Annotated in this window: 38 protein-coding genes, 4 tRNA genes and 1 riboswitch (2 of these 43 cut by a window edge); of the genes, 24 read left to right on the forward strand and 18 right to left on the reverse strand. The window is 61.2% G+C overall.

Features of this window, described 5'->3' with window-relative positions; genetic code table 11:
• The 17 genes from CLU92_RS21535 to CLU92_RS21615 all read left to right on the forward strand — a co-directional run.
• Nucleotides 1-828: the 3' portion of a DUF3369 domain-containing protein gene (locus CLU92_RS21535; RefSeq protein WP_101483551.1), read on the forward strand. Its footprint begins 768 nt before the window's first position; only the last 828 of its 1,596 coding nucleotides appear in the window; its start codon lies beyond the left edge, outside the window; the stop codon is at nucleotides 826-828.
• Between the two features lie 145 nt (nucleotides 829-973).
• Nucleotides 974-2,620 carry a tetratricopeptide repeat-containing response regulator gene (locus CLU92_RS21540; protein ID WP_101483552.1) on the forward strand — a complete coding sequence of 549 codons (1,647 nt, stop codon included), beginning with the start codon at nucleotides 974-976 and terminating at the stop codon, nucleotides 2,618-2,620.
• A 233-nt stretch (nucleotides 2,621-2,853) separates the two neighbouring features.
• A tRNA-Tyr gene (locus tag CLU92_RS21545) sits at nucleotides 2,854-2,938 on the forward strand.
• A 59-nt stretch (nucleotides 2,939-2,997) separates the two neighbouring features.
• A tRNA-Gly gene (locus CLU92_RS21550) sits at nucleotides 2,998-3,071 on the forward strand.
• Nucleotides 3,072-3,114: 43 nt separating this feature from the next.
• Nucleotides 3,115-3,189 (forward strand) — tRNA-Thr (locus tag CLU92_RS21555).
• Between the two features lie 88 nt (nucleotides 3,190-3,277).
• On the forward strand, nucleotides 3,278-4,468 hold the full coding sequence (tuf, locus tag CLU92_RS21560; RefSeq protein ID WP_101483553.1) for an elongation factor Tu: 1,191 nt from the start codon (nucleotides 3,278-3,280) through the stop codon (nucleotides 4,466-4,468).
• 66 nt (nucleotides 4,469-4,534) lie between these two features.
• A tRNA-Trp gene (locus tag CLU92_RS21565) sits at nucleotides 4,535-4,610 on the forward strand.
• Between the two features lie 32 nt (nucleotides 4,611-4,642).
• The gene (secE, locus tag CLU92_RS21570; RefSeq protein ID WP_035823944.1) at nucleotides 4,643-5,026 is read left to right on the forward strand and encodes a preprotein translocase subunit SecE; all 384 of its coding nucleotides are present in this window, start codon (nucleotides 4,643-4,645) and stop codon (nucleotides 5,024-5,026) included.
• Nucleotides 5,026-5,652, forward strand: a complete 627-nt coding sequence (nusG, locus tag CLU92_RS21575; RefSeq protein ID WP_034753130.1) for a transcription termination/antitermination protein NusG — start codon at nucleotides 5,026-5,028, stop codon at nucleotides 5,650-5,652. The genes secE and nusG overlap by 1 nt, the downstream gene beginning before the upstream one ends.
• A gap of 114 nt (nucleotides 5,653-5,766) precedes the next feature.
• The gene (gene rplK, locus CLU92_RS21580) at nucleotides 5,767-6,201 is read left to right on the forward strand and encodes a 50S ribosomal protein L11 (RefSeq protein WP_034753131.1); all 435 of its coding nucleotides are present in this window, start codon (nucleotides 5,767-5,769) and stop codon (nucleotides 6,199-6,201) included.
• Entirely contained in the window at nucleotides 6,201-6,896 is a 696-nt protein-coding gene (gene rplA, locus CLU92_RS21585) for a 50S ribosomal protein L1 (protein WP_100875274.1), read from the forward strand. Before rplK ends, rplA begins: the two co-directional genes overlap by 1 nt.
• Nucleotides 6,897-7,215: 319 nt before the next feature.
• Nucleotides 7,216-7,755, forward strand: a complete 540-nt coding sequence (rplJ, locus tag CLU92_RS21590) for a 50S ribosomal protein L10 (protein ID WP_034753621.1) — start codon at nucleotides 7,216-7,218, stop codon at nucleotides 7,753-7,755.
• 67 nt (nucleotides 7,756-7,822) lie between these two features.
• Entirely contained in the window at nucleotides 7,823-8,194 is a 372-nt protein-coding gene (rplL, locus tag CLU92_RS21595) for a 50S ribosomal protein L7/L12 (protein WP_010394320.1), read from the forward strand.
• Nucleotides 8,195-8,438: 244 nt separating this feature from the next.
• The gene (gene rpoB, locus CLU92_RS21600; protein ID WP_101483554.1) at nucleotides 8,439-12,545 is read left to right on the forward strand and encodes a DNA-directed RNA polymerase subunit beta; all 4,107 of its coding nucleotides are present in this window, start codon (nucleotides 8,439-8,441) and stop codon (nucleotides 12,543-12,545) included.
• A 109-nt stretch (nucleotides 12,546-12,654) separates the two neighbouring features.
• Nucleotides 12,655-16,896, forward strand: a complete 4,242-nt coding sequence (gene rpoC / locus CLU92_RS21605; RefSeq protein ID WP_101483555.1) for a DNA-directed RNA polymerase subunit beta' — start codon at nucleotides 12,655-12,657, stop codon at nucleotides 16,894-16,896.
• Nucleotides 16,897-18,028: 1,132 nt separating this feature from the next.
• Nucleotides 18,029-18,739 (forward strand): ArsR family transcriptional regulator, encoded by a 711-nt coding sequence (locus tag CLU92_RS21610; RefSeq protein WP_257561200.1) that lies wholly within the window; start codon nucleotides 18,029-18,031, stop codon nucleotides 18,737-18,739.
• A 76-nt stretch (nucleotides 18,740-18,815) separates the two neighbouring features.
• On the forward strand, nucleotides 18,816-19,655 hold the full coding sequence (locus tag CLU92_RS21615; protein WP_101484817.1) for an HDOD domain-containing protein: 840 nt from the start codon (nucleotides 18,816-18,818) through the stop codon (nucleotides 19,653-19,655).
• Nucleotides 19,656-19,729: 74 nt separating this feature from the next.
• Here CLU92_RS21615 and CLU92_RS21620 read toward each other — a convergent pair whose 3' ends face one another.
• From CLU92_RS21620 to CLU92_RS21635, 4 genes are all read right to left on the reverse strand, one after another.
• Nucleotides 19,730-21,541 (reverse strand): DUF885 family protein, encoded by a 1,812-nt coding sequence (locus tag CLU92_RS21620; protein ID WP_101483557.1) that lies wholly within the window; start codon nucleotides 21,539-21,541, stop codon nucleotides 19,730-19,732.
• Nucleotides 21,542-21,677: 136 nt separating this feature from the next.
• On the reverse strand, nucleotides 21,678-22,775 hold the full coding sequence (locus tag CLU92_RS21625; RefSeq protein ID WP_101483558.1) for a M48 family metallopeptidase: 1,098 nt from the start codon (nucleotides 22,773-22,775) through the stop codon (nucleotides 21,678-21,680).
• Entirely contained in the window at nucleotides 22,772-23,938 is a 1,167-nt protein-coding gene (locus CLU92_RS21630; RefSeq protein WP_101483559.1) for an HPP family protein, read from the reverse strand. Before CLU92_RS21630 ends, CLU92_RS21625 begins: the two co-directional genes overlap by 4 nt.
• 80 nt (nucleotides 23,939-24,018) lie before the next feature.
• Nucleotides 24,019-24,309: a DUF3349 domain-containing protein gene (locus CLU92_RS21635; RefSeq protein ID WP_101483560.1), complete on the reverse strand. Its 291-nt coding sequence runs from the start codon at nucleotides 24,307-24,309 to the stop codon at nucleotides 24,019-24,021.
• Between the two features lie 165 nt (nucleotides 24,310-24,474).
• Here CLU92_RS21635 and CLU92_RS21640 point away from each other — a divergent pair, with 165 nt between their 5' ends.
• Nucleotides 24,475-24,975 (forward strand): co-chaperone YbbN, encoded by a 501-nt coding sequence (locus tag CLU92_RS21640; RefSeq protein WP_101483561.1) that lies wholly within the window; start codon nucleotides 24,475-24,477, stop codon nucleotides 24,973-24,975.
• A gap of 6 nt (nucleotides 24,976-24,981) precedes the next feature.
• Here CLU92_RS21640 and CLU92_RS21645 read toward each other — a convergent pair whose 3' ends face one another.
• Together CLU92_RS21645 and CLU92_RS21650 are read right to left on the reverse strand one after the other, a co-directional pair.
• Entirely contained in the window at nucleotides 24,982-26,988 is a 2,007-nt protein-coding gene (locus tag CLU92_RS21645; RefSeq protein ID WP_243857878.1) for a methyl-accepting chemotaxis protein, read from the reverse strand.
• A 197-nt stretch (nucleotides 26,989-27,185) separates the two neighbouring features.
• A complete protein-coding gene (locus CLU92_RS21650) occupies nucleotides 27,186-27,683 on the reverse strand; it encodes an Lrp/AsnC family transcriptional regulator (RefSeq protein WP_101483563.1) in 498 nt (165 codons plus the stop codon).
• A 168-nt stretch (nucleotides 27,684-27,851) separates the two neighbouring features.
• Between CLU92_RS21650 and CLU92_RS21655 the strand changes: the two genes are divergently transcribed.
• Together CLU92_RS21655 and CLU92_RS21660 are read left to right on the forward strand one after the other, a co-directional pair.
• On the forward strand, nucleotides 27,852-29,879 hold the full coding sequence (locus CLU92_RS21655) for an aminotransferase class V-fold PLP-dependent enzyme (RefSeq protein ID WP_101483564.1): 2,028 nt from the start codon (nucleotides 27,852-27,854) through the stop codon (nucleotides 29,877-29,879).
• A 300-nt stretch (nucleotides 29,880-30,179) separates the two neighbouring features.
• Nucleotides 30,180-38,912: a GH36-type glycosyl hydrolase domain-containing protein gene (locus CLU92_RS21660; protein WP_373918515.1), complete on the forward strand. Its 8,733-nt coding sequence runs from the start codon at nucleotides 30,180-30,182 to the stop codon at nucleotides 38,910-38,912.
• On the opposite strand, the gene CLU92_RS21665 is transcribed toward CLU92_RS21660, so the two are convergent.
• Together CLU92_RS21665 and CLU92_RS21670 are read right to left on the reverse strand one after the other, a co-directional pair.
• Nucleotides 38,909-39,124, reverse strand: a complete 216-nt coding sequence (locus CLU92_RS21665) for a hypothetical protein (protein WP_101483565.1) — start codon at nucleotides 39,122-39,124, stop codon at nucleotides 38,909-38,911. The two genes, CLU92_RS21660 and CLU92_RS21665, sit on opposite strands and share 4 nt — an antisense overlap.
• 126 nt (nucleotides 39,125-39,250) lie before the next feature.
• Nucleotides 39,251-39,826, reverse strand: a complete 576-nt coding sequence (locus CLU92_RS21670; RefSeq protein ID WP_101483566.1) for a TMEM165/GDT1 family protein — start codon at nucleotides 39,824-39,826, stop codon at nucleotides 39,251-39,253.
• Between the two features lie 9 nt (nucleotides 39,827-39,835).
• Nucleotides 39,836-40,016, reverse strand: a riboswitch (yybP-ykoY riboswitch).
• A gap of 145 nt (nucleotides 40,017-40,161) precedes the next feature.
• On the opposite strand from CLU92_RS21670, the gene CLU92_RS21675 reads away from it, so the two are divergent.
• From CLU92_RS21675 to CLU92_RS21685, 3 genes are all read left to right on the forward strand, one after another.
• On the forward strand, nucleotides 40,162-42,543 hold the full coding sequence (locus tag CLU92_RS21675; RefSeq protein WP_101483567.1) for a M1 family aminopeptidase: 2,382 nt from the start codon (nucleotides 40,162-40,164) through the stop codon (nucleotides 42,541-42,543).
• A gap of 119 nt (nucleotides 42,544-42,662) precedes the next feature.
• Entirely contained in the window at nucleotides 42,663-44,522 is a 1,860-nt protein-coding gene (locus CLU92_RS21680; RefSeq protein ID WP_101483568.1) for a M1 family metallopeptidase, read from the forward strand.
• A gap of 22 nt (nucleotides 44,523-44,544) precedes the next feature.
• Nucleotides 44,545-46,185, forward strand: coding sequence for a serine hydrolase (locus CLU92_RS21685; protein ID WP_101484819.1), 1,641 nt, complete (start codon nucleotides 44,545-44,547; stop codon nucleotides 46,183-46,185).
• Nucleotides 46,186-46,283: 98 nt separating this feature from the next.
• Here the strand turns inward: CLU92_RS21685 and CLU92_RS21690 are convergent, their stop codons facing one another.
• Both CLU92_RS21690 and CLU92_RS21695 read right to left on the reverse strand, forming a co-directional pair.
• On the reverse strand, nucleotides 46,284-47,108 hold the full coding sequence (locus CLU92_RS21690; protein ID WP_208327758.1) for a class I SAM-dependent methyltransferase: 825 nt from the start codon (nucleotides 47,106-47,108) through the stop codon (nucleotides 46,284-46,286).
• Nucleotides 47,109-47,196: 88 nt separating this feature from the next.
• On the reverse strand, nucleotides 47,197-47,856 hold the full coding sequence (locus CLU92_RS21695; protein WP_180338559.1) for a pyridoxamine 5'-phosphate oxidase family protein: 660 nt from the start codon (nucleotides 47,854-47,856) through the stop codon (nucleotides 47,197-47,199).
• A gap of 104 nt (nucleotides 47,857-47,960) precedes the next feature.
• On the opposite strand from CLU92_RS21695, the gene CLU92_RS21700 reads away from it, so the two are divergent.
• On the forward strand, nucleotides 47,961-49,445 hold the full coding sequence (locus CLU92_RS21700) for a PLP-dependent aminotransferase family protein (RefSeq protein WP_101483569.1): 1,485 nt from the start codon (nucleotides 47,961-47,963) through the stop codon (nucleotides 49,443-49,445).
• A 15-nt stretch (nucleotides 49,446-49,460) separates the two neighbouring features.
• On the opposite strand, the gene CLU92_RS21705 is transcribed toward CLU92_RS21700, so the two are convergent.
• From CLU92_RS21705 to CLU92_RS21740, 8 genes are all read right to left on the reverse strand, one after another.
• The gene (locus tag CLU92_RS21705) at nucleotides 49,461-50,240 is read right to left on the reverse strand and encodes a spermidine synthase (protein WP_101483570.1); all 780 of its coding nucleotides are present in this window, start codon (nucleotides 50,238-50,240) and stop codon (nucleotides 49,461-49,463) included.
• A 58-nt stretch (nucleotides 50,241-50,298) separates the two neighbouring features.
• Nucleotides 50,299-50,820 carry an FxDxF family PEP-CTERM protein gene (locus CLU92_RS21710; RefSeq protein WP_101483571.1) on the reverse strand — a complete coding sequence of 174 codons (522 nt, stop codon included), beginning with the start codon at nucleotides 50,818-50,820 and terminating at the stop codon, nucleotides 50,299-50,301.
• 238 nt (nucleotides 50,821-51,058) lie between these two features.
• On the reverse strand, nucleotides 51,059-52,390 hold the full coding sequence (locus tag CLU92_RS21715) for a PAS domain-containing sensor histidine kinase (protein WP_101483572.1): 1,332 nt from the start codon (nucleotides 52,388-52,390) through the stop codon (nucleotides 51,059-51,061).
• Nucleotides 52,390-53,742 carry a sigma-54 dependent transcriptional regulator gene (locus tag CLU92_RS21720; protein ID WP_101483573.1) on the reverse strand — a complete coding sequence of 451 codons (1,353 nt, stop codon included), beginning with the start codon at nucleotides 53,740-53,742 and terminating at the stop codon, nucleotides 52,390-52,392. The genes CLU92_RS21715 and CLU92_RS21720 overlap by 1 nt, the downstream gene beginning before the upstream one ends.
• Nucleotides 53,743-53,786: 44 nt before the next feature.
• Nucleotides 53,787-55,022, reverse strand: a complete 1,236-nt coding sequence (locus tag CLU92_RS21725) for an ABC transporter permease (RefSeq protein ID WP_101483574.1) — start codon at nucleotides 55,020-55,022, stop codon at nucleotides 53,787-53,789.
• Nucleotides 55,023-55,051: 29 nt separating this feature from the next.
• Nucleotides 55,052-56,362 (reverse strand): ABC transporter permease, encoded by a 1,311-nt coding sequence (locus CLU92_RS21730; protein WP_101483575.1) that lies wholly within the window; start codon nucleotides 56,360-56,362, stop codon nucleotides 55,052-55,054.
• A gap of 9 nt (nucleotides 56,363-56,371) precedes the next feature.
• Nucleotides 56,372-57,100: an ABC transporter ATP-binding protein gene (locus tag CLU92_RS21735; RefSeq protein WP_101483576.1), complete on the reverse strand. Its 729-nt coding sequence runs from the start codon at nucleotides 57,098-57,100 to the stop codon at nucleotides 56,372-56,374.
• 30 nt (nucleotides 57,101-57,130) lie between these two features.
• A protein-coding gene (locus CLU92_RS21740) for an efflux RND transporter periplasmic adaptor subunit (RefSeq protein ID WP_101484822.1) crosses the window boundary here: on the reverse strand, nucleotides 57,131-57,671 show its end. It continues 728 nt past the right edge of the window; only the last 541 of its 1,269 coding nucleotides appear in the window; its start codon lies off the right edge, out of view; the stop codon is at nucleotides 57,131-57,133.

The following is a 57,671-nucleotide window of genomic DNA, read 5'->3' on the forward strand; positions in this document are numbered from 1 at the left end:
TTTGCGGAAAAGCGCAGCCAGTTCGAGCATCCGGCCAATGTGCTGTTTATCCACACGGAAGGCAACCGCGAGCTGGCCATCTCCGTCACGCCGCCCTGGCCGCTGGCGCAGATCCAGCGCGACCTGCTGGAAGTATTTTGCCAGCGCATCGCCGCCGCCTTCGACAACCTGTATATGTTTGGCCAGCTGCGCAAGGCGCAGGAAGCAACTGTGGTGGCGCTGGCCGACCTGGCCGAGTTCCGCGACAGCGACACGGGCGGCCATGTGCGGCGGGTACAGCAATTGTCTGATGCCATCGCCCGGCGCATGCAGCAGCGCGGCGTATATGCCGACGAGTTGACGCCGCAGCTGCTCGACATGATCGGCCTGGCCAGCATCTTGCACGACGTGGGCAAGGTGGCCACGCCGGACGCCGTGCTGCTGAAACCAGGCAAGCATACGGATGAGGAGCGGGCGCAGATGCAGCTGCATGCCAGCGTCGGGCGCACCATCCTCGAGCGGGCCGCCAATATGGTCGACGGCGTCAGCTACCTCACGTATGGCGCGCAGATCGCCGGCGGCCACCACGAGCATTTCGATGGCGCCGGCTATCCGGACGGCCTGAAGGGGCGCACTATTCCCATAGCCGCGCGCATCGTTGCCGTGGTCGACGTCTTCGATGCCCTGTTGCACGAGCGGCCCTACAAGGAGCCATGGCCGTATCCGCAGGTGCGCGAATACATCGAACAGCGCAGCGGCAGCCAGTTCGATCCGGAAGTGGTGACGGCACTGCTGGACCTGATCGACCATGAGCCGGAACTGTGGCATCCGGAGAGCGCCGCCGCTTGAGTTGCAGCTTCCTGCCCAGCTTCGTTGGCGTTTTTCGGCGCCACACCATTCCCTTGCGCGCGGCGCCGTCATATACTCGGCTGCCTCATGCTGGCCGGCGCCACGCACCAGTGTGGCGCGCCGCGGAGTTTTCGGACATTACGACATGAAAGAACTCAAGGGTCTCAGCGCACTGATCATCGAGCCGCATCCGGGCATGCGTGCCAGCCTGCACAATATGCTCAATCTGTGTGGCTTGGCAAAGATCGATGACGCGGCCAGTTCGGGCCAGGCGATCCGCATGCTGGGCAGCAAATCGTATGATTTGATCCTGTGCGAATATGATCTCGACGGAGGACAGGATGGCCAGCAGATGCTGGAAGACTTGCGCCACCACAAATTGATGCACGCGTCCACCATGTTTTTCATGGTCACGGGCGAGGGCAGCTTCGCCAAGGTGGTCAGCGCCGTCGAGCTGTTGCCCACCGATTACATTCTCAAGCCATTCACCGCTGACAACATGCTCGAGCGCATCGGCCGCGCGCTGGACAAGCGCAACGCCTTCGTGCCCGTCTATGAACTGATCGACGTGGGCAATGAGCGTGCGGCGATTGCCGCCTGCGCCGAGGGCGCCAGCCTGTATCCCCGTTACGCTACCGATTTCCTGCGCCTGCGCGCGGAACTGCATTTGTTGCTGGGCGAAGCGGCCGACGCGGAACCGATCTACGCAGCCCTGTACGGCGCCAAGGCTATCGGCTGGGCGCGCCTGGGACAGGCGAAGACGCAATTCCTGCTGGGCGAGTACGAAGCGGCGCAGGGCACGCTGGAAGGATTGCTGGAAAATAACAAGCGCTTTCTCGATGCGTATGACTGGCTGGCGCGCACGCACTTGGCGCAAGGCAAGCCGGAACTGGCGCAGGCGGCCCTGAGCGAAGCGGTGGCCCTGTCGCCGCATGCCGTGCGCCGCTTGCGCCGGCTGGGCGAGGCGGCCCTCGCGGCCGACGATATAGAGATGGCGGAAAAAGCCCTGAAGCTGGTGGTCAGCAAGGCCAAGTATTCGGAGTTCCGCGACCCGGAAGACCATGTGCGCCTGGTGCAGACCCTGGTGCGCAAGGGCGACCCCTTGCAGGTGGGCGCCGTGATCCGCGACCTCGACAAGTCGATGGGCGGACAAAAGAATGCGCAATTGTGCAGCGCCCTGTGCAGCGCCATGCTGCATGCGCATACGGGCAACGAGGAGCGCCTGCAGCAATCGCTCGACGCCGCCCTGGCCGCCAACCGCCATAGCGTGGGCAGCTCGAATACGCTGAAAACGGAACTGGCGCGCCACTGCCTGGCGCACGGGCGCGAAGACGGCGCGGCCGAGGTGATGCGTGAAGTCATGCGCAATGCGCCCGACAGCGCGGCCATGACGCGCGCCATGGCCGTGTTCGAACAGGCGGGGCGCGAAGAGTTGGCCAAGGCACTGGCGCGGCAAAGCCGCCAGGAAGTGGCCGATATGGTGGCGGCGGGCGCCGCCAAGGCGGGAGAAGGCGATTTCCGTGGTGCCGTCGAACTGATGGGCGAAGCCGTCACGCGCCTGCCCGACAATCCGCAAGTGGTGTTCAATGCGGCCGTGGCGGTACTGAAATGCCTGGAGCACGAAGGTTGGGATGAGCGCATGGGGCAGCAGGCGCTGACTTTTATTGCCGGTGTGCGCCGCCTGGACCCGCGCAACCCCAAATTACCGGTGCTGTCGGGCCTGCATCAGCAGTTGTTGCGTAAATATAAGCCCCTTGGCAACTCCTGGATGCATCCGCCTGACGCCCGGTAAACAGGAAAAATGCGGGGTGAGTGACGGAAAAATGCGGCTTGCAGCCAGGGGGGATAAAAAAATGCGAAAAAAAGTCGACTTTTTCGCGCCAACCCTTGCACATTCTCAAATCGGGAGCTTATAATCACGCCCCGAAGCAGCCAACTTCTTCTTTATACGCAAATGCAGCAGTCAGGCATCAGTAAATAAGGTTGACAGTTGTGAGTAGATGCTTCATACTCTGCGGTTCCCGCGGAGGGGTGGCCGAGTGGTTAAAGGCGACAGACTGTAAATCTGTTCTCTATGAGTACGCTGGTTCGAATCCAGCCCCCTCCACCAAGTTTTTGCAAGGAAAACTGGGTAGTAGCAAGTAAGTGAAGATAAGTGAACGATACCTCGCGGGTGTAGCTCAATGGTAGAGCAGAAGCCTTCCAAGCTTACGACGAGGGTTCGATTCCCTTCACCCGCTCCAGTTTCCGTTCAGATGCTTGATGCATCGCATGCAACAAATTACAGCCCTTGTAGCTCAGTGGTAGAGCACTCCCTTGGTAAGGGAGAGGCCACGTGTTCGATCCACGTCAAGGGCACCAGAATTCGCAGCAGGCAGCACAGAAGCAATTCAAACCAGACCGTCGGGCGTGTGCCTGAGCAATCTAATCAAATCATTAGGAGTTCAAAATGGCAAAAGGTAAATTCGAACGGACCAAGCCGCACGTCAACGTCGGCACCATCGGCCACGTCGACCACGGTAAAACCACGCTGACCGCTGCAATCGCAACGGTTCTGTCGAAGAAATTCGGCGGCGAAGCTAAAGCATACGACCAGATCGATGCGGCTCCAGAAGAAAAAGCGCGCGGTATCACGATTAACACCGCCCACGTTGAGTACGAAACGGCGACGCGTCACTACGCGCACGTTGACTGCCCAGGCCACGCCGATTACATCAAAAACATGATTACCGGTGCTGCGCAGATGGACGGCGCGATCCTGGTATGCTCGGCAGCTGACGGCCCAATGCCACAGACCCGCGAGCACATCCTGCTGGCCCGCCAAGTTGGCGTTCCATACATCATCGTGTTCCTGAACAAGTGCGACCTGGTCGACGACGCAGAGCTGCTGGAACTGGTTGAAATGGAAGTGCGCGAGCTGTTGTCGAAGTACGAATTCCCAGGCGACGACCTGCCTATCATCAAAGGTTCGGCACGTATGGCGCTGGAAGGCAAAGAAGGCGAAATGGGCGTTGACGCAGTATTGCGTCTGGCCGATGCGCTGGATGCTTACATCCCAACGCCAGAGCGCGCTGTTGATGGTGCATTCCTGATGCCAGTGGAAGACGTGTTCTCGATCTCGGGTCGCGGTACCGTTGTGACCGGTCGTATCGAGCGCGGCATTGTTAAAGTCGGCGAAGAGATCGAAATCGTTGGTATCACCGATACCGTCAAAACGACTTGCACCGGCGTGGAAATGTTCCGCAAGCTGCTGGACCAAGGTCAAGCAGGCGACAACGTTGGTCTGCTGCTGCGCGGCACCAAGCGTGAAGACGTGCAACGTGGTCAAGTTCTGGCAAAGCCAGGCTCGATCAAGCCGCATGCTCACTTCACCGGCGAGATCTATGTTCTGTCGAAAGACGAAGGCGGCCGTCATACGCCATTCTTCAACAACTACCGTCCACAGTTCTACTTCCGCACGACGGACGTGACTGGTTCGATCGAGTTGCCAGCAGACAAAGAAATGGTTATGCCAGGCGATAACGTGTCGATCACCGTCAAGCTGATCAACCCGATCGCGATGGAAGAAGGTCTGCGCTTCGCTATCCGTGAAGGCGGTCGTACCGTCGGCGCCGGCGTGGTTGCAAAAATCCTCGCATAAGGAAATGTTATGCTTCCACCCGGGGCGTCCTGGGTGGTAGAATAGCACTCCTCGAAAGTTTTACGTAGGGACGTAGCTCAATTGGCAGAGCGTCGGTCTCCAAAACCGAAGGTTGGGGGTTCGATGCCCTCCGTCCCTGCCACCGTCAAGGTGCAGGGCACCGAAAGTAGAAAAATGTCAAATCAATCCGTGCAAACCGTTAGCACGTCGAGTGACAAGATAAAAGTCGCGCTGGCAATAGTGGCTGCGATTGCAGGAGTAGTCGGGTTTTATTACCTGGCAGGCCAACCAGCTCTGGTGCGTGCAAGCGCGCTTGTGGCTGGTTTGGTTATTGCTGTTGCACTCTTGTATATCTCGACGACCGGCCGTGAATTTCTCAATTTCGCCAAAGAAGCTGTGCGCGAAACCAAGAAAGTCGTTTGGCCTACCCGCAAAGAAGCCACGCAGATTACTGCGATCGTGTTTGCCTTTGTGCTGGTCATGGCGATTTTCCTGTGGGGCACGGATAAATTGCTCGAGTTTTTGTTGTATGACGTAATTCTGGGTTGGAAAAAATAATGAGCGAAAATGTGCATGATGAAGCGGCGGACGAGTCCGTTCCGGGCGACGCTCCGGTAGCGGATACTGGTGCAGCGCTGAGCGTGCCAGTGAGCAGCAAGCGCTGGTATGTCGTGCATGCTTATTCCGGCATGGAAAAAAGCGTCATGCGCGCACTGACCGAGCGCATCGAGCGCGCGGGCATGCAAGACCAGTTCGGCCAGATCCTGGTGCCGATCGAAGAAGTAGTCGAAGTCAAGAATGGTGTGAAGTCCGTCACCGAACGTCGTTTCTATCCTGGCTATGTGCTGGTTGAAATGGAAATGACGGACGAGAGTTGGCACTTGGTCAAGAACACCAGCAAGGTTACCGGCTTTATCGGTGGCAAGTCGAACAAGCCGACGCCGATCTCCGCGCGCGAAATCGACGGCATCATGAAGCAGATGCAAGAAGGTGTTGAAAAGCCCCGTCCAAAAACCTTGTACGAGGTGGGCGAGCAGGTACGCATCAAGGATGGTCCGTTCACCGATTTCAACGGCAATGTCGAAGAAGTCAATTACGAGAAATCCAAAGTGCGCGTCTCGGTCACCATCTTCGGCCGCGCTACTCCGGTGGAGCTCGAATTCGGCCAGGTCGAAAAAGTTTAAGTTGTATCAGCGCCACCAGGAGCGTCGCGGCAGTCTCAGCGAAATCCGGTCAGAGGAGCCCCGCCAGGGTAGGATCGGCGGGGCGCTACTACTCAATCCAAGATAGGAGCCATCATGGCAAAGAAAATCATTGGTTTTATCAAGCTGCAAGTGCCAGCTGGTAAAGCAAACCCATCCCCACCAATCGGTCCAGCTCTGGGTCAACGTGGTCTGAACATCATGGAATTCTGCAAGGCCTTCAATGCACAGACCCAAGGTCTGGAGCCAGGCATGCCGATTCCAGTCGTGATCACCGCGTTTGCGGACAAGTCCTTCACGTTCGTGATGAAGACGCCTCCAGCAACCTACCTGATCAAAAAAGCTGCTGCGATCACCAAAGGTTCGCCGAAGCCACATACCGACAAAGTCGGTACGCTGACCCGCGCACAAGCTGAAGAAATCGCTAAATTGAAAACCCCTGATCTGACCGCTGCCGACATGGATGCTGCTGTACGCACCATCGCTGGTTCCGCTCGTTCGATTGGTATCACGGTGGAAGGTGTTGTATAATGGCTAAGTTATCCAAACGTATCAAGGCTTTGAAAGCCAAAGTCGACCGTACCAAAGTGTACGCTTTCGACAACGCTGTCGCTCTGATCAAAGAGTGCGCAACGGCCAAGTTCAATGAATCGATCGACGTATCGGTACAACTGGGTGTTGATCCTAAGAAATCCGACCAAGTGGTGCGCGGCTCCGTCGTGCTGCCAGCTGGTACCGGCAAAACCGTACGCGTTGCAGTATTCGCGTCGGGCGAAAAAGCAGAAGCTGCTAAAGCAGCTGGCGCCGACATCGTTGGTATGGAAGACCTGGCTGAGCGTATCAAAGCCGGCGACATGCCTTTCGATATCGTTATCGCTTCGCCAGATACCATGCGTATCGTTGGTACCCTGGGTCAGATCCTGGGCCCACGCGGCATGATGCCTAACCCGAAAGTTGGCACTGTTACTCCTGACGTCGCTACCGCCGTGAAAAACGCGAAAGCCGGTCAAGTTCAGTACCGTACCGACAAATCCGGTATCATCCACGCTACCATCGGCCGTAAATCGTTCGCTGACGCAGATCTGAAATCGAATCTGGTCGCACTGATCGACGCACTGAACAAAGCCAAGCCAGCATCGAGCAAAGGCGTGTACCTGCGCAAAGTTTCGCTGTCGTCGACCATGGGCGCTGGCGTCCGTGTTGACCAGGCTAGCCTGGCAGCTTAAGTAAAGAATCAAGTCCTGTGGCGCCTCCGGGCGCTGCGGGCGCATCTTTGGGCTGTCTGCCCGGTGTTCGCACCAGGCAGGCAGACAATCAAAGACCGTTGGGCCGACTGCGATCGCACATGCAGAAGGTTAATAGGCTTGCCGGCAACGGCAAGTGCCCAACGCAGATGGTGTACCCGAACAAGTTTTGTAGTCCTCATGCTGCGTGAATCCATCCGCTCAGTTTAGTACTTCTTGACTTCGGACGCCGTGTTCGAACCGATGCAAGGCGCTCAACCACTCGGTTGTGATTGCCGAACATCATTTAAGGAGGTTGACCGTGAGTCTCAATCTGAATGACAAAAAGGCCGTCGTCGCCGAAGTTTCCGCACAAGTAGCAAATGCGCAAACGATCGTCGTGGCCGAATATCGTGGCATCCAGGTTGGTCACTTGACGCAACTGCGTGCTAAAGCGCGTGCCCAAGGCGTGTACCTGCGTGTGTTGAAAAACACTCTGGCTCGTCGCTCCGTTGAAGGTACCGCATTCGCCAGCCTGGCAGATGCCATGACCGGCCCGTTGATCTACTCGATCTCGGCCGATGCCGTTGCAGCAGCTAAAGTCATCGCTGACTTCGCTAAAACCAACGACAAACTGGTCATCAAAGCAGGTAACTACGCAGGCAAGCCGCTGGATACAGCTGCTGTCACCGCGTTGGCGAGCATTCCTAGCCGTGAAGTCCTCATTTCGCAGTTGTTGGGCGTTATGCTGGCTCCGGTTTCGGGCTTTGCACGTGGTCTGGCTGCCCTGGCAGCGAAAAAAGGCGAAGGCGCCGAAGCTCCTGCAGAAGCAGCAGCAGAAGAAGCCCCAGCAGCCGCTTAATTGCGCGCGCTTTTTTCTCTCAGTACCAATCTGATGTAACTAACGTAATAAATTTAGGAGTTTCAAAATGGCAATTAGCAAAGACGATATCCTGGAAGCAGTTAGCGCCATGTCCGTAATGGACCTGAACGACCTGGTTAAAGCATTCGAAGAAAAATTCGGCGTGTCCGCAGCAGCTATGGCTTCGGCCGGTCCTGCAGCAGGCCCAGCAGCAGCTGCTGAAGAGCAAACCGAATTCAACGTCATCCTGGACAGCTTCGGCGCAAACAAAGTTGGCGTCATTAAAGCAGTTCGCGAAATCACCGGTCTGGGCTTGAAAGAAGCTAAAGACCTGGTCGATGGCGCACCAAAAACTGTGAAAGAAGCAGTGTCGAAAGCTGACGCTGAAGCAGCACAGAAGAAACTGGTAGAAGCCGGCGCAACCGCTTCGATCAAGTAATATCTGTACCGGCGGCAGTTAGCGCCCGAGTCAAAGTCTGAGGTTTCCCCTCGCAAGGGGGGAAATCCGACTTTGGCTCCTTTGTCGTCTGCATCGTATTTGTCATGTAGTTGTAGCAGCAGTTTTTATTCGATTCAAGCCGGAAAGCAGAGCCTTGAGGTTTCGTCTGTGTCACACGCAGCGGTGCAAACGAACACTTGCAAAACCTGAATTTTCTATCCTTTCTGTCACTCACGGAGTGTCCATGCACTACTCATTTACTGAGAAGAAACGCATTCGCAAATCATTCGCGAAGCGCGCCAACGTTCACCACGTTCCGTTCCTGCTGGCGACCCAGCTCGAGTCTTATCATAGCTTCTTGCAAGAGGACATAGCACCGTCTGGCCGCAAGAATGATGGCCTGCAGTCGGCTTTCACTTCGATTTTCCCTATCGTTTCGCACAATGGTTTTGCGCGTCTCGAATTCTTGTCGTACGTTTTGGGCGATCCTGCCTTTGACGTCAAAGAATGTCAACAACGTGGCCTGACGTTCGCGTCGCCGCTGCGCGCGAAAGTGCGCCTGGTGATTCTGGACAAGGAATCGCCAACCAAGCCTGTCGTCAAGGAAATGAAAGAACAGGAAGTCTACATGGGCGAATTGCCGCTCATGACGACCACCGGTTCGTTCGTGATCAACGGCACGGAGCGGGTTATCGTTTCCCAGTTGCACCGTTCGCCTGGCGTGTTCTTCGAGCACGACCGCGGCAAGACTCACTCGTCCGGTAAACTGCTGTTCTCCGCGCGTATCATTCCTTACCGCGGTTCGTGGCTGGACTTCGAGTTCGACCCGAAAGACATCCTGTTCTTCCGCGTCGACCGCCGCCGCAAGATGCCAGTGACGATCCTGCTCAAAGCCATCGGCATGTCGCATGAGCAAATCCTGGCCAATTTCTTTGTCTTCGACAATTTCAACCTGCGCTCCGAAGGCGCGGAAATGGAATTCGTCGCCGAACGTCTGCGCGGCGAAGTGGCGCGCTTTGACATCGTCGACAAGTCGGGCAAGACCCTGGTGCTGAAAGACAAGCGTATCAACGCCAAGCACGTGCGTGATATCGAAGCTGCCGGCATCAAGCACATTTCCGTACCGGAAGACTACCTGCTGGGCCGCGTATTGGCGAAGAACATCGTCGATGGCGACACCGGCGAGGTCGTCGCCTCCGCGAACGATGAGCTGACCGAAGACCTGTTGGGCCGCTTGCGCGATGCCAACATCAGCGAAATCCAAACGTTGTACACCAACGACCTGGATCAAGGCGCCTATATCTCGCAAACCCTGCGTATCGACGACACCGCCGACCAGATGGCTGCGAAAGTGGCGATCTATCGCATGATGCGTCCAGGCGAACCGCCAACGGAAGACTCGGTTGAAGCGCTGTTCAATGGCCTGTTCTACAACTCGGACCGCTACGACCTGTCGGCCGTGGGCCGCATGAAGTTCAACCGCCGCATTGGCCGCGATGAACTGACCGGCGCCATGACCCTGTCGAACGAAGACGTGCTGGCCGTGATCAAGATCCTGGTGGAACTGCGCAATGGTCGCGGCGAAGTCGACGATATCGATCACCTGGGTAACCGTCGCGTACGTTGCGTAGGCGAACTGGCTGAGAATCAATTCCGCGCCGGCCTGGTGCGTGTTGAGCGCGCCGTCAAGGAACGCCTCGGCCAAGCCGAAGCGGACAACCTGATGCCGCACGACCTGATCAACTCGAAGCCGATTTCGGCTGCGATTCGCGAGTTCTTCGGTTCGTCCCAGCTGTCGCAGTTCATGGACCAAACCAATCCTCTGTCGGAAATTACCCACAAGCGCCGCGTATCGGCTCTGGGACCCGGCGGTCTGACACGCGAACGCGCTGGCTTTGAAGTGCGCGACGTGCATCCGACCCACTACGGCCGCGTCTGCCCGATCGAGACACCGGAAGGTCCGAACATTGGTCTGATCAACTCGCTGGCTCTGTATGCCCGCCTGAATGAATACGGCTTCCTGGAAACCCCGTACCGCAAGGTCGAAGGTTCCAAGATTACCGATCAGATCGACTACCTGTCCGCCATCGAAGAGGGTCGCTACATCATCGCTCAGGCGAATGCGACCATCAGCGATGAAGGTACGCTGTCCGATGAACTGGTCTCGGCCCGTGAAGCCGGCGAAACCATCCTGGTCTCCCCGGAGCGCATCCAGTACATGGACGTGGCGCCAGGCCAGATCGTTTCCGTCGCTGCCTCGCTGATTCCGTTCCTCGAACACGATGATGCAAACCGTGCATTGATGGGCGCCAACATGCAACGCCAGGCTGTGCCTTGCTTGCGTCCTGAAAAAGCGCTGGTCGGTACCGGTATCGAACGCACCGTTGCGGTCGACTCGGGCACCACCGTGCAAGCCTTGCGTGGCGGTATCGTCGATTACATCGATGCGGGCCGTGTCGTGATTCGCGTCAACGATGACGAAGCTACCGCTGGTGAAGTGGGCGTCGACATCTACAACCTGATCAAGTACACCCGTTCGAACCAGAACACCAACATCAACCAGCGTCCTATCGTGCAGGTGGGCGACCGTGTTGCCAAGCGCGACGTGATCGCCGACGGCGCATCGACCGACCTGGGTGAATTGGCGCTGGGCCAGAACATGACCGTGGCGTTCATGCCATGGAATGGTCTGAACTTCGAAGATTCGATCCTGATCTCGGAAAACGTCGTCAAGGACGACCGCTACACCTCGATTCACATCGAAGAGTTGTCGGTTGTTGCCCGTGACACGAAGCTGGGCGCGGAAGAAATTACGCGCGACATCTCGAACCTGGCTGAAAATCAGCTGGCACGTCTGGATGAGTCCGGTATCGTCTACATCGGCGCTGAAGTACAAGCCGGCGACACCCTAGTCGGTAAAGTGACGCCTAAAGGCGAAACCCAGCTGACCCCGGAAGAGAAGCTGCTGCGCGCGATTTTCGGCGAAAAAGCGTCGGACGTAAAAGATACTTCGCTGCGCGTGCCTTCGGGCATGATCGGTACCGTGATCGACGTCCAGGTCTTCACCCGTGAAGGCATCGTGCGCGACAAGCGTGCCCAGCAAATTATCGATGACGAACTGAAACGTTTCCGTCTGGATTTGAACGACCAGATGCGTATCGTTGAAGGCGATGCCTTCCAGCGTCTGGAAAAAATGCTGATCGGCAAAGTTGTCAACGGCGGTCCTAAAAAGCTGGCCAAAGGCGCCAAGATCACCAAGGAATACCTGGCCGATCTAGACAAATACCACTGGTTCGACATCCGCCCTGCGGACGACGATGCAGCGGTAGCGCTGGAAGCGATCAAGGAATCGATCAACGAGAAGCGTCACCAGTTCGATCTGGCCTTCGAAGAGAAGCGCAAGAAACTGACGCAAGGCGATGAGCTGCAACCAGGCGTGCAAAAAATGGTCAAGGTGTACCTGGCCGTGAAACGCCGCCTGCAGTCGGGCGACAAGATGGCCGGTCGCCACGGTAACAAGGGTGTGGTTTCCCGTATTGTTCCTGTGGAAGATATGCCATACATGGCCGACGGCACGCCAGCCGACGTTGTGCTGAACCCGCTGGGCGTTCCTTCGCGGATGAACGTTGGTCAGATTCTCGAGACTCACTTGGGCTGGGCTGCCAAGGGTCTGGGTATCCGCATCGGCGAAATGCTGAAGGCGCAAACCAAGGTCGAGCAAGTGCGCAAGTACCTGACGACGATCTACAACGAGAATGGCCGCGCGGAAGATCTGGACAAGTTTGATGATGAAGAGATCATGAAACTGGCCGAGAATCTGAAAAAAGGTGTGCCATTCGCCACGCCAGTGTTTGACGGCGCGAACGAAGAAGAGATCCGCCGCATGCTGGACCTGGCGTATCCGGACGACATCGCCAAGAACCTGGGCATGACCCCGTCGAAGAACCAGGTGACCATGTATGACGGTCGCACCGGTGAAGCATTCGAGCGCAAGGTCACTGTCGGCGTCATGCACATGCTGAAACTGCATCACTTGGTTGATGACAAGATGCATGCACGTTCGACCGGTCCTTACTCGCTGGTGACGCAACAGCCGCTGGGTGGTAAAGCCCAGTTCGGTGGTCAGCGTTTCGGTGAGATGGAAGTCTGGGCACTGGAAGCGTATGGCGCGTCGTATGTCTTGCAAGAGATGTTGACCGTCAAGTCCGATGACGTGAATGGCCGTACCAAAGTGTACGAGAACCTGGTCAAGGGCGATCACGTGATCGACGCCGGCATGCCGGAATCGTTCAACGTGCTGGTCAAGGAAATCCGTTCGCTGGGTATCGATATCGACCTCGAACGCAACTAAAAGACAGCCACCTGTCATTTGGTTTGGGAAACACAAAGCCCGGCTGGGAAACCACGCCGGGCAATGTAGTCTCAGGAATATAGAAATTTAATCACCTCTGGAGTGATACATGAAAGCACTGCTCGATCTATTCAAGCAAGTACAGACCAACGAGACCTTCGATGCAATCAAGATCGGTCTCGCTTCGCCTGAGAAAATCCGTTCGTGGTCCTACGGCGAAGTCAAGAAGCCGGAAACCATCAACTACCGTACCTTCAAGCCTGAGCGCGATGGCCTGTTCTGCGCCAAGATCTTTGGCCCGATCAAGGATTACGAATGCCTGTGCGGCAAGTACAAGCGCCTGAAACACCGCGGCGTGATCTGCGAAAAGTGCGGCGTCGAAGTCACGCTGGCCAAGGTGCGCCGCGAGCGCATGGGCCACATCGAACTGGCCTCGCCTACCGCGCACATCTGGTTCCTGAAGTCGCTGCCGTCGCGTCTGGGCATGGTCCTGGACATGACCCTGCGGGACATCGAACGCGTGCTGTACTTTGAAGCATACGTCGTGACCGATCCGGGCATGACCCCGCTGAAGAAGTGCCAGATCATGTCGGAAGACGACTACGCCGCCAAGTACGAAGAGTACGGCGACGACTTCACCGCCTTCATGGGCGCCGAAGGTATCCGTGAACTGCTGCGCTCGATCGACATCCACCGCGATGCCGAAACCCTGCGCGTGGAACTGAAGGAATCGAAATCCGAAGCCAAGATCAAGAAATACGCGAAGCGCCTGAAAGTGCTGGAAGCGTTCCAACGTTCGGGCATCAAGCCTGACTGGATGATCATGGAAGTGCTGCCAGTGCTGCCGCCGGAACTGCGTCCGCTGGTACCGCTGGATGGTGGCCGTTTCGCGACCTCGGATCTGAACGATCTGTATCGCCGCGTCATCAACCGTAACAACCGTCTGAAACGCCTGATGGAGCTGCGCGCTCCAGAGATCATCACGCGCAACGAAAAGCGCATGCTGCAAGAAGCAGTCGATTCGCTGCTGGACAACGGCCGTCGCGGCAAAGCGATGACCGGCGCCAACAAGCGTCCGCTGAAATCGCTGGCAGAGATGATCAAAGGCAAGGGCGGCCGTTTCCGTCAAAACTTGCTGGGCAAACGCGTCGATTACTCCGGTCGTTCGGTCATCGTCGTGGGCCCGCAATTGAAACTGCATCAGTGCGGCTTGCCGAAACTGATGGCGCTGGAACTGTTCAAGCCATTCATTTTCAATAAACTGGAACTGATGGGTCTGGCGACCACGATCAAGGCAGCGAAAAAGCTGGTCGAGATCCAGGAGCCGGTCGTGTGGGACATCCTGGAAGACGTGATTCGCGAACATCCGATCATGTTGAACCGCGCACCTACGCTGCACCGTCTGGGTATCCAGGCGTTCGAGCCAGTCCTGATTGAAGGCAAGGCCATCCAGTTGCACCCACTCGTCTGCGCGGCATTCAATGCCGACTTTGACGGTGACCAAATGGCGGTCCACGTTCCTCTGTCGATCGAAGCGCAGATGGAAGCACGCACCCTGATGCTGGCATCGAACAACATCCTGTTCCCATCGAACGGCGAACCGTCGATCGTGCCGTCGCAGGATATCGTGCTGGGTCTGTACTACGCGACCCGCGAAGCGATCAATGCGAAGAACGAAGGGATGATGTTCCCTGACGTTTCGGAAGTGATCCGCGCCTACGACAACAAGGAAGTCGAACTGACGACCCGCGTTACCGTGCGTATTACCGAATACCCGAAAAACGCCGAAACGGGCGAGTTCGAGAAAACGGTTACCCGCTACGAAACGACGATCGGCCGTGCGATCCTGTCGGAAATTCTGCCTAAAGGCTTGCCGTTCTCCGTCCTGAACCGCGCGCTGAAAAAGAAAGAAATTTCCAAGCTGATCAACACGTCGTTCCGCAAGTGCGGCCTGCGCGCCACGGTGGTGTTCGCAGACAAACTGATGCAATCGGGTTTCCGCCTGGCGACACGCGCCGGTATCTCGATCTGCGTCGACGACATGCTGGTACCGCCTCAAAAAGTTACCCTGATCGCGACGGCCGAATCGGAAGTCAAGCAGATCGAACAGCAATACGCCTCGGGTCTCGTGACCGCCGGCGAGCGTTACAACAAGGTAGTCGATATCTGGGGCAAAACCTCGGATGAAGTCGGCAAGGCCATGATGGACCAGCTCAAAGTCGAAGACGTGATCCGCCGCGACGGCACCAAGTCGACGCAAGAATCGTTCAACGCCATTTACATGATGGCCGACTCCGGCGCGCGCGGTTCCGCAGCCCAGATTCGCCAGTTGGCCGGTATGCGTGGTCTGATGGCCAAACCGGACGGCTCGATTATCGAAACTCCGATTACCGCGAACTTCCGCGAAGGTCTGAACGTTTTGCAGTACTTCATTTCGACCCACGGCGCTCGTAAAGGTCTGGCCGATACGGCGCTGAAAACGGCTAACTCCGGTTACCTGACGCGTCGTCTGGTTGACGTGACGCAAGATCTGGTGGTGATCGAGGACGATTGCGGCACCATGAACGGCGCCGTCATGAAGGCACTGGTCGAAGGTGGTGAAGTCATCGAACCGTTGCGTGACCGTATCCTCGGCCGCGTGGTGGTGCATGACGTCGTCAATCCTGAAACCCAGGAAACGCTGTACGAAGCCGGCACCCTGATGGACGAAGACATGGTCGAAGAGATCGAGCGTCTGTCCATCGATGAAGTCAAGGTCCGCACGCCACTGACTTGCGACACGCGCTTCGGCCTGTGCGCCAAGTGCTATGGCCGCGACCTGGGCCGCGGCATGCTGGTCAACGCCGGCGAAGCCGTCGGTGTGGTGGCAGCGCAGTCGATTGGTGAGCCGGGTACCCAGCTGACCATGCGTACGTTCCACATTGGTGGTGCGGCTTCGCGTGCAGCAGTGGCATCGTCGGTGGAAGCCAAGTCGAACGGTACCATCCGCTTCACGGCAACCATGCGTTACGTGACGAACGGCAAGGGCGCGCAAATCGTCATTTCCCGTTCCGGCGAAGTGCTGATCACCGACGACCATGGCCGTGAGCGTGAGCGTCATAAAGTACCGTACGGTGCGACCCTGATCGTCAAGGACGGCATGGTCATCAAGGCCGGTACGGCCCTGGCAACGTGGGATCCGCTGACCCGCCCGATCATTACCGAATACGCCGGTCAAGTGCGTTTCGAGAACGTCGAAGAAGGCGTCACCGTAGCCCGTCAGGTCGACGAAGTGACCGGTCTGTCCACCCTGGTGGCGATCGATGCGAAACGTCGCGGTTCGCTGACGAAAACGTTGCGTCCGCAAGTCAAGCTGATCAACGACGCGAACGAAGAAGTCAAGATCGCCGGCACCGAACACTCGGTGGCGATCGGCTTCCAGGTCGGCGCGCTGATCATGGTGAAAGACGGTCAACAGGTATCGGTTGGTGAAGTGCTGGCACGTATTCCTACCGAATCGCAAAAAACGCGCGATATTACCGGTGGTCTGCCACGCGTTGCGGAACTGTTCGAAGCGCGCTCGCCGAAAGATGCCGGTATGCTGGCGGAAGTCACGGGTACCGTTGCGTTCGGTAAAGAAACCAAGGGCAAGCAGCGTCTGGAAATCACGGACATGGACGGCAACAAGCATGAGTTCTTGATTACCAAGGACAAACAAGTGCTGGTGCATGACGGCCAAGTCGTGAACAAGGGCGAGATGATCGTGGACGGCCCTGCCGATCCGCAAGACATCCTGCGCCTGCTGGGTATCGAAGCACTGGCACGTTACATCGTTGACGAAGTGCAAGACGTGTACCGTCTGCAAGGCGTGAAGATCAATGACAAGCACATCGAAGTGATCGTGCGTCAGATGCTGCGCCGTGTTCAGATCGTCAATGCCGGCGACACCAACTACATCGTTGGCGAGCAGGTTGAGCGTTCGGAACTGCTGGACGAGAACGATCGCATGGCTGTTGAGAACAAGATTCCAGCGACCTACGAAAACGTCTTGTTGGGTATTACCAAGGCATCGCTGTCGACCGATTCGTTCATCTCGGCCGCATCGTTCCAGGAAACCACCCGCGTGCTGACCGAAGCGGCGATCATGGGCAAGCGCGATGGTCTGCGCGGCCTGAAAGAGAACGTCATCGTCGGCCGTCTGATTCCTGGCGGTACGGGCCTGGCCTTCCACCGCGCACGCAAAGAGAAAGAAGCGTGGGAAGTGGAAGAGCGTCAAGCCCTGCTGCTGGCCGAGAAAGCCTCGATGGCTGGCGAAGCTGCCGAAGCGCTGCAAGATATCGAAAGCCAGCAACACCACGGCGACGAAGCGTAATTTACGCTGTCAGCTGACAAGAACGGCACCTTCGGGTGCCGTTTTTTTATGCTTTACGGCGCCTTTCCACCGCACACGCAAGGAGAAGGCGGCGTGGGAAGTGGCGGAGTTTCCAGCCCCGCTGCTGGCCGATAAAGCCACCCTGGCCAGTGAAACCACCGAAGAGCTGCTAGCCATCGAAAGCCATCTACACCATGGCGACGAAGCGTAATTTACGCGGTCAGCTGACAAGAACGGCACCTTCGGGTGCCGTTTTTTTATGCCTTACGGCGCCTTTCCACCGCACACGCAAGGAGACGGCGGCGAGGGAAGTGGCGGAGTTTCAAGCCCCGCTGCTGGCCGATAAAGCCACCCTGGCCAGTGAAACCACCGAAGAGCTGCTAGCCATCGAAAGCCAGCAACACCACGGCGACGAAGCGTAATTTACGCGGTCAGCTGACAAGAACGGCACCTTCGGGTGCCGTTTTTTTATGCCTTACGGCGCCTTTCCACCGCACACGCAAGGAGAAGGCGGCGAGGGAAGTGGCGGAGTTTCAAGCCCCGCTGCTGACCGATAAAGCCACCCTGGCCAGTGAAACCACCGAAGAGCTGCTAGCCATCGAAAGCCAGCAACACCACGGCGACGAAGCGTAATTTACGCGGTCAGCTGACAAGAACGGCACCTTAGGGTGCCGTTTTTTTATGCCTGAACGATTAAGCAAGATATGTGCAGGAATAGCGTGGTACGCGAAAAATCATGGTGGCGCATTGATAGAGGGTAAAGCGTCATTTATATGCTGCATTAAAATATGGCTAGTATGGGTAAATGGAAAGTGCCTGATGCAATGAAAGTCATGTAGTTATTAGTGGCTGAGATTGTGAATAAAATTTATGTACCGGTATGCATGCTGTTTGGCTTCTGAATAAATATGGCCAAGTTACTATTGCATCTGGCATGCCTGAATTGATGGACTAAATTCGGTGATGCGGTTGGCGCCAGAATGGCGCAGGCACGGTTTGGTATATCGGCCCGCTGTGCCCGCGTATCTGAAGTGAGCGCTCACAAAGAGATGTGCTTGCTGACCTTGTCACCCATTGCTGTGCCATCCCCACGTTGCTGCGCATGGGCCCGCCCAATTGCTGGTGACGGCGCATGCCGCTTTGTTGTGGCGTCACGCCCTATTGCCCTCGTCGCGCCAGTTTTCAGTTCATTCATGCTAAGATTTGGCGCATGATTGCCCAAGCCCTGTTCACTCCCGCCCAGCAAAAATTGCTGGGCTTGCTCTTTGTTCGCGTGAATGAAGGTTTTCATTTGAACGAGATCATGCGTCTGACGGGCCTGGGCAGCGCGTCTGCGCAGCGTGAACTGCGGCGTCTGCATGAATCCGGCCTCATCACTTCGGAGCGGATCGGCAATGTGCGGCGTTTCTGGCCCAACAAGGAAAGCCTCGTGTATCCCGAGTTGAGCGGGCTGGTGCAGAAAACCTTCGGCATCGTTGGCGTGCTCAGCGGGACCCTGGAACCTTTGCGTGCCCAGTTGCACCTGGCATTCGTGTCGGGTGCCACAGCGAAGGGACAGGACATGCCCGGTAGCGCCATCGACTTGCTGCTGGTGGGCGAAGAAGCCAATTATGGCGACCTGTTGACGGGATTGGCCCCGGCCGAGCGAACCTTAAGGCGTAAAATCAATCCCAACTTATATACGCTGGCCGATTATCGCCGACGTCTGCGTGAAGGTCAGCCATTTCTGTTGCAGGTATTGCAGCAGCCGAAGTTATTTGTCATTGGCGATGAATCACTATTGCAGGAGCTGGCATTGCCGGACGCTTCCTTGCAAGCGAACGACATCCCATCTTTATTCTAAGGGCCGGGCCTGGCATTCAATTTCTGATGCATGAAATTGTTGGCTGGAAAAACATCTGAGGCGGATTAATCGTATGATGAATAAACTACAGGCTTTCGGTTTAATTGTTTCCCAGGCGGTGCGCGGAGAATTGACGTTTCCCACAAGTGTTAATTCCGCATTGCAATTGCAATTGGCCCTGGCTGAACCGGACTGCCATATCGACCATGCGATCAAGCTGGTATTGGGCGAGCCCTTGCTGGCCGCGCGCACGGTGGCGCTGGCCAACTCGGCCGTGTACAGCTGCGGCGATGCGGCGCCCGTGACCAGCGTGCGCGCCGCCGTCATGCGCATGGGTTACCGCAATCTGTATGCGCTGGTGGTGGCCATGGTGGTGCGCCAGTTCGGCAGCAAGATCATCGACCCCGTGCTGCGCCAGAAGGCGAACCAGTTGTGGGAGCACACGGCGCACGTGGCGGCGCTGGCGCATGTGCTTGCCCGCCGCGTGACGCACGTTGATGTCGACACGGCCCTGTTCGCCGGTATTGTGCATGAGGTGGGCGGTTTTTATCTGTTGTCGCGTGCCGATGAATTTCCCGGTCTGCTCGACGACGATGTGAATCACTGGATGGAGTCCGCCGAAGAAATCATTTCCCGCGAAGTCATGAAGAAGCTGCTGATCCCGCTGGCCGTGAGTGTCGCCATCGAAGGCTTGCGCGATGGCTTGCTGTCCATCCCGCCCGACTCCCTGCTCGACACCTTATTGTTGGCCAAGCAACTGTCGCCCGTGCCGTCGCCCTTGCAGGTGACCTACGTGGAAATGCTCACGCCTTCCGATTCCGTCATCGATTTCATTATCGATAACGAGACCCTGCAAAGCATCCTGGCCGAATCGGCCGAGGAAGTGCGCTCGATGAGTGCGGCGCTGCTGGTGTAGCTGAAAACGCCAGCAGCGAAAAAAAAACGGCAGCGCCATCGAGGTGCTGCCGTTTTGATTTCAGGCGCTGCGTTTTACTTCTGCTGCGCGATCCACCGGTCGACCTTGGCTTCCAGCAGCTTCAGGGGAAGGGTGCCGTCGCCGAGCACCACTTCATGGAACTTCGGCAGGCTGAACTTGTCGCCCAGCGCCTGTTGCGCGCGCTGGCGCAGTTCGACAATTTTCAGCGAGCCGATCTTGTAGCCCAGGGCCTGGCCTGGCCATGCCATGTAGCGTTCCGTTTCGCTTTTCGCTACGGCGTCATAGCCGAGGGTGTCGCGCATGTACTTGATCGTTTGCTCGCGCGTCCACCCCTTGGTGTGCAAGCCCGTGTCGACCACCAGGCGCACGGCGCGCAGCATCTCGTCGTTCAAGTGGCCGAAATACTGGGCCGGATCGTCGAACAGTCCCATTTCCTTGCCCAGGGTTTCCGCATACAGGGCCCAGCCTTCCGTGAAGGCATTGTTGCCGCCGAAACGGCGGAAGTTCGGCAAGTCCATCTCTTGCACCAGCGCCAGGTGGAAATGGTGGCCGGGCTTGCCTTCGTGCAGGAACAAGGTGGTCATGCCCGTGTCGCCATACAGTGTGGGATCCGTGACGACGGACCAGAATACGCCGGGGCGCGAGCCGTCGGCGGCGGGCGCCGTGTAGTGGTCGGCGGCCGTGTCGCGGCTCAGTTCAGGTTCCAGGCGCAAGTCCAGCGGCGCCTTCGGCACCAGGGTGAACAGGGCGGGCAATTTGCTGTCGAGCAGCACGTTCAGTTTGCGGTAGACGTCCAGCACTTCCTGTTCCGTCTTGAACGGGCGGTATTTCGCCTGTTCCGACACCCACACGGGCAAGCCGGCGGCCGGACCGTTGTAGCCCATCTTCGGGCCCACGATCGCATATTGTTCCTGGATGCGCGCCACTTCCTTCAAGCCGATGGCGTGGATCTGCTCCGGTTTCAAATCCGTGGTGGTGCTGCTGGCCACGCGCGCCTGGTACCAGGCAGCGCCATCGGGCAGGGCGCTCCAGCCGCTGCTCGTGCGGCCGGCAGGCAGGTAGTCGCGTTCCATGAAGGTGGACAGGCGCTGCAGCGCAGGCATCAGCTTGGCCTCGATGATGCTGGTGTAGCTTTGTGTCAGGCGCGCCTTGTCCGCATCGGAAAATCTGGCCGGCAAGTTCTTGATGGGCGTGTAATAAACGCTGTCCTGCGGCGTGGCGCTGACGAGTTTCTTGAATTGCGGCAAGGCCGATTCCGTCAGCGCCTTCGGCAGCACGATACCCTTTTGCATGCCGACTTTCATGTTGGCGATGGCCTGGTCTATCCAGCCCGGCAATTGGCCGATACGGCTCAGGTAAGCGTCATACTCCTTGACCGTGGTCAAAGGCTGCGATGCCTCGCCGCCCGCATAATTGGCCAGGGTGACGGGCATGCTGTCCATCTGGTTCAGTGGCAGCAGGTATTCGGGGAAGCGTTCGAAGCTCAGCGCCGTGGCCAGTTCATAGTCGAGGATATCGTAGTTGATCTGGTCCTGGCGCGACAGCTGTGCGCGGGCGATGGCGCGCAGGGTCTTCTGGTACTGGCGGTACAGGGCGAACTGTTTTGCGCGCGCGGTGGGCACGATGGCTGAACCGAGCTGGTCGTCAAAACGGTTGTCGCCGCTCTCGGTGGCATTGATCGGCTCGAAACGGGCCTGCGCATCGTAGTATTTGTCGGCCAGCACTTGCAGCTGATGCTTAGCTTGTGGCGCACTGACGGCCACGGTCTTGGTTGCGGGCTGGGCCGCTTGCGCCATGGGCGCGTGGGCGAGTAACAGGGAGATGGCCAGGGTGCCGAGGGTGCCGGCGGCAAAACGATGCTTCATGCGCGATGTCCTTTGTAAGGAGAGGAATGAACGGGGGCGTAGCGAGGTCGGGGTGGCCGCTCGCGAAGGAACAGCCGGGGCGTAAGCATACGCCATTGCCCAGTGCGTTTGGATAAATTGTAGTGAGGGAATGTTGCTATTTCGCCGTAGGCGGCAGGGCCGCTTTCATGGCCTGCCAGTGCTGGCTCGCCAATGGGACGCAGGCGGGGCAGGGCTTGCTGGCGATCAGGCTCTCGATCTGCTGGGCGCGCGCCGCCGTTTGCGGGTGCGAGGAAATCCAGCCCGGCGTCGCCCCCTTGTCCTTGTCATCAAGCTTCTGGAAAAAGCGCAGCATGCCATCGGGACGGATCTGCGCGCGCTGCAAGGCAAGCAAACCCAGCCGGTCCGCTTCCTCTTCCATGTCGCGGCTGAAATACAGGGTGCCGGCCTGGTGCGCCAGCATGGAGGCCACGGCGCTGATGTCGCCGATGGTCACGCCTACCAGTGCGCCCCAGCCCAGGCTGCTGATCATTTGCCGCAGCGAATGGCGCTGTTCCACATGCTGCACTTCATGCGCCAGCACGCCGGCCAGCTCGCCCGGGTCGCCCGCCTGGCGCAGCAAGCCCGTATGCACGACGATGATGCCGCCTGGCATGGCAAAGGCGTTCACGGTGTCGTCCTGCTTGATCAGCCAGCGGTATTGGTAGCGCGAACCGGCCGTCAGCGTGCGGCCGATGTCCTGCACCGTTTGCTGCGCCGCGCCGTGCTCGCTGATGCCGCCCTGCGCGCGCACGTGCGTCAGGGCCAGTTCGCCCAGCTGTTTTTCCACCGACAGGGGAATCAATCGCGCCAGTGCGCCAACGGCATGGCCGCCTTGCCACCACAGCAGGGCAGAGGCGATGACGGCTGTACCCGTCAAACCGGCCAGCCAGCCCGACACTTGCCGCCGGTTGCGCTGGCGCTCCCCCCACAGGCGCTGCAGTTGCGGCTGCAGCGCGGGCGGCGCTTCCTTCAGGACGATGGCGATGTCGCTCGCTGTCAACGGCTTGAGCGACGCCTGCCGGCCTTGTGCATCGAGCCAGTTCAGGAACAGTTCGGGCCCATCGATACCGCCCACGCTGACAAGCAGTTGCACCACATCGACGGTGGAGCCGGGTGCATCGATGGCCAGTTGCGCGCCGAAAAAATGCGCGTTGACAATCGCGCCGGTGGCGCCGCCATCGGGGCCGGTCAGCAGTGCCTGGAATGGCGTCATGCAGCCGCCTCGGCGAAGCGGCTTTCATATAAGGCCGCCATCAGGTCGGACTGGCTGATGATGCCAGCCAGGCGCTCTTCATCGTCAAGGATGGGAATATGGTGATAGCCGGCGTCTGCCATCAGGGGCACGAGATCCATGATGGGCGTGCCCCGGCGGGCCGTGTGTGGCGACGGCGTCATCAACTGGCCCACCACTTCAGGCTTGTCGCTGTGGGACAGGCCGCTGCGCTGCAGCAGGCTGCGCAGGCGCTGGCGCATGCCTTGATAATCGTCGAGTCCGCCATGGCGCAGAAAATCCGTCTGCGTGATGATGCCGATGACCCGGCGCGCCCGGTTGACGACGGGCAGGGCGCCCACGTCGTGTTCGCGCATGGTGCGCCAGGCAACATCGAGCGGCGTGCCGAATTCCACGCTGAGCACGTCCTTCGACATGATGTCGGCGCAGGTGACGACGCCGAAGCGGCGCTGGTAGGCACGCATTTCCGTTTGCAGGAAGATCGCCTGCAAATCGTCGCGGCTGATGTCGAGCACTTCGCTGTGCTGGCGCAAGACGGCATCGAGGTCATCCGGCGAAAATCCCAGGCGGGTGCTGGGGATGTCATCCTTCGTGGCGTGCGGATGCGGTGCGGCCAGTTGCTGGGTGTGCGGGTAGCGGCGTCCCGTCAGGTTGTTGTACAGCACGGCGCAGGCGACCAGCACGGCTGAGTTGAACAGCACGGTGATGAAGACGAATTCGAAGCCGGCCGCATGCACGCTGGCGCCGCCGACCACGGTGGTCAGGGCCACGGCGCCGCCCGGCGGATGCAAACAGCGCAGGGCAAACATGGCGCCGATGGCCAGGCAGGCCGCCAGCGCCGCCACGCCTACGCTGGGCCCCAGCCATTTGACGCAAGCCATGCCCACCAGACCGGAGACGACATTGCCGCCCACCACGGACCACGGTTGCGCCAGCGGGCTGGCTGGCAAGCAGAACAGCAGCACGGCCGAGGCGCCCATGGGTGCGATCAGGTAGACGCTGGCGCTATCGGGCGCCAGCAGGAAGTGGCAGATGAGTCCTGTCAGCAGCAAACCGCAGATGGCGCCCGCGCAGGCGCGCAATTGTTCGCGGCGACTGCCATTGTTCGGTTGCGGCAGCCAGCGTGCCAGAAAAGAAGTCGTCATGTGGGAGGGCGCGTTCGGGCCGCGTTGCTCAGTGTGAGCCCTGTATTATCCCATGCGTTCCATTTCGCTGCCGGCGGAGCCTAGTCCTCGGCGCAGACCGCTTGCAAGCCGTGCCGCTCCAGCAAGTGCCTGGTGGCCTCGATGGCGGAGGGCTCCGGTTTGCTGCTGACGCAGGCATAGATGTCATTGAGGATCGTCGCCGCATCCTTGCCCGTAACGGCTGCCATCAGCTCGACCAGGTTGCGGTCGGAAAAGTGTTCATACAGCAAGGCCAGCACGGCGAAATACGCCGTATCGGGCATGCCGCCGGGATAGGCGCTGCGCAGCATGTGCGCGGCGCCGGACAGCGTTGGGGGCAGGGTATCTGGCATGTGCAAGCGGCTTCTCCTTGGTGGCGCTTATACGTGCTTATACGTTTTCCGCATAAGCACAGTGCAATTAAATGGTGGATATTTCCCACAAGCAGGCATATTCTAGACAATCACGCCCGCTGGCAGCTGTCCAGCTGGCCCCACGATTTCTCCCAGGAGCCCTGTATGCGCTTTCCCCTTCTTCTTGCCAGCCTGCTGCTTGCCGGCACCGCTGTTGCCGCCGCCCCGACACCGGGCAACCCTGTCGCCACGCCGCATTTGCCGTATAACGCGGCGGCCGACGCCAAGGCCGACGTGGCCCGCGCGCTGGCCGAGGCCAAGGCGGCGCATGTGCCCGTACTGCTGATCTTTGGCGCCAACTGGTGCGAGGATTGCCGCGCGCTGGACAAGGCCTTGAAGGAGGGCAAGAACGCCGAGTTGATGCAACAGCAGTTCAAGGTCGTCAAGGTCGACGTGGGCAACTTTGACCATAACCTCGATGTGGCGCAAGCCTATGGCAATCCGCTCAAAAAAGGCATCCCGGCTGCCGTGCTGGTCTCGAGCGACAACAACCAGGTGCTGTACGCCACCAAGGGAGGCGAACTGGCGAATGCGCGCCGCATGAGCGAGAGCGGTATTTATGACTTCTTCAAGCAAGCGGCGAGCGTGAAAGCACCGGCGATTTAATCGCCTTTAAAACTCTTCCCACGCATCGCTGGCCGGCGCTTTCGGGCGCGCGGCGCGGATCGCTGCTTTGACCATCACCGGGCGGGACGGCTTGGCCAGCGTGGGCTTGCGGGCCGGTTGCTGCGGCGGCGCTGCATGCCCCGTTTCTTCCAGTTTGAAGACGCTGACCACCTGTGCCAGCTTGCCAGCCTGATCTTGCAAGGATTGGGCTGCCGCTGCTGCTTCTTCCACCAGGGCCGCGTTTTGCTGGGTCGCGTCATCCATTTGCGTGACGGTGGCATTGACTTGCGCGATGCCCTGGCTTTGCTCCTGGCTGGCTGAAGCGATCTCGCCCATCAGGTCGGCAACCCTCTGGACCGACACGACGATGTCCTGCATGGTGGCGCCGGCGGAGTCGACCAGTTTGCTACCCGCCTCCACCTTGCTGCCCGAGTCGATGATCAAGTCCTTGATTTCCTTGGCCGCCGCTGCCGAGCGTTGCGCCAGGTTGCGCACTTCTGTCGCCACCACGGCAAAGCCGCGGCCCTGTTCGCCCGCGCGCGCCGCCTCGACTGCAGCGTTCAGGGCAAGGATATTGGTTTGAAAGGCAATGCCGTCAATTACGCCGATAATGTCCGCGATCTTGCGCGAACTTTCCGTAATCGCGCCCATCGTCTGCACCACCTGGCCCACCACCTCGCCACCCTTGACAGCGTGGCTCGAGGCCGACACCACCAGCTGGTTCGCCTGGCGCGCATTATCCGCGTTCTGTTTCACGGTCGACGTCAGCTCTTCCATGGCCGCCGCCGTCTCTTCCAGGCTCGATGCCTGGGCTTCCGTACGGGCCGACAGGTCCAGGTTGCCCGAGGCGATCTGGCTCGATGCGCTGGCAATGGATCCGGTACTGTCGCGAACTTCGCGTATCGTCACGTTCAGCGATGCGACGAAACGGTTGAAGGCAGCGGCCAGCGCGCCGACCTCGTCTTCCGATTCGACGGGCATGCGGCGGCTCAGGTCGCCGTTTCCGCTGGCAATTTCGCTGAGCATGTCGGCCGCCCGTGCGACGGGGGCGGCGATGGCGCGGCTGATGACATAAATGATGCACAGGGCGATACCGCCACCCACCAGTCCGGCGATCAGGGCGGCGATCAGGGCTGACCGCGTGACATTGCCCAGCACTTCCGCTTCCGGCACTTCGGCCATTACATATAAATTCAACTCGGGCACGAAGGAGGCGGCGACGAACTGCTTGCCGGCCGGCGCCGAATAACTGGCATAGGTGTATTTGTGGCCGGTCAGCAGAGTCTTGCTCAATGCCTCATTAAAGCCGGGCAAGTTCTTCAACTGATGCTTACCGTCGGCCAGGGCAGGATCGCGGTGGATCAGCAGGCTGCCGTCGGCGCGTACCAGGTAGACATGGCCCGTCTGGCCGACCTTGTAGCTACGGATGGTTTCGGCCATGGTGTCGACGCTCAAGCCCATGCCTGCAATGACGGCCTTGCCACCGGCCGTCTGGCCCCGCGCATTCAGGAACAGCATGAAACTGCCCGAGGCCGGATCGCGATCCAGATTGATCGTGTGCTGTTTGTTTTCGTCGAGCATGCTGAAGAACCAGTGATCTGCTGGCAACTGCTTGTCCAGCGTGCGGATCAAGCCCGCATCGGTCATGTACCTGGACGCAGCCTGTGAGCTCCAGCTGACGACGGCCGCCTTGTTTTTTTCCTTGAGCATCTTGGCATAGCGCTGGAAAGTGGCCATGCCAATGTCGGCCAGCTCCGCGTCTTCCCAGTCCTGCAGGAAGACATCATTGGCCATCGTCTGCACCACCGACAGCGGCTGGCTGATCTGGCGCAGCACGTCGTTGCGGATCTCGCCTACCTGGGCCGGCAGTTCCTGGCCGACGACGCGCTCGCGCACATAATCGCTGCTCATGCGCACGCTGAGGAAAGAGGAAATGCCCATGAACAGCAACAGACATAAACCCATGCTGAACATCAATTTTTTCTGAATGGAGAGGTGGCGAAGCAGATGCATGGACGACCCTGGGAATGGGCCCGCGCGCCTGGCAGAGGTTGCCGGACATGCACAGGCACGTGCGCAGTATAGCGACGGATAGGGTGAAAATATGGGGAGAATATCGTATTTAATTGATGGTTGTTGCCACAAGGCAACGATTTCATGATGTTAACATGCGTGATTTTCATGCGCATCCGTACGGCGCGGAAAAACGTTCAGGCAGGTAAGCCGTGGGCGATCAATTCCAGTGGCAATTCCGTGCTGCACTTGATTTGCTCCATGGAAAAGGCGGACGACACGCCCGTCAGTTGCACGGCCTTGATGAGTTTTTTATAGAAGGTATCGTAGCCCTTGATGTCGGTGGTGACGACTTTCAGCAGGTAGTCGATGTCACCGCTCATGCGGTGGAATTCCTGTACCTCGGGCAGGACGATGACAGCGGCGGCGAAGCGGCGCAACCATTTTTCATCGTGCTGTCCCGTGCGCACGCTGACGAAAACCGTGACGGGCAAGCCCACTTTTTGCCGGTTGACGATGGCCACGCGGCTCTCGATATAGCCCTCTTCCTCCAGGCGCTTGACGCGCTTCCAGCAGGGCGTGCTGGACAGGCCGATCTTCTCGCTGAGGGCGGCGATCGACAGGGTGCCGTCCTGCTGCAGGGCGGCCAGGATGGCGCAGTCGAATTTGTCGAGCAGGGTATTTAGTGAATTCATTTTGTTTTTCAGGTTTTTATGGCATAAGCATGCTACATAGTACCGTGTTTGCAGTGTCTTTTGGCATATCTTCACGGGAGCATGCCGGTAGACTATTCATACGTTCCAGCCGCCTGCGCTGCGTCCTTTTTAGCTGCGCCCTTTTCATAGAATACTCAGACTGCCATCATGAAAGAAATCTACCTCGACAGCAATGCCACTACCTGCGTGCTGCCCGCCGCCGTTGCCGCCGCCCGGCAAGCGATGGAGCAGGGCTATGGCAATCCCAGCAGCACCCATGCCACGGGTTTGCAGGCCAAGGCCATGATGGATGGCGTACGCCAGCGCGCCAGCCGCTTGCTGGGCGTGGGTGACGGCCGCTTGATGTTTAATAGCGGCGCCACCGAAGGCATTCAGACGGCCGTGCTGTCGGCCCTGTGCGCGCTGCGCGAACGCCGCGATGCGGGCAAGCGCATCGGCAGTCTGCTGCTGTATGGCGCGACCGAGCACAAGGCCGTGCCGGAAAGCCTGGCGCACTGGAACCGTTTATTGGGCCTGAACCTGGAAGTGCGCAAGCTGCCTGTCGACGCGCAGGGACGCCACGATCTGCAGGCGCTCGATGCGCTGATCGGCGATACGGCCATGCTGTGCACGATGGCAGCCAACAATGAAACGGGCGTCATCAGCGATTTGTCCGCCATCGCCCAGCTGCTGCAGGACCGCGGTGCGGACGCCTACTGGATGGTCGATTGCGTACAGGCGCTGGGCAAGCTGAAATTGAACCTGGCCGCCACGCGCATCGACTACGCGCCGTTCTCTGGTCACAAGCTGTATGCGCCCAAGGGTATCGGCATGCTGTACGTGCGCGCCGGTGCGCCATTTACACCGTTGATGATGGGCGGCGGCCAGGAAGCTGGCCTGCGCTCGGGCACGGAGAACATGGCCGGCATCGCTGCCTTGGGCGCCGTGCTGGCCGCCCTGGAGGATAGCAAGACTTTCCGCAGCCACGCGGAACTGGCTACTTTTCGAGAGCAGCTGGTGGCCAGCCTGGAGCACGCATTTCCCGGCATCGTGTTCAATATGCCGTTTGACTTGGCGCTGCCGACGACGCTCAATTTTTCCGTGCCTGGCTTGTCCTCAAAAGAGCTGCTGGACCTGTTCGACGCGGCGCGCGTGCGCGTCAGCTCGGGCAGCGCCTGTTCCGCCGCCAAGGCCCTGCCCAGTTATGTACTGGAAGCGATGCATGTGCCGCAATGGCGTGCCAGCTCGGCCATCCGTTTGTCGTTCGGCCCCCTGATTGACGCGGCAACCGTCGCATCCGCCTGCGCGCGCATTGAACGCTGCGGCGAGGCGCTGCGCAGCAGCTGTCTGTTGCCGTCGGCCCTGGCGCCATCGCCGCAGGACGGGGTGATCCAGCTGAGCGTGGACGGCCAATGCACCTGGCTGCTCAGCGACGCCGCCAGCGCCAGTTGTGTCGTCATTGATCCCGCCGCCGAACTCGTGCCGCGCCTGGCCGCTTTTATCCGCTGCCAGCACCTGGCCTTGCGCGCAATCGTGCACACGGCGGCTCCAGCCGACCACGGCGTGGCGCGCCTGGCGCTGCTGCAGGAACTCGCCATTGAACAGGTGGGGCGTTTCGATATCGACGGTGGGCTGGCACTGGGCCAGCAGCGCCTGCGCCAGATCGAGTGCGGTGAGACGCATGTTTACTTGCTGGGGCAGCGCTTCGCCTTTATCGGCAATCTGGCGCCCGACGCGCTGACGCCCTTGCTGGAGGCGGCGCTGGTGACGCCAGACACCGTACTGTGCGGCTCACGCGACGACGGCGACATCTGCAGCACCGTACGCGCGGTGCGGGAAGGCATCGTGGCGGCTGCCGACCGGCAGCTCGATGCGGCCGCTTTGCCCGGCTTCCTGCGCCAGCATCCCGACGCCATCCTCGTCGACGTGCGCGAAGCATATGAACATGCGGCCTGCGCCGGCACGGTGTTCGAGGGCTGTGCCGTGCACAGCGTACCGCTGAGTCGCCTGGCAGGGCAGGTGGCCGCCTGGCTGCAGCAGCCACAGCGCCCCCTGATCTTTTTCTGCCGCAGCGGCAACCGCAGCGCGCGCGCAGCCGCCTGTCTGCGCCGTCTGGGCCATGCTGCGGCATGGCAACTCAACGGCGGCATGGCGATGGCGGAAGCGACACGTCTCCCGCTAGCCATCGCGGCCTGACGGGGCAGAAGTTCCTCCGTTGGAATGTTGCACCGTGCCATCATTGGCACGGTGTCTCAGTTTATTTTCTCGCCTTCCTTTCCTGCCGGCATTTTTCTCCCCTGCCATTGGCTGATTTCTTTGCCTGCACGTCCCCAATACCTCGGCTATGTACGCTAGCGCACGGTCTTGCGCGCTGGGCGGACCTACGATGAAGTTCAGAAAATCTCCCTATACCCTGAGATTCGTCGCAACGCTCCGGCGCTTCGCTTTCCGTCTTCGCCAGTGTCCGATCGTTTTCTTCCAGACTCGGCCGGCGTGATGGCGGCCGCTGATTGCCTGCGCGCACCTAGCGAGGCCAAGTTGAAAGAGTACACCGCAGTAGTCACGCAGCAAATCAAGGAACGGCTTTCCAAATTCAAGGAAAGCTTCCGCGACCATCCCCATGTACCGGACAGTTTCGACGCCGCGCGCGACGATGCCTTGCCCCTGCGTTCGGAGTTATTCAGTGCCATGCAGATGGCCGCCCACGGCAAGAACGTGGCCGCCGGCCACGCGGTGGGCAAGCACCATGGCCGCGACCGCCTACTGGCGCGTCTGGCTGACAATGCGGCCCTGATCACGGCCACCATCAATGAACTGACGGCCACCGTCAAGAGCGGGCGCCAGGTCACGCCCGCCTCGGAGTGGCTGCTGGACAATTTTTACCTGATCGAAGAGCAGATCCGCACCACGCGGCGCCACCTGCCGAAGAACTACAGCAAGGAGCTGCCGCGCCTGACGTCTGGCGTGGACGCGGGCTGCCCGCGCGTGTATAAAATTGCGCTGGAAATCATTTCGCATGGCGACGGCCGGGTCGACCTGGAAAACCTGTGCCATTTCATCGAGGCTTACCAGGATGTGGCAACGCTCACGCTGGGCGAATTGTGGGCCGTGCCCATCATGCTGCGCCTGGCCCTGATCGAAAACCTGCGCCGCGTCGCCGTGCGCGTGGCCGACGACCGCATGCAGCGCGACCTGGCCAATACCTGGGCCGACCAGATGACGGACATCGCCGAGCGCAATCCCAGCGGCTTGATACTGCTGGTGGCCGACATGGCCCGTTCGAATCCGCCGATGACCAGCGCCTTCGTGGCTGAATTGTCGCGCCGCCTGCAGGGACAAAGCTCGTCGCTGACCCTGGCCCTGTCGTGGCTGACGCACAAGCTGGCCGAATCGGGCCTCACCCTCGAGCAGCAGGTCCAGTCCGAGATCGGGCAGCAGGCGGCCGACCAGGTGTCGATCGCCAACAGCATCGGCAGCTTGCGTTTTCTGGGCACCATGGATTGGCAGGAATTCGTCGAGACCATGAGCGTGGTCGAGCAAACCCTGCGCCTGGATCCGGCAGGCACGTATGGCTTGATGGATTTCGCCACGCGCGACAGCTATCGCCACGCCATCGAGCGTATCGCCAGGCGCAGCGCGCGCAGCGAAGTGGAAGTGGCCGAGATGGTGGTGCAACTGGCACATACGCACGGCAACGGCAATGACGCACGCCGTGGCCACATTGGCTTTTACCTGGTCGGGCGCGGCGTGCTGGTGCTGGAAAAGCAGGCCGGCGCGAAGCTGCCGTTCATCGAGGCGCTGCAGCATACGGCGCGCGCCGCGCCGCTGGCCGTCTACCTGGGTGCCATCTCGTTCCTGACCCTGGCGACGAGCGCATTGCTGCTCGAACGCGCCGTGCGCCATGGCGTGCAGGGCTGGCCATTGGCGGCGCTAGGCGCGCTGGCGCTGCTGGGCAGCAGCCAGCTGGCCGTGGCCGTGGTGAACTGGCTGGCGACCCTGATGACGTCGCCGCATCCGCTGCCGCGCATGGATTACCAGGCCGGCATTCCGTCGGATGCGCGCGGCATCGTCGTGGTGCCGACCCTGATCTACAGCGAGGAAAACGTGGCCGCCCTGTGCGAGGCGCTGGAAGTGCGCTACCTGGCGAACCGCGATCCCAACCTGCGTTTCTGCCTGCTGACGGATTTTGTCGATGCATCCGCGCAAACGATGCCGGGCGACGAAGCCTTGCTGCGCCAGGCGCAGGAGACCATCCGTGGCTTGAACGATAAATACCGCGTGGAAGGCGCCGAGTTCAAGGGCAATGGCGAGCCGGCCGACCGCGACGAGCTGGGTCATGCAGGGCCATTTCTGCTGCTGCACCGTCCGCGCTTGTGGAATTCGCAGCAGAATGCGTGGATGGGGCAGGAGCGCAAGCGCGGAAAATTGTCCGACCTGCACGCCTTTCTGCGCGGCGGCGCGCGTGACAAATTCTCGCTGGTGGAAGGCGAATTGCGCGGCTTGCGCACCATCAGATACGTGATCACGCTCGACACCGATACGCAGCTGCCGCGCGACGCGGCACGCGAATTCATCGCCACCATGATGCACCCGTTGAACCGTCCCGTGCTGGACGCGGCGGGCACGCGCGTGGTGGCCGGCTACGGCATCCTGCAGCCGCGTGTGGCCGTGGCGCTGCCCAGCGCGAATGCGTCGCGCTACGAGCTGCTGTGCGGTGGCGAACCGGGCATCGATCCCTACACGCGCACCGTCTCCGACCTGTACCAGGATGTATTTTACGAAGGCTCCTTCATCGGCAAGGGCATCTATGACCTCGACATGTTCGAGCGGGTGCTGGGCCAGCGCCTGCCCGACAACAAAATCCTCAGCCACGATTTGCTCGAAGGCTGCTATCTGCGCGCCGGCCTGCTCAGCGACTCGCAACTGTATGAGGAGTATCCGGCCCGCTACGACGCCGATGTCAGCCGCCGCCAGCGCTGGATACGCGGCGATTGGCAGCTGATCGGCTGGCTGCTGGGCCGCGTGCCTGGCCGCGCCGGCAAGCGTGAACGCAATCCCCTGTCGATGCTGTCGCGCTGGAAGCTGTTCGACAATCTGCGCCGCAGCGTCGTGGCGCCGGCCACCACGCTGTCGCTGCTGCTGGTGTGGGGCTTCTTGCCCCATGTGGCCTTCTGGAGCGCGGCGGTGCTGGCCATTATCTTCCTGCCGCCCGTCTTCTCGGCCCTGTACGACCTGTTGCGCAAGCCGCGCGACACCCTGTGGCGCCAGCATCTGGCCGCGTTCGAGCGGCGCTGCGGCGTGCAGTTTTCGCATGCCATGCTGACCCTCGTCTTCCTGCCCTATGAGGCGTGGATCAGCCTGGACGCCATCGCGCGCACCCTGTGGCGCCTGGGCGTGTCGCATAAACATTTGCTTGACTGGCGCGCCTCGAATCTGCATACGGCTTCCGGCTCGCAGGGAGACAGTTGGCGCGCCATGTGGTGCTCGCCCGCGCTGGCGCTGGCCACCTTTGCTGCCTTGCTGCACTGGCGCGCGGAAGCGTTGCCGGCCGCCGCCGTGGTGCTGCTGCTATGGCTGGCCGCACCTGCCATCGCCTGGTGGATCAGCCGCCCCATCGAACGGGCCGTGGCGCGCCTGTCGGCCGAGCAGGGGCGCTTCCTGCATGGCGTGGCGCGCAAGACCTGGGCGTATTTCGATACTTTCGTCGGTCCCGATGATCACTGGCTGCCGCCCGATAACATGCAGGAGCATCCGAGCCTGGTGGTAGCGCACCGCACCTCGCCGACGAATATCGGCCTGGCGCTGCTGGCCAACCTGACGGCCTACGACTTCGGCTATGTCACCATGGGCCAGTTGATCGAGCGCAGTCGCGCCACCTTGCATAGCATGGGGGAACTGGAACGCTTTCAGGGGCATTTCTATAACTGGTACGACACGCAAACGCTCAAGGCGCTGCAGCCGATGTACATCTCGACGGTCGACAGCGGCAACCTGGCCGGCCATCTGCTGACCTTGCAGCCTGGTCTGGTGGAACTGTACGACGCCCCCATCATGGGGCCACAGATCGTCGATGGCATCCGCACGACGGCGCAGGTACTGCAGGAGTTCATTGCCGCCGAAGGCGAAGGCCAGGAGGTGCGCTCATCGCTGGCGCTGCTGCAAATGCCGGCCGCGCCAGCCAGCCTGGCCGAATGGCATGCCTACCTGAGTACCGCGAATGGCGCAGCCGACGCGCTGCTGTCGCTGACCCTGCAAAGCGAGGATGGCGAGCGGTCCATGTGGAGCGGTGCGCTGGCGCGCCAGTGCCGCGCGGCGCTGGCCGAATTGCTGCAACTGGCGCCGTGGGCGGCGCAGGCTGGCATTGATGCGGCGTGGCTGCGCGTGCCGACCCTGCGCGAACTGGCCAAACTGGACGTGGCGGAAGGTACGCCGCCCGAGCTGGCGGCATTGTTGGCGCAAGGCCGCGAGCAGGCGGGTCGCCACATGCGCGACATCGCCCACGCGGCGGGCCAGGCGCGCGACTTCGCGCAGATCGAATACGCTTTCCTGTACAACCCGTCGACAAAACTGCTGGCCATCGGCTACAACGTCAGCGAACGGCGGCTCGACCCCAGCTACTACGATTTGCTGGCCTCCGAAGTACGCCTGGCCAGCTTCATCGCCATCGCCCAGGGACAGCTGCCGCAGGAGCACTGGTTTGCCCTGGGCCGCCAGCTATGCATGGTGGCCGGCCAGCCCGTGCTGCTGTCATGGAGCGGCTCGATGTTCGAGTACCTGATGCCGCTGCTGGTGATGCCTAATTATCCGAATACCCTGCTCGACCAGACTTACCACTCCGTCATCGAGGCGCAGATCGACTATGGCCGCCAGCGCGACGTGCCGTGGGGGATTTCCGAATCCGGCTACAACACGGTCGACGCCAGCCTGAATTACCAGTATCGCGCCTTTGGCGTGCCGGGGCTGGGCCTGAAGCGGGGCCTGGGCGACGACCTGGTGGTGGCGCCGTACGCCAGCATGATGGGCCTGATGGTGCAGCCGGAAGCGTCGTGCCAGAACTTGCAGCGCATGCAGGCGGCCGGCTACATGGGCCGCTACGGGTTTTTTGAAGCCATCGATTTCACCACCGCGCGCCTGCCGCGCGGGCAGAGCAGCGCCGTCATCCGCTCCTTCATGGTGCATCATCAGGGCATGGGTTTCCTGGCCCTCAGCTACCTTTTGCACGACCGCCCCATGCAGCGCCGCTTTGAGTCCGATCCGCTGCTGCAATCGGCCTTGCTGGTGCTGCAGGAACGTACGCCGCAGGCAGGTGCGTTTTACTCGAACACGGCCGAACTGGCGGTGCTGCGCAGCGGCGCGTCCGAGCAGGCCATGCCGATGCGTATCCTCACGCAGGCCAACAGCGCCGTGCCTGAAACGCAGTTGCTGTCGAATGGCCGCTACCACGTCATGGTAAGCAATGCTGGCGGCAGCTATAGCCGTTGGAAAGACTTGTCCGTGACGCGCTGGCGCGAGGACAGCACGCGCGACAACTGGGGCAACTTCTGCTATTTGCGCGACCTCGACGACGGTGCCGTCTGGTCCACCATGTACCAGCCCACGTTGGCCGAGCCGAAGAATTACGAAGTGATTTTCTCCGAGGGACGCGCGGAATTTCGCCGTGCCGACCATGGTCTCGACTTGTACACGGAAATCGTCGTCTCGCCCGAGGACGACATCGAAATCCGGCGTACGCGCATCAGCAATAATTCGAACCGCCAGCGGCGCATCGAGATCACCAGCTTTGCCGAAGTGGTGATGGCGCCGGCGGCGGCCGATGCGGCCCACCCCGCGTTCAGCAAGTTGTTCGTGCAGACGGAAATCCTCGCGCATGAAAATGCGATTTTGTGCACGCGTCGGCCCCGCTCGAAGGACGAGCAGATGCCGTGGTTGCTGCATGTGATGACCGTGCACGATATCGAGCACTATGCCGTGTCGTTCGAGACGGACCGCGCGCGTTTCATCGGCCGCGGCAACACGGCGCAACTGCCGCAGGCACTGCAGGAGAGTGGCCCGCTGGCTGGCGGCCACGGCTCCGTGCTCGACCCCATCGTGGCCATCCGTTACGTCATCACGCTTGAACCCGACCAGGCAGTGACGGTCGACAGCGTGACCGGCATGGTGGAGCAGCGCGATGCGGCGTTGCACCTGATCGATAAATACCAGGATCGCCATCTGGCTGACCGCGTGTTCGAGCTGGCCTGGACGCACAGCCAGGTAGTGCTGCGCCAGTTGAATGCCAGCGAAGCCGATGCGCAGCTGTATGCGCGCCTTGCCAATGCCGTGATCTATGCGAATGCGGCCTTGCGTGCCGAGGCGGGCATCCTGATCAAGAACCAGCGCGGCCAGTCCGGCCTGTGGGCGTATGCCATCTCGGGTGACCTGCCCATCGTGCTGTTGCAGATACGCGACGTAGCCAATATCGAACTGGCGCGCCAGATGGTGCAGGCGCATGCCTACTGGCGCCTGAAAGGGCTGGTGGTGGACCTGGTGATCTGGTGTGAGGACCAGTCGGGCTACCGCCAGCTGCTGCACGACCAGATCATGGGCCTGATCGCCTCGGGCATCGATGCGCAGGCGATCGACCGCCCGGGCGGCATCTTCGTACGCCAGGCCGAGCAGATCGCCAATGAAGACCGCATCTTGCTGCAATCGGTGGCGCGCGCCATCATCAGCGACCTGCGCGGTACCCTGGCCGAGCAGGTCAAGCGCCCTCCCAGCCCCGTGCTGCGCATGCCGCCGCTGCTGCAGGATCCGGCCCGTGAACATGGCGGCGTGCCGTACCAGGCACCAAAGCGCGAGTTGATCCTGGAAAATGGCCTGGGCGGTTTCACGCCCGACGGGCGCGAATACGTGATTACCACTGGCGAAGGCAAACAGACGCCGGCGCCATGGTCGAACGTGCTGGCCAATGCGCAATTTGGCACGGTGGTGTCCGAAGGCGGCCAGGCGTATACATGGAGCGAGAATGCGCATGAATTCCGTTTGACACCATGGCAAAACGACCCCGTTTCCGACTTGTCCGGCGAAGCGTTTTACGTGCGCGACGAGCAGAGTGGCCAGTTCTGGTCGCCGTCGGCCCTGCCGGCGCGCGGCAGCGGCGACTACGTGACACGTCACGGCTTCGGCTACAGCATTTTCGAACACAGCGAGGGCGGCATCGCCACCGAACTGTGCACCTATGTGGCGCTGGACGCGGCGGTCAAATACTCCGTCATCAAGGTGCGCAACGACAGCGGCGTGCCGCGCCGGCTTTCCGTCACGGGCTATGTGGAATGGGTACTTGCCGATCTGCGCGCCAAGTCCGGCATGCATGTGGCCACCGAAGTCGACACCATCAGCGGCGCGCTGTTTGCGCGCAATAACTACAACACGGAGTTTTCCGGTCGTGTCGGCTTTTTCAATACTGACGCCAGCATCCGCTCCATCACTTGCGACCGCAATGAATTCATCGGCCGCAACGGCAGTCTGGCACAGCCGGCGGCGCTGCGGCGCGTGCGCCTGTCCGGCAAGGCGGGCACTGGGCTGGACCCGTGCGCGGCGATCCAGGTACCGTTTGAACTGCAGCCGGGGCAGGAGCGTGAAATTGTCTTCCTCCTTGGCGTGGGCGGTCGCCGCAATGCCGACGCCAGTACCATGGTGCAGCGCCATGCGGGCAAGGATGCGGCGCGCAATGCCCTCGACGCGGTGCGCGCGCACTGGGAGAGTACCCTGAGTGCCGTGCGCATCGAAACGCCCGATCCGTCGCTGGATGTGATCGCCAATGGCTGGCTGATGTACCAGACCATTGCCTGCCGTTTGTGGGCGCGCAGCGGCTATTACCAGTCGGGTGGCGCGTATGGTTTCCGCGACCAGCTGCAAGATGCGATGGCCATGATCCACACGGCGCCGCAATTGTTGCGCGGCCATTTGCTGCTGTGCGCGGCGCACCAGTTTGTCGAAGGCGACGTACAGCATTGGTGGCATCCGCCATCGGACCGGGGCGTACGCACGCACTGCTCCGACGATTACCTGTGGCTGCCGCTGGCTGCTTGCCGCTATGTGATCGCCACGGGCGACGTCAATGTGCTGTCCGAAGTGGCGCCCTTCATCGAGGGGCGCGCCCTCAAGCCTGACGAGGATTCGTATTACGACCTGCCCGTGCGTTCGGGCGAGTCGGCCGACCTGTACGAGCACTGCGTGCGCGCTATCCGCCATGGCCTGCGCCTGGGCGTGCACGGCTTGCCCCTGATGGGTTCGTGCGACTGGAATGACGGCATGGACAAGGTGGGTGAGCATGGCAAGGGCGAGAGCGTCTGGCTGGCCTTCTTCCTGTACGAAGTACTGCAGCGCTTCGCCGAGGTGGCCATGCTGCGCGGCGATGCGGCGTTTGCCCAGTTCTGCCGCGACGAAGCCGCCAAGCTGGCGGCCAATGTCGAGGAACACGCGTGGGATGGCGAGTGGTACCGACGTGCCTACTTCGACGACGGCACGCCATTGGGATCGCACACCAACGAGGAATGCCAGATCGATTCGATTTCGCAAAGCTGGGGCGTGCTGTCGGGCGCGGCCAACAAGGAGCGTGTCGCCGGCGCCATGCGCCAGGTCGATGCGCGCCTGGTTCGGCGTGACTCTGGAGTGATCCAGCTGCTCGATCCACCGTTCGACAAATCCAGCCTCAATCCCGGCTATATCCGTGGCTATGTGCCGGGCGTGCGCGAGAATGGTGGCCAGTACACGCATGCAGCTATCTGGACGGCAATGGCGTTTGCCCGCATGGGAGAGAGTGAGAAGGCGTGGGAACTGCTGCGCATGATCAATCCCGTGCGCCACGGTGTTGACGCGCAGGCTGTAGCGCGCTACAAGGTCGAACCGTACGTGGTGACGGCCGACGTGTATGCCGTGGCGCCGCACGTGGGACGGGGAGGCTGGAGCTGGTACACGGGATCGTCGGGTTGGCTGTACCGGCTGATCGTCGAATCCCTGCTCGGCTTGACGCGCGAAGCGAATGTGCTGCACCTGCGGCCGGCCATGCCGGGCGAGTGGGACAGCTTCAAGATGCAGTACCGATTCGGCGCCAGCAGCTATGCCATCACGGTGGAGCGTGCGCAGGGGCGGCCGGCGGGGCTGTCGCTCGATGGCGTCGCGCAGGGCGGCAACAGCATCGCGCTGCGCGACGAGGGCCGCGAGTATGCGGTGCTACTGCTGGTCTAGTCTTGCCACGTGTCGTGTTCCGGACGGCGCCGGCCAATCAGCAGGATCAGGCCGGCGCCCAGCAACAGCAGGTCGCGCGTGGAGACTTCGTTCGCGGTGGGGCGTGCGGCGTGCGTGGCAGCTGCCTGGCGTTGCGTATGGGGGGCTGCGGCGCCGGCCTGGCTTGCGTAGGCGGCCAGGCACAGCGCCGCCATCTTTCCATTCAAATGCATACATTCCTCAAGAAAGCGCGCTGACCAATCGGGACCAGCGCGCCGGTATTCAAGTCGCTGCCATTGTAATTATGAGCATGAATATTGTAAATGGGAAATTATATGAGGCTGCGTCAGTGTGATGCCTCAAAATCCCAAGGCCGCGCCCGCGCCCAGCAAGGTTGCCACGCCCAGTATGGCAAAGACCAGCGCCGCGATGCCATGCACCAGGCGCAACGGGACGCGGTTGGCGATTTTGTCGCCCAGGTACACGGCCGGTACGTTGGCCAGCATCATGCCGAAGGTGGTGCCTAGCACGACGGAAACAATGTCGTGGTAGCGCGCCGCCAGCGCCACCGTGGCTACCTGCGTTTTATCTCCCATTTCGGCCATGAAGAAGGCGATCAGGGTGGTCAGGAAGACGCCGTACTTGGCCAGCTTCGCCTCGTCTTCATCGATCTTGTCGGGAATCAGGGTCCAGGCCGCCATCGCCAGGAATGACACGCCCAGTACCCAGCGCAGCACGTCGGGTCCCAGCATGCTGGTGATCCAGGCGCCCACGGCGGCGGCGAACGCGTGATTGGCGATGGTGGCGACGAAGATCGCCAGCACGATGGGCAGGGGCCTGCGGAATTTGGCGGCCAGCAAAAAGGCCAGGAGTTGGGTTTTGTCGCCGATTTCAGCGAGACCGACGATGCCGGTGGAGATGAGGAAAGCTTCCATGAGATTGCAAGAGGTACGCGGGCCGGACGAATTAACCAATGACCCACGGGCGACTCCGGCCCATGCGGCCGCCCTGGATCAATGGTCTCGTCAAGTTCTGCAACCACCTGCACCATGGCCTGCGGGCCAATTATGTTGATACAGGTTCCTGCGGCTGACCGCAGGACGACTACTCCCCAATGTTCGAGGCGCATGATACGCCAATGCCGGCGTCGGCGCCAGTGCCGCCGGCGCGCGGCGGGGCCTTGTGTGTGGGACTTCGACAACAATGATCGATTTGCAAACAGACTCGACTTAGAATGCAGTTTGTCCACCACTCCCAGATGGAATGCGCCATGCCGGTCCTTGTCCGCTTGCTTGCCTTGTGTTTGACCCTGTTTGCCCCTTTGCCCGGCCTGTGCGCCGCCGCCCCTTTCGATGACAAGTTCCGCCAGCTGGAAGAATTGCTGCCCACGCCCAACGCTTATCGCACCGCCTCAGGCGCGCCGGGCCACGCCTACTGGCAGCAGCGCGCCGACTACGTTATCCGCGCCACCTTGGACGAAACGCGCCGCGAAATCACGGCCAGCGAACAGATCACCTATCACAACCGCTCGCCGGACAGCCTCGCGTATCTGTGGCTGCAGCTGGACCAGAATGGCTTGCGCCAGGATGCCGACCAGCGCCGCGTCCTGAGCGCGCCGTCGCGTCAGGCCTGGCTCAGTGGCACTGAAGAGGAGGCGCTGAAATTCGAGGACTTGCGCGCCATCCATGCGGGCCGCGAGTTTGATGGCGGGTTCAAGCTCACCGCCGTGAAAGCGGCCAGCGGCAAAGCCTTGCCGTATGTGGTCAACCAGACCATGCTGCGCATCGATTTGCCCGTGGCGCTGGCGCCCGGCCAGAGTATCAGCTTTGGCATCGACTGGTCCTATAAAGTCAATGACCAGAAGGTGCTGGTGGAGCGCTCCGGCTATGAATATTTTGAAGACGACAAGAACACGATTTTCCAGATCGCACAGTGGTTTCCGCGCATGGCCGCGTATTACGACGCTGCCGGCTGGCAGCACAAGCAGTTCCTCGGTTCCGGTGAATTCACCCTGGAGTTTGGCGACTACGAGCTGTACCTGACAGTGCCGGGTGATCACGTCGTCGCCGCCACGGGCGAGCTGCAAAATCCTGCTAGCGTGTTGAGCGCGGCGCAGCGCGAGCGTCTGGCGCGGGCGAAAAACAGCAATACGCCGCTGCTGGTGATCACGCCTGCCGAGGCGCTTGCGGCGGAAAAGGGCCGGACGGCGGGGATGAAAACCTGGCACTTCAAGGCGGCCAATGTGCGCGACGTGGCGTGGGCGTCGAGCCGCAAGTTCATTTGGGATGCGCAGGGACTGGACAGTGGCGGCAAGCGCGTGATGGCCATGTCCTACTATCCGAACGAGGGCAACCCGCTGTGGCAGCAGTACAGCACGCGCGCCGTCGTGCACGCCATCGAGCAGTACAACAAGTACAGTTTCGACTATCCGTATCCGAACGCGATTTCCGTCAATGGCGCCGTGGGCGGCATGGAGTATCCGATGATCTCGTTCAATGGCGGGCGCCCCGTGAAGGACAAGAAGACGGGCGAGCTCACGTATTCGAAGACGGCGAAATATGACCTGATTGGCGTGATCATCCACGAAGTGGGACACAATTACTTCCCCATGATCGTCAACTCGGACGAGCGCCAGTGGACGTGGATGGACGAGGGCCTCAATTCCTTCCTGCAGTACTTGGCCGAGCAGGCGTGGGAAGAGCATTTCCCCTCCTGGAATGGCGAGCCGCGCAAGATCGTTGACTACATGCGCAGCCAGAACCAGGTGCCCATCATGACCAATTCCGAGTCCTTGCTGCAGTTCACGGCGAATGCCTACGACAAGCCGGCCACTGCGCTCAACATCCTGCGCGAGACGATACTTGGGCGTGAACTGTTCGACTTCGCCTTCAAGCAATATGCCTTGCGCTGGAAGTTCAAGCGGCCCACGCCGGCCGATTTTTTCCGCACCATGGAAGACGCTTCCGGCACGGACCTGGACTGGTTCTGGCGCGGCTGGTTTTATACCACCGATGCGGTTGATATCAGCATTGACGGCATCAGCGAATATGGCGTGAGCACGAAAAATCCAGAAACGGAAAAGGCGTGGAAGAAGGCGCAGAAGGCCGCGCAGCCCATCTCGATCTCGGACCAGCGCAACAAGGCGCTGCCAAAGAAGGTTGACCTGGACCCCGCGCTGAAGGACTTCTATAACCGGCACGATGAATTCACGGTCACCAACAAGGACCGCAACAGCTATGCGGAGGAGCAGGAAACGCTGGAGCCTTGGGAGCGGAAACTGCTTGAGCAGCGCAATATGGGCAAGCATCTGTACCTGGTCGACTTTTCGAATATTGGCGGCCTGGTGATGCCGCTGATCCTGGAAATCGAACTGAAAAGCGGCAAGAAGATCATCGAGCGCGTACCGGCCGAAGTATGGCGTTATTCGCCGCACAAGATCAGCAAGGTCATCATCACGGACGAGCCAATGGTGAGCCTGGTGCAAGACCCGTACTGGGAGACGGCCGATATCGACACCAGCAACAACGCCTGGCCGCGAAAAATCACGCCATCGCGCCTGGAGCTGTTCAAGCTGGACCGCGACAAGAATAACCTGATGAAGGATTTTAATACGCCGCTGAAGGCGCCCGAAGCCAAGGCCGGAACGAAATAGTGAAACAGTGCCGGCCAGTCCGGCGTTTTTTTTCTGCCTGCCTGCGCCGGAAGTGCTATTCTGCGCGACGCCTCGGCGCACACGGACCGAGGCTTTCGCAAATCATTCAAAAGACGACCATGCAAACTTTGACCTTCCTGCGCGCGCTGGGCTGTGCGCTACTTTGCCAGGTAACCCTGGCGGCGCACGCCGATCCCCTTAGCTACGCGCGTTACGACCAGGTGCGCACGCGCGACCTGCAGCTGGACCTGAAAGCCGATTTCAAGCAAAAGACCCTCTCCGGCTATGCCGAGCTGTCCTTGAACTGGATCGATCCGGCGGCGCGCACCCTGGTGCTCGATACGCGCGATTTGTCGATCGCGAAAGTGCAGGTGCAGGACAAGCGCGGCGCATGGCAGATGGCGCCGTATCAGCTGGACAAGGCCGACCCGGAAAAGGGCCAGGCGCTGCGCATCACCACCACGGGCCAGCCGGGCAAAGTGCGCGTCTACTATCACACGGCGCCAAACGCCATCGCGCTGCAGTGGCTCACGCCGCAGCAGACCATGTCGGGCAAGCTGCCCTTCATGTTCAGCCAGTCGCAAAGCATCAACGCCCGCTCATGGGTGCCGTCGCAGGATACGCCAGCCGTGCGTTTTACCTACAGCGCACGCATCGATGCCCCAAGCGGCATGCGCGTCGTGATGAGCGCCGAGAATGACGAAAAAGCGACGGGCAAGGGCGGTTGGAAATTCAGGATGCCGCAGCCGATTCCATCGTACCTGCTGGCCATTGCCATCGGCGAACTGGAAGTGCGCAAGCTCGGTCCCCGTTCCGCCGTGTATGCCGAACCGCCCCGCATCAAGGCGGCCGAATACGAACTGGCCGACACGGAAAAGATGATCAAGGCCGCCGAAGCGCTATACGGTCCGTATGGATGGGGACGCTACGACATGATCGTGTTGCCGCCATCGTTCCCCTACGGTGGCATGGAAAACCCGCGCCTGACCTTCCTCACGCCAACCATGATCGCGGGCGACCGCAGCCTGGTCGACCTGATCGCGCATGAACTGGCCCACTCGTGGTCGGGCAACCTGGTCACCAACGCCTCGTGGAAGCACATGTGGCTCAACGAAGGTTTCACCACCTACGTCACCACGCGCATCGTCGAGCAGCTGTATGGCAGCGAAGTGGCGCAGATGGGCGTGCAGGTCGACCAGGAAGAACTGGCCGCGTCGATCAAGACATTGCCCGCGGCGAAAACGGCGTTGATCACGCGCGATGCGGATGCCAATCCCGCAGAAACGTATACGGACGATGGCATCATCTACCCGAAAGGTGCCTGGTTCCTGGCTACCATGGAGCGCCGTGCCGGCCGTGCCGTGTTCGATCCATTCCTGCGCGGCTGGTTCGACCAGCACGCGTTCCAGAGCGTGACGACGGAGCAGTTCATCGCCTACCTGCGCAAGAATCTGCTGGCGCAGCATCCGGACGTGATGCCGGAAGCGGAGCTCGATGAATGGCTGTATGGCACCGGCGTGCCGGCCAGCGCGCAGCGCGTTGTCTCGCCGCGCCTGGCGCTGCTCGACCAGCACCGCGACGCCTGGCTCAAGGGGGAGCTGGCGACGAAAGAGCTGGACATGGATCATTGGGTCGCCATCGAGTCGATGCACTTCCTGAACGACATCAACAACAAGGCCAGCGCGGCGCAATTGCGCGAACTGGATCAGGTCTACGGTGTGGGCAAGAGCGGCAACAATGAAGTGGCCTACCGCTTTTACCTCGCTGCCGTGAACGCCGGCTACGACGTGCAGCAGCCCTTGCAGGCATTCCTGATGAGCGTGGGCCGCCAGAAGTTCGTCGTGCCCCTGTACAGCGCGCTGATGAAGACGCCGCAAGGCCATGCCTGGGCCAAGGACGTGTACGCGCAGGCGCGCGCACGCTACCACCCGGTGACGCAGGAAAGCGTCGATAAATTGATGGCCGCGCAAGCGCATTGAACTTTCTTTGGACATCCTGAGCATGCATTCCATGAACCGTCTCGCCGCCGCCATCGTGCTGGCGTTTTCCAGCGTCACTGTGCCGGCACTGGCCTTTGACGCCGCCCCTGTTGCTGCTGCTGCTGCGCCGGCGCCCGCGCCTGCTTTTGATCTTGACCGTGACGTCGCCACCGCCCTGAAGGTTTTCGACGTGCCCGGCATGGCGATCGCCATCGTCAAGGATGGCAAGGTCATCACCGCCAAGGGCTTTGGCGTGCGCAAGCTGGGCGAACCGGCATCCGTCGGCGCCAAGACCCTGTTCGAAGTGGCATCGAACTCGAAAGGCTTCACGGCCGCCGCTCTGGCCATGCTGGTTGACGAGGGCAAGCTGGCCTGGGACGATCCCGTCACCAAGCACTTGCCAGGCTTCCAGATGCACGATTCCTACGTGACTGGCGCCATGACCATCCGCGATTTGCTGACGCACCGCAGTGGCCTGGGCCTGGGCGCCGGCGACTTGCTGTGGTGGCCCACCACCACGTTCAGCACCGACGAGATCATCGAGAAGCTGCGCTACATCCGCCCAGCCACGAGTTTTCGCAACAGCTATGCCTACGATAATCTGCTGTACATCGTCGCTGGCAAGATCATCGCCGACAAGGCCGGCAAGAGCTGGGGCGAGGCGATGCACGAACGCATCCTGGCGCCGTTGGGCATGACGGGCAGCACCACCAGCCTGGCCGAGAACGTTGGCAATCCCGACGTGGCCAATGCGCACAGCAAGATCGACGGCAAGGTCGCCGCCGTCAAATCGATGCCGGTGCCGAACGCCGTGGGCGCCGTCGGTATCAACACAAATGCGGAAGATATCGCCAAGTGGATGATGGTGCTGCTCGATGAGGGCAAGATCGCCGGCGTGATGGACAAGGATGGCAAGGAAGCGCGTCTGTTCAGTGAAAAGCAGGGCCGCGAGATGTGGACGGCGCAAACGCCGATCAAGATTGCCGAGCCGAAGCCAAAGCTGGCAGCGACCAAGCCGAACTTCAGCGCGTATGGCCTGGGCTTCCAGCTACGCGACTACAAGGGCATGAAAGTGGCCATGCACGGCGGCGCGCTGCAGGGCTTTTATTCGCGCGTGGTGATGGTGCCGGAAGCGAAACTGGGGGTGGCCATTCTCACCAATGCTGAAAATGGCGGTTCCATGACGGCGTTGCAATGGCGCATCCTCGACCATTACCTGCAGGCAGCGCCGTCGGACTGGCTCGCGCTGGTGGCCCAGGTGGAGCAGGACCAGCATGCGGAAGAAGTCAAGAAGCAGGGCAAGGCGTCGAGCGCGCGCGCGGTGAAATCGCAGCCATCGCTGCCGCTGGCGGCGTATGACGGCGAGTATGAGGATGCCTGGTACGGCAAGGTCGTGATCAAGCCGGAGGGGAAAAAACATATCCTCAGCTTCACGCGCACGCCGGACCTGACGGGCGAGCTGGAACACTGGCAGCATGACACCTTCATCGTGCGCTGGAAAGAGCGTAACTTCAACGCCGACGCCTATGTGACCTTCTCGCTCAATCCCGATGGCAGCATTGACAGGGTGAAAATGGCGCCCGTGTCGGCCGAAACGGATTTCAGCTATGACTTCCAGGATTTGAGCCTGGTACCGGTGAAGCCGAAGGAAACGAAGAAATAGAGCGGTAGGTCGGGTTAGCGCGTTACGCGTAACCCGACGCCATCACAGACGCCAACGATGTTGTCGGATTACGCGCGGCGGTGCCGCGCTAAGCCGACCTACTTGACGAACTTCAGGGTCATACGGTCACTCTCGCCGATGGCCGTGTATTTGGCCCGCTCCACATCCTTGTTGGCGTAGGTGGGCGGCAGTGCCCAGACGCCGCCCTGGTGGTCTGCCGTGTCCTTGGGATTGGCGTTGATGTCCGACTTGGCCGCCAGTTTGAAACCGGCGCCTTCAGCCAGTTTGATCACATATGCTTCGTGCATGTAGCCGCTGCTGGCCGTGGCATCCTGCACCTTGTTCGCCGGCAGGCGGTGTTCGACGACGCCGAACACGCCGCCCGGTTTCAGGCTGTCATAGACTTCCTTGAACAGGGTCTGCATACCTGCTTCGCCAATGGGTATCCAGTTGTGGATATTGCGGAAGGTGAGCACCATGTCGGCCGTGCCTTTGGGCGCGATGCGGTAGGTGGTGGGTGGCGCGAAGGCGCCGATTTCCACCTTGCCGAAAGCGGCCGGATTGGCGTCGAGTTTTTGCTGGAAGCGCGCCGCGCCGCGGCGTGCGCCTTCGCTGGCGGATTGCGGATCGTTGCCGGCGGCGATCAGCTTGCCGTTCTCGCGCAGGTAGGGCGCCAGGATCTCCGTATACCAGCCGCCGCCAGGCGCCAGTTCGACCACTGTCATGCCCGGTTTGATGCCGAAGAACGTCAGCGTTTCATACGGGTGGCGGGCGCTGTCGCGTAGCGCGTTGGCCGGCGTGCGCGCACTGCCGGCAATGGCTGCCTTCAGGGCCGCGTCGCCGGCATCGGCGGCCAGTGCCGCACCGCTGCCGCCACAGGCCAGCATGACCATCAAGGCCGCAGCCAGGGATACTCGCTTCATCATCATATGCTCCATGCGTGATTGGATCGGTTGGTAAATTGGTGGCGATCGCCATCAACGCCGATCATCGGGCAAGCACGCCGGCCGGTCAAGCGGATTCCGTACCCCATGCAGCGGCATATGCGGGCAACTCGCTGGTGTTGAGCGCATCGGCGATGGCCGCGCCCCGAGCGTGCGTAAACGGCAGTTCACCCGTCCAGACGTCATGCGCCATGTCGCCCGCATCGTCCAGCGGACCGCCCCTGCGCTGCTTGACGGCGCATTCGTCGAGCGCGATGCGCAGCACGGTGGTAGCGGCGTATTCCTTGGCGCTGCCACCGCGCACTTGTGCCAGGCGTCCCGGCGCCAGCTTTTCCATCAGCGCATCCATGGCCGCATGCTGCTGGCCGATGTCGCTTACTTTTTCAAACTGCCCGTACACCATCGCCGAGCGGTAGTTCATGGTGTGATTGAAGGCCGAGCGCGCCAGCACCAGGCCGTCGAGATGGGTCACCGTCACGCACACGCCCGTATCGCGCAGCAGCTGCTTGAGCATGCGGCTGCCGTTCGAGCCATGGATGTACAGGTGGCCGCCGATGCGCCAGCAGGCGGTCGGGATGCAATGGTTTCCGTGCTCGTCCTGGAAGGCGATATGGCACAGATAGGCGGCGTCGAGGACGGCGTACAGGGTGGCTTGCTCGTAGCTGGCCAGTTCGGCGACGCGGCGTACGCGGGTGCGGGGGCTGGGAGGCAGGGCGGTAGCGGTCATGGTGGAAATCCGGTTGGTTGAAGAAGCAGGCCGCACTATAATCGGCATCTGGCCCTGAAAAAAGATCCAGAACTGATAAATAATTTAGAGCCACAAGGAGGCGCATGGATTTTGCTTTGCTGCTGGGTGCATTCGAACGCACGCATCGCGAGCGGGGCTGGCCGCGTCAACGCCTGCTGCATGAATGCCTGCGCGCGGCGATCCGCGGCGGCCAGCTGGCTCCTGGTACGCGGCTGGCCGCCACGCGCGTGCTTGCTGCGGAACTGGGACTGGCGCGCAATACCGTGCTGTACGCCTACGAGCAATTGGCCAGCGAAGGGTTTGTCTTGCCGGACCGGCGCGGCACCGTCGTCGCCGGCAGTGCCGGCGAGCCGATGGCATCGCCAGTGCGTGGCGGCCAGGATGGCTTGTCGCGCCGCGCCCGGCATTTGCGCGGCGTGGCGGGACAGGATGTGAATGCGGCGCTGGTATTTCCTGCTGACGCCATGGGCGCGTTCGCGCCTGGCGTGCCGGCGCTCGACGAATTTCCGCTGGCGCAGTGGCGGCGCATGCTGGATCGTGCATGGCGTGCGCAGACGCCGCGCCAGCTCAATTACGGCGACCCTGCCGGTGAGCCGCAGCTGCGCATGGCCATCGCCGACCATTTGCGCGCCGCGCGCGGCGTCGTCTGCGATGCGAGCCAAGTGTTCATCACGGATGGCACGCAGAGCAGCCTGGATGTGTGCCTGCGCGCCTTTGCCGACCAGGGCGACACCTTGTGGATCGAGCACCCTGGCTATGGCGGCGCGCTGGCGGCGGGCCGCGGCGCCGGCCTGCAGGTGAGGGGCATTGCGGTAGACATGGATGGCATCGCACCGACAGACGACGACTGGAACGCGGCGCCGCCGCGCCTGATCTACACCACACCGTCGCACCAGTATCCGACCGGCAGCGTGCTTAGTCCCGCGCGCCGCATGGTGCTGCTCGACCGTGCCCGTGCCGCCGGCGCCCTGATTATTGAAGATGATTACGACAGCGAATTTCGCCATGGCGGCCCGCCCCTGGCTGCGATGCAGGGACTGGTGGAGGATGCGCCCGTCGTGTATATGGGCACCTTCAGCAAGACCATGTTTCCCGCCTTGCGCCTGGCCTTTATCGTCGTGCCGGCGACGCTGGCCGGGGCCTTCGCGCAGATGCAGGCACAGGGCGCCGCCAGGGGGCGCGTGGCTGAACAACTGGCACTGGCCGAGTTCCTGCGCAGCGGCCTGTTTGCGCGCCATGTGCGCCGCATGCGTCGCCTGTACCGCCAGCGGCGAGACGCCTTGAGCGAGGCATTGCAGCGCCATGCGTGTGCGGGCGCTGGCATCCATGGCGGCACAGCCGGCATGCATTTGGCGCTGCGTTTTCAAGATGCCGCATGGGATGATCTGGCACTGAGTCGCCGCGCCGCGCAGGACGGCATCGTGGCGCTGGCGCTGTCCGCGCATGGCACGGGAGAGAGGAGGGGCGAGGGCGCCGGCTGGAACGGTTTCCTGCTCGGTTATGCGCAGGTACCGGCCGAGAATATGGATGGCCTGGCGCGCCGCCTGGGCGCGCTGCTGCCGGCGTGATGCCGCGCTACTGTATTACTGCTGGTCCTGCATCCACTGCTTCAAGCCGTTGACCCAGTTCTTGGCGGGCAGGTTGAACTGCTTCTTGATGGCGGCGGCACGTTCGTACAAGTCGCTGAAATCGAGCGACGGTGATTTTTTGAAGGCCAGCACGACAATATTTTCATCTTCCATTTCGGGCACCCAGACGACGGCGTCGAAGACCAGTTCCATCGCCTGCAAATTCTTGTCGTAGTTGGGGAAGTCGCCGAAGACATTCGTGCACATGATGCCGTCGTCTGCCAGGCAGTCGAAGCAGGCCTGGTAGAACTCGGGCGTGTCGAGTACGGGGCCGCGCGCGTCTTCGTCGTACAGGTCCACCTGCAGCGCATCGACCGTGCCGTGGTTGGCAGGATCGAGCACGAAGTCGAGCGCATTCATCTCGCGCACGTCGAGGCGCGCGTCATTCGGCGGCAGCGCAAACTGGGCGCCGCAGATGGCGATCACATTCGGATTGAGTTCGATGGCTGTGACCGAGGCATCGGGGAAGCGGCGGTAGCTGAATTTTGTCAGCGCAGCGCTGCCCAGTCCCAGCTGCACGATGCGCCTGGGCTGTGTCTTGAACAGCATCCACATCATCATCATCTGCACGTATTCGAGCTCGATGGCGTCGGGTTTGTCCAGGCGCATGGCGCCCTGCACCCACTTGGTGCCCAGGTGCAGGTAGCGGATGCCGCGGTGTTCGGTGGTGGTGGCAGGCGGGTGGCCAGGATGGCTGAAAGCGGTACTGCTGGTGGAAGTGAAATCTGTCGTCATGGCTCCAGTGTAGCAGGAGCGAAAAAAAAGACGCTGCAGCGTCTTTTGGGAGGGGAGCTCAAGATTGCTTGCGGCGTCGTGCCAGGAAGCCCAGTACACCGAGGCCGGCCAGCATCATGCCATACGTTTCCGGCTCCGGAACCGGGGCCAGGGTCAGGTTGAAGTCGCCGGCATAACTGCCACCTTTGGAGTTGCCCATGACCGTGAGAACCAGGGGCGCGCCGATCAAAATCTCGGTCGGAGCAAGGAGCGCGCCATGGAAGGCGCCGAAAGGCGTGCTGGTGCTGACATCTGTCAGGGCAATGCTGTTCAGCGAGACGGAGCTGAACGTGACCGCCATATTGTCAGCGCCGGTATAGGAGATGTTCGCAAGAAAGGTTTGCACGAACGAACCGGCAGTTGCTGATGGACTGAACGTGAATGTATCGGTAAAGTCACCTATGACGGGAGTGGCGCCGTAGCTTGCCGTCCATACATTGGTGCCTGTATTGTTAAGGTCTATGGAATACGCCGCCGCACAGGCGCTGCCGATGGACGCCGCGCCCAAGACCGTTGCTGCAATGAGTGATTTCAGTTTCATATTTATCCCCGCGAGAAAACGATTGATGTTTCAAAAAAACCGTACCGCTCAGATAAATTATCGCCAAGACATTTCATTGTCAATCAGCTATTTTTATATCATTATGCAAACTTAAATAGCTTATTTCTAACATACGGGCATGGCGCTCATGATGTTGCAATATTTAAAACTCTAATTATCAATATTGCACCGTGAAATAATTGCGAATGGTGTGATTTAAAAATCGTTACACGAGGAACTAATTTCTGTCCTGCAATGGAAGAATCAAGGTTACCGCCAGTCCTCCGCCTTCGCGGTTGGCGAGGGTGATGCGTCCACCGTGCGCTTCGGCGATTTCGCGCGCCAGGGCCAGGCCGAGTCCCGTGCCGCTGCGCTTGGTGGAATAAAACGGCACCAGCGCGTTTTCCAGCACGGCACCGCTCATGCCCGGCCCGCGGTCGCGCACTTCGATGCGCAGCTGCCCTTGACCCTGGCTGACGTGCAGGCCGATATGCTGGGGCTTTGAACCGGATTCCAGCGCGTTCTTGAGCAGGTTGAGCAGCGCCTGCTGCATTTGCGCCGCATCGAACACGGCGGCCTGCGCGGGCGGCGTGCCGTCAAGCGTGAAGGCCGCTTGCGAGGTCAGGCTGTCGAGGAAGGGTTGCCACTCGCATGGCGCCAGGCGTGGTGCGGGCAGCTTGGCAAAGCGCGCATAGCCGAGGATAAAAGTTTCCAGGTGACGCGTGCGTTCCTCGATGGTGGCGAGGATTTGCGGCAGGCGCTCGGTCTGGCCGCGGCGCACCAGCTCGGCGCCGGAATGGGCCAGCGAGGCCAGTGGCGCCAGCGAGTTGTTGAGCTCATGGCTGATGACGCGGATGACTTTCTTCCAGGTTTGCACCTCCTGGCGCCGCAGTTCCAGGGTCAGTTGACGCAACAGCAGCAGTTCGTGCTTGCGCCCGTTCAGGCTGAAGCTGCGCCGTGCCAGGTGATACACCTCTTCCTGCTCCCCTTCGCCGCTGGTAAACAGGCCATCGTTGCGGCGCGCCAGCGCCTCGGCCAGGGCTGGCGCCGCCTCGCGCACGATGTCTGCCAGGTGGTGTCCTTCGAGCCGGCGGCCGTGGTGCAGCAACTGGCGCGCGGCCAGGTTGGCGTAGACGATGGCGCTGCCCTCGGCCACCAGCAGCATGGCCACCGGCGTGTTTTGCACCATGGTGTCGAGCAGCAGTTCGCGCTGCACCAGATCCAGGCGCTGCTTGCGCAGCACGTCGCCCAGCGCATTGTGGGCCGCCACCAGGTCGGCCAGTTCATCGTTCTGCGGCCAGCGCAAGCTGAAGCCGAAGTCGCCGTCCTGGTAACTGGCAACCGTGCCGCTCAAGGCGCGAAACAGCGACAGCATCGATTGCAGCTGCGCGCGGATGGTAATGACGGCCACCGGCAGCACGCACAGCAGGGTACCCGCCAGCACCAGCAGCGGCTGGCCCGGCAAAAAATGCGCCAGCAGCAAGGCGATGACTATGCCCAGCACCAGCAAGGTGACGATCAGCGCCGTCCAGCGCGTGAGCAGGGAGAGGCGCATGGGAGGGTATGCCATCAGCCGCGTGCGATGCCCAGGCGTTCCATGCGCCGGTACAGCGCCTGGCGCGAGAGCCCCAGTTCCTGCGCCGCCTGCGCCACCACGCCGTGTGCGCGCGCCAGGGCGGCGACGACGCTGTCGCGGTCCGTCTCTGTCGCGTCGGCATCCTGAGGTGCGCGCAGCGATGGCAGTCCCGCCAGTGGCAAGCCTGTTTCCTGCGCGCCGATCACCGGGCCGGCCGTCAGCAGACTGGCGCGCTGCATGACGTTTTTCAGTTCGCGCACATTGCCCGGCCAGCCGTGCGCCAGCAGGGTAGCCTGTGCCTGCACATCCAGCGTTTTCTCACTGCCCAGGAAATGCCGCGCCAGCACCAGGATGTCAAGCGGGCGCTGGGCCAGTGGAGGCAGGCGCAGTTCGATCACGTTCAATCGGTAGAACAGGTCTTCGCGAAACGTGCCTGCCCTGATCATCGCTGGCAGGTCGGCGTTGCTGGCGCTGATGACGCGCACTTTCACTTGCCGCTCGCGGTTCGAGCCAAGGCGCTCGAAGCGTCCCGTTTCCAGCACGCGCAGCAGTTTCATTTGCCCGGCCAGCGGCAGGTTGCCGATCTCGTCGAGGAACAGGGTGCCGCCGTCGGCCGCATCGAACTTGCCATCGCGTGCGCGGGTGATGCCGGTGTAGGCGCCAGCCTCGGCGCCGAACAGTTCCGCTTCGATCAACTCCACCGGCACGGCGCCGCAATTGAGCACGACGAAGGGACCGCTGGCGACCTGGGAATTGGCTTGCACGATGGCGGCGATGCGTTCCTTGCCGCTGCCGTTCGGCCCCGAAATGAGCACGGGCACGTCGGCGCGCGCCACCTGGCAGGCCAGGTGCACCACTCTTTCGGTGGCCGGATCTTGCCATACCATGCCGCGCAGATCGAAGTCGTGCTCCAGGGCGTGGCGCTGGCGCTGCTCGGCCATCACACGCTGACGCAGCGCGCGGTTGGCCTGCCCCAGCTCCAGCAGGTTCTGGACGCTGGTGATCAGGCGCCTGTCATCCCATGGCTTGGCCAGATAGTCGGCCGCGCCGGACTTGATCAAGTCGACGGCCGCATCGAGCTGGGTCCATGCCGTCAGCAGAATCACGGGCAGGTCCGGGTAGCGCGCGCGGATGGCGTGGAACAGCGCGCTGCCTTCCTCGCCCGAGGTGGTGTCGGCCGTGAAGTTCATGTCCTGCACCACCAGGTCGATGGCGTGGCGCTCGAGCAGAAGCAGGCCTTCCTCGGGCGAGGCGGCGCGCACGGCGTCGATCTCGTGCAGGGAAAACAGCACGTCGAGCGCGATGGCCACGGCGGCATTGTCGTCAATAATCAGTACGGTAGGCATGCGCGCAGCATAACATTGTCAGGCCAGCCATGGCGGGGGCAAATTCATGCGCTGCGCGTCGCCGTGGCAGGCGAAATACTGGCCGCACGCCATGCCGGACCGTACACTGCGCCCAGGCCCAGAAGCCAGAACACCAGCGCGCCTCCCACCAGATAGGGCAGGGGCAGGCGGGCCATTTCCAGCTGGCTCACCAGCAGCTGGTTCAGCGCGAGGGCCAGCATTACGCCGGCCGCCACGCCCACGCTGGTGATCATGAAGTTCTCCGTCAGGAAGTAGCGCAAGATGTCGATGCGGCGCGCACCGAGCGCGCGCCGTACGCCGATCTGCTTGCGCCGCTGCGTGACCCACAGGCTGGCAATGCCGACGATGCCGCTGGCCGTCACCAGCAGGAGCAGGGCCGAGACGGTGATCAGCATCCACGACAGGGCGCGGTCGGCGCGGTAGCGCGTGTCGCGGTCTTCGTCGAAGCTGCGGATGCGCACGATCAGTTTGTCCGGCGTGGCTGCGCGGACGGCTTGTTCCACTTCTTTCATCACGCGGTCACGCTGACCCGGTTCGGCTCGGATGGTCAGCAATGCATCGCCGTCGCCCGTCAGGCGCACGGGAAACAGGATTGAATATTCGCCGCGCTCGCCCACTTCCGCCCCCTGGGTCTGCAACCGTTCGATGACGCCGACGACCTGCAATTTCTCTGCGTCCTCGCCGGTGCCCATGAACATGGGCATGTTCAAGGCGCTGCCGCCGCCAGGGTACATTTTTTTTGCCAGCGCCCGCGTGATGATGACTTGCGGTGGTGATTCTTTTGTCACATTCTGGTCAACTTCCGTAATTTCAGCGGGCGTAAAATCGCGCCCTTCCACCAGTTTCAAGCCCCATGTCTTGATCAGCGAGTCGGGGGTGAGATACACGGCGGCATTGGCGGAGGTGTTTTCCTGTGTGCGGTTGACAGCAAAGCCGCTGCTGCTGCCGTTGCGCGACAGCGGCACCTGGCTTACCTGCGCCACTGAGACGACGCCCGGCACGGCACGCGCAGCGGCGGCCAGGCGCTTTTGCAGAGCCAGTTCTTCATTGTGGCCCTGCTGGCGCAAGTTGCGCGCCAGCAGATGGAAGACGTCGCGCTCTGCCGCCACGCCGCTGGGGCGCGCCGCCACCTCCTGGCGTACGTTGACGATATGCAGGGCATTGGCCAGGATGGCCAGACTCAGGGCTACCTGCACGGCAACCAGGATGGCGCCGGTTTTGCTGCGCATCAGCGCAGACAGGATGGGTCGGATTTCCATAGTGTCCTATTCGTGTGCGGAGTGTGCGGTTATTGGGATTTGAGCTGGAGGGCCGGCGTCACCTGGCAGGCGCGCCAGGTTGGCAGCAGGCCGGCCAGGATCGCTGCGGCCACCGAGATGACGAAGGTCATGGCCAGCATCACCCAGTCCATGTGCGCGGCGACGGTCAGCTGCTTCGACTGCATGCCGATGAGTGCCAATGCGCCGAAGGACAGCAGCAGGCCAAGCACGCCGCCAGCCAGGCCGATGACGGTCGTCTCGATGAGGAACTGGCGGAAGATGTCGCTGCGCGAGGCGCCCAGTGCGCGGCGGATGCCGACTTCGGCGGCGCGCACGGAAAATTTGGCCAGCAGCAGGCCGATGGTGTTGACCAGGCACAGGGCCAGGAAGCCAAAGGCCAGCCAGGCCGACAGCTTGTTGTCGTTGCCGACCACGCGCAGGTGCGCCATCCATTCATCGATGGTAAACAGCTGGTTGGGGGCATTGCGCTTCAGGCGGCCCAGCTTGCGCTGTTCCTGCGCATAGCTGTCGAGGTAGTTCTGCAATTCGCTGCGCTGACCATCGCTGGCCATCTCGAACCAGAACTGCATCCACGTGCATTCCGAGTCGAGCGTGCCCTGGTAGCCAGGCTCGCGGTTGCCGCTGCAGCTCATGCTGCCGTTGTGGCTCATCTGATGGCGTATCGCGCTGGTGAACGGGATGAAGTAGCTGTCTTCGCTGCCGAAGGCGCCGCTGCCGATGATGCGGTGGATGCGCGGTACCGGGTCCCATTTATCGAGCACACCCGTGATCTGATACTGGAAACCCATGAGTGTCATGCGCTGGCCGACCGGATTGCTGTCGCCGTACAGCTTTTCCGCCAGCTTGCGCGACAGGACGACGACATCGGCACCGGCGGCATCGTCGGCAGCACTCCACGGCTGGCCGTATCGGAACGGCGTCTCGAACATGGGGAAGAAGTCGCGGTAGGCTGCCAGTCCCTGGGAACTGAAAGCGCCGATATCCTTGCGTGCTGGTTCGATGGCGCCGCTCACGCCATACATGACGCTACGCCGTTCGCCCAGTTTACTGTTCTGGAAATTGACGGCGTCGCGGTAGCTGAGCTGGTCGTCGCCCGACTTGTTACCCGGCGTATAGCCGGCGAGGGGACCGTTGTCGAGCAACGGCACGAACATCCGGCCATTCTTGTGCGGCAGGGGATTGCCGGACATGACGTGCAGGATGGTGAGAGTGGAAATGCTGGCAGCCACGCCGATGGCCAGGGTCAGCACCATCAGTGCCGTCAGGGCCGGATTGCGGCGCAGGCTGCGCAGGCCGAGCAGGAAGTAATACTGGAACATGAATACTCCTCAGGCGGTGGCGGCGTTGCTGCCGGCCTTTGCCTGGCTGCTTGCCAGCGATGGCCCCTTGTGCACCAGGTCCGACACCTGGCCGTCGATGATGTGCACATTGCGCTGGCTGCGCAGCGCCAGTTCCGGATCGTGCGTGACCATCAGTATGGTGGTGCCTTGCGCATTGATGTCTTCGAGCAGCTCCATCACGCCGCGCGCCATCTGCGTGTCGAGGTTGCCTGTCGGTTCATCGGCCAGCAGCAGCTTGGGCGACCCGGCCAGCGCGCGCGCGATCGCCACGCGCTGTTGCTGGCCGCCCGACAATTCGGCCGGATAGTGCTTCATGCGCGAGGCCAGTCCCACCTTTGCCAAGGCATCCTCGATGCGTTCGCGTCGTTCGGCGCTGTTATAGCCCCGGTAGCGCAGCGGCACGTCGACGTTGTCGAACAGCGACAGATCGGGGATCAGATTAAAACCCTGGAAGATGAAGCCCAGTTTTTCATTGCGCAGGCGCGAACGGGCATTGTCGTTCATGCCTTTCACGTTGACGCCGTCGAGTATGTATTCGCCATCCGTGAATTCCTCGAGCAGGCCGGCGATGTTCAGGAAGCTCGTCTTGCCGGAGCCGGACGGTCCCGTGACAGTGACGAATTCCCCCTGCTTGACGTGGATTTCAAAACCGCGCAACGCGTGCGTTTCGATCATGTGGGTGCGGTAGACTTTGTTCAGGTTTTGCATGCGCAGCATGGCGTGCCTCTTTCTAGGATGGGATGCAGCTTATTGGTTGATGGAGATGCGGGCAGCGTTTTCAAACGATTCCGTGCCGGCGACGACGACCTTGTCGCCCAGCTTCAGGCCATCGAGAATTTCCACGGATGAGACGCTGGTGGCGCCCATCTTGATGGGGGTGCGGATGGCCACGCCGTCGCGCACCACATAGGCGAAACGGCCGCCTTCTGCCTCGACGAAGGGGCCGCGCGCCAGCATCAGCACATTCGGCTTTTCGTCGATCAGCAGGCGCGCCGTGATGCGCTGGTTTTGCCGCAGCCCTGCCGGTTGTTCACCATTGAAGCGCACGCGTGCCAGCACCTGGTTTTTCACTACTTCCGGCGACAGCGCCGACAGTTTCCCTGTCGCCTTGATGGCACCCGTTTCGATTTCCGCGCTCATGCCCAGGCCGATATCGGCCACATACGTTTCCGGCACTTCCAACTCGACTTCCAGCTGCGACAGGTCGACCAGGGTCATCAGCGCCGTATTGGCTTGCACCACGCTGCGGTTGGCCACCGAGAGCGTGCCGATGAAGCCGTTGACGGGG

This window comes from Janthinobacterium sp. 61 (assembly GCF_002846335.1).
GTDB lineage: Bacteria > Pseudomonadota > Gammaproteobacteria > Burkholderiales > Burkholderiaceae_D > Janthinobacterium.

What these genes read in the sequence shown, in the direction of transcription:
- CLU92_RS21540 (WP_101483552.1), top strand. Translation starts at nt 974, where the DNA reads ATGAAAGAACTCAAGGGTCTCAGCGCACTGATCATCGAGCCGCATCCG.
- tuf (WP_101483553.1), top strand. Translation starts at nt 3,278, where the DNA reads ATGGCAAAAGGTAAATTCGAACGGACCAAGCCGCACGTCAACGTCGGC.
- secE (WP_035823944.1), top strand. Translation starts at nt 4,643, where the DNA reads ATGTCAAATCAATCCGTGCAAACCGTTAGCACGTCGAGTGACAAGATA.
- nusG (WP_034753130.1), top strand. Translation starts at nt 5,026, where the DNA reads ATGAGCGAAAATGTGCATGATGAAGCGGCGGACGAGTCCGTTCCGGGC.
- rplK (WP_034753131.1), top strand. Translation starts at nt 5,767, where the DNA reads ATGGCAAAGAAAATCATTGGTTTTATCAAGCTGCAAGTGCCAGCTGGT.
- rplA (WP_100875274.1), top strand. Translation starts at nt 6,201, where the DNA reads ATGGCTAAGTTATCCAAACGTATCAAGGCTTTGAAAGCCAAAGTCGAC.
- rplL (WP_010394320.1), top strand. Translation starts at nt 7,823, where the DNA reads ATGGCAATTAGCAAAGACGATATCCTGGAAGCAGTTAGCGCCATGTCC.
- rpoB (WP_101483554.1), top strand. Translation starts at nt 8,439, where the DNA reads ATGCACTACTCATTTACTGAGAAGAAACGCATTCGCAAATCATTCGCG.
- rpoC (WP_101483555.1), top strand. Translation starts at nt 12,655, where the DNA reads ATGAAAGCACTGCTCGATCTATTCAAGCAAGTACAGACCAACGAGACC.
- CLU92_RS21610 (WP_257561200.1), top strand. Translation starts at nt 18,029, where the DNA reads ATGCCGCTTTGTTGTGGCGTCACGCCCTATTGCCCTCGTCGCGCCAGT.
- CLU92_RS21615 (WP_101484817.1), top strand. Translation starts at nt 18,816, where the DNA reads ATGAATAAACTACAGGCTTTCGGTTTAATTGTTTCCCAGGCGGTGCGC.
- CLU92_RS21620 (WP_101483557.1), bottom strand. Translation starts at nt 21,541, where the DNA reads ATGAAGCATCGTTTTGCCGCCGGCACCCTCGGCACCCTGGCCATCTCC.
- CLU92_RS21625 (WP_101483558.1), bottom strand. Translation starts at nt 22,775, where the DNA reads ATGACGCCATTCCAGGCACTGCTGACCGGCCCCGATGGCGGCGCCACC.
- CLU92_RS21630 (WP_101483559.1), bottom strand. Translation starts at nt 23,938, where the DNA reads ATGACGACTTCTTTTCTGGCACGCTGGCTGCCGCAACCGAACAATGGC.
- CLU92_RS21635 (WP_101483560.1), bottom strand. Translation starts at nt 24,309, where the DNA reads ATGCCAGATACCCTGCCCCCAACGCTGTCCGGCGCCGCGCACATGCTG.
- CLU92_RS21640 (WP_101483561.1), top strand. Translation starts at nt 24,475, where the DNA reads ATGCGCTTTCCCCTTCTTCTTGCCAGCCTGCTGCTTGCCGGCACCGCT.
- CLU92_RS21645 (WP_243857878.1), bottom strand. Translation starts at nt 26,988, where the DNA reads ATGCATCTGCTTCGCCACCTCTCCATTCAGAAAAAATTGATGTTCAGC.
- CLU92_RS21650 (WP_101483563.1), bottom strand. Translation starts at nt 27,683, where the DNA reads ATGAATTCACTAAATACCCTGCTCGACAAATTCGACTGCGCCATCCTG.
- CLU92_RS21655 (WP_101483564.1), top strand. Translation starts at nt 27,852, where the DNA reads ATGAAAGAAATCTACCTCGACAGCAATGCCACTACCTGCGTGCTGCCC.
- CLU92_RS21660 (WP_373918515.1), top strand. Translation starts at nt 30,180, where the DNA reads ATGGCGGCCGCTGATTGCCTGCGCGCACCTAGCGAGGCCAAGTTGAAA.
- CLU92_RS21665 (WP_101483565.1), bottom strand. Translation starts at nt 39,124, where the DNA reads ATGCATTTGAATGGAAAGATGGCGGCGCTGTGCCTGGCCGCCTACGCA.
- CLU92_RS21670 (WP_101483566.1), bottom strand. Translation starts at nt 39,826, where the DNA reads ATGGAAGCTTTCCTCATCTCCACCGGCATCGTCGGTCTCGCTGAAATC.
- CLU92_RS21675 (WP_101483567.1), top strand. Translation starts at nt 40,162, where the DNA reads ATGCCGGTCCTTGTCCGCTTGCTTGCCTTGTGTTTGACCCTGTTTGCC.
- CLU92_RS21680 (WP_101483568.1), top strand. Translation starts at nt 42,663, where the DNA reads ATGCAAACTTTGACCTTCCTGCGCGCGCTGGGCTGTGCGCTACTTTGC.
- CLU92_RS21685 (WP_101484819.1), top strand. Translation starts at nt 44,545, where the DNA reads ATGCATTCCATGAACCGTCTCGCCGCCGCCATCGTGCTGGCGTTTTCC.
- CLU92_RS21690 (WP_208327758.1), bottom strand. Translation starts at nt 47,108, where the DNA reads ATGAAGCGAGTATCCCTGGCTGCGGCCTTGATGGTCATGCTGGCCTGT.
- CLU92_RS21695 (WP_180338559.1), bottom strand. Translation starts at nt 47,856, where the DNA reads ATGACCGCTACCGCCCTGCCTCCCAGCCCCCGCACCCGCGTACGCCGC.
- CLU92_RS21700 (WP_101483569.1), top strand. Translation starts at nt 47,961, where the DNA reads ATGGATTTTGCTTTGCTGCTGGGTGCATTCGAACGCACGCATCGCGAG.
- CLU92_RS21705 (WP_101483570.1), bottom strand. Translation starts at nt 50,240, where the DNA reads ATGACGACAGATTTCACTTCCACCAGCAGTACCGCTTTCAGCCATCCT.
- CLU92_RS21710 (WP_101483571.1), bottom strand. Translation starts at nt 50,820, where the DNA reads ATGAAACTGAAATCACTCATTGCAGCAACGGTCTTGGGCGCGGCGTCC.
- CLU92_RS21715 (WP_101483572.1), bottom strand. Translation starts at nt 52,390, where the DNA reads ATGGCATACCCTCCCATGCGCCTCTCCCTGCTCACGCGCTGGACGGCG.
- CLU92_RS21720 (WP_101483573.1), bottom strand. Translation starts at nt 53,742, where the DNA reads ATGCCTACCGTACTGATTATTGACGACAATGCCGCCGTGGCCATCGCG.
- CLU92_RS21725 (WP_101483574.1), bottom strand. Translation starts at nt 55,022, where the DNA reads ATGGAAATCCGACCCATCCTGTCTGCGCTGATGCGCAGCAAAACCGGC.
- CLU92_RS21730 (WP_101483575.1), bottom strand. Translation starts at nt 56,362, where the DNA reads ATGTTCCAGTATTACTTCCTGCTCGGCCTGCGCAGCCTGCGCCGCAAT.
- CLU92_RS21735 (WP_101483576.1), bottom strand. Translation starts at nt 57,100, where the DNA reads ATGCTGCGCATGCAAAACCTGAACAAAGTCTACCGCACCCACATGATC.